Annotated in this window: 52 protein-coding genes (2 of these 52 running past the window's edge); 19 read left to right on the plus strand and 33 right to left on the minus strand. The window is 65.2% G+C overall.

The features are described 5' to 3' along the window. On the minus strand, positions 1–911 hold the 5' portion of the coding sequence (ligM, locus tag R9J51_RS00310; protein ID WP_168556482.1) for a vanillate/3-O-methylgallate O-demethylase. Its footprint begins 490 nt before the window's first position; the window shows 911 of its 1,401 coding nt (coding positions 1–911); the start codon lies at positions 909–911; its stop codon lies off the left edge, out of view. A gap of 124 nt (positions 912–1,035) precedes the next feature. On the opposite strand from ligM, the gene purU reads away from it, so the two are divergent. Beyond that, positions 1,036–1,890, plus strand: coding sequence for a formyltetrahydrofolate deformylase (purU, locus tag R9J51_RS00315; protein WP_168556481.1), 855 nt, complete (start codon positions 1,036–1,038; stop codon positions 1,888–1,890). 16 nt (positions 1,891–1,906) lie between these two features. Then, positions 1,907–2,308: a VOC family protein gene (locus tag R9J51_RS00320; RefSeq protein WP_168556480.1), complete on the plus strand. Its 402-nt coding sequence runs from the start codon at positions 1,907–1,909 to the stop codon at positions 2,306–2,308. Positions 2,309–2,327: 19 nt separating this feature from the next. Here the strand turns inward: R9J51_RS00320 and R9J51_RS00325 are convergent, their stop codons facing one another. From R9J51_RS00325 to R9J51_RS00375, 11 genes are all read right to left on the minus strand, one after another. Beyond that, positions 2,328–3,065, minus strand: coding sequence for an alpha/beta fold hydrolase (locus R9J51_RS00325; RefSeq protein ID WP_179505537.1), 738 nt, complete (start codon positions 3,063–3,065; stop codon positions 2,328–2,330). Between the two features lie 16 nt (positions 3,066–3,081). After that, a complete protein-coding gene (locus R9J51_RS00330) occupies positions 3,082–3,858 on the minus strand; it encodes a glutathione S-transferase family protein (protein WP_179505538.1) in 777 nt (258 codons plus the stop codon). 12 nt (positions 3,859–3,870) lie between these two features. Then, the gene (locus tag R9J51_RS00335; protein ID WP_179505539.1) at positions 3,871–4,617 is read right to left on the minus strand and encodes an SDR family oxidoreductase; all 747 of its coding nucleotides are present in this window, start codon (positions 4,615–4,617) and stop codon (positions 3,871–3,873) included. Then, positions 4,617–5,093: a beta-lactamase hydrolase domain-containing protein gene (locus R9J51_RS00340; protein WP_349237522.1), complete on the minus strand. Its 477-nt coding sequence runs from the start codon at positions 5,091–5,093 to the stop codon at positions 4,617–4,619. Before R9J51_RS00340 ends, R9J51_RS00335 begins: the two co-directional genes overlap by 1 nt. Beyond that, positions 5,090–5,962, minus strand: coding sequence for an amidohydrolase family protein (locus R9J51_RS00345; RefSeq protein WP_210425665.1), 873 nt, complete (start codon positions 5,960–5,962; stop codon positions 5,090–5,092). The genes R9J51_RS00340 and R9J51_RS00345 overlap by 4 nt, the downstream gene beginning before the upstream one ends. Positions 5,963–6,072: 110 nt before the next feature. Further along, complete coding sequence (locus tag R9J51_RS00350) at positions 6,073–7,587, minus strand: aldehyde dehydrogenase family protein (RefSeq protein WP_432787744.1); 1,515 nt, start codon at positions 7,585–7,587, stop codon at positions 6,073–6,075. Positions 7,588–7,647: 60 nt separating this feature from the next. Continuing rightward, the gene (locus R9J51_RS00355) at positions 7,648–9,825 is read right to left on the minus strand and encodes a PQQ-dependent dehydrogenase, methanol/ethanol family (protein ID WP_179505540.1); all 2,178 of its coding nucleotides are present in this window, start codon (positions 9,823–9,825) and stop codon (positions 7,648–7,650) included. A gap of 51 nt (positions 9,826–9,876) precedes the next feature. Beyond that, positions 9,877–11,442 (minus strand): AMP-binding protein, encoded by a 1,566-nt coding sequence (locus R9J51_RS00360; RefSeq protein WP_168556475.1) that lies wholly within the window; start codon positions 11,440–11,442, stop codon positions 9,877–9,879. A gap of 270 nt (positions 11,443–11,712) precedes the next feature. After that, positions 11,713–12,096, minus strand: a complete 384-nt coding sequence (locus R9J51_RS00365) for a hypothetical protein (RefSeq protein ID WP_168556474.1) — start codon at positions 12,094–12,096, stop codon at positions 11,713–11,715. Next, positions 12,096–12,521: a c-type cytochrome gene (locus R9J51_RS00370; protein ID WP_168556473.1), complete on the minus strand. Its 426-nt coding sequence runs from the start codon at positions 12,519–12,521 to the stop codon at positions 12,096–12,098. Before R9J51_RS00370 ends, R9J51_RS00365 begins: the two co-directional genes overlap by 1 nt. Beyond that, positions 12,518–13,969, minus strand: a complete 1,452-nt coding sequence (locus R9J51_RS00375) for an FAD-binding oxidoreductase (RefSeq protein WP_432787748.1) — start codon at positions 13,967–13,969, stop codon at positions 12,518–12,520. Before R9J51_RS00375 ends, R9J51_RS00370 begins: the two co-directional genes overlap by 4 nt. Positions 13,970–14,332: 363 nt before the next feature. On the opposite strand from R9J51_RS00375, the gene R9J51_RS00380 reads away from it, so the two are divergent. Beyond that, positions 14,333–14,938 (plus strand): hypothetical protein, encoded by a 606-nt coding sequence (locus tag R9J51_RS00380; protein ID WP_168556471.1) that lies wholly within the window; start codon positions 14,333–14,335, stop codon positions 14,936–14,938. Positions 14,939–15,049: 111 nt separating this feature from the next. On the opposite strand, the gene R9J51_RS00385 is transcribed toward R9J51_RS00380, so the two are convergent. The 3 genes from R9J51_RS00385 to R9J51_RS00395 all read right to left on the minus strand — a co-directional run bounded on the left by R9J51_RS00385 (position 15,050) and on the right by R9J51_RS00395 (position 18,875). Next, positions 15,050–15,547, minus strand: a complete 498-nt coding sequence (locus R9J51_RS00385) for a DUF3237 domain-containing protein (protein ID WP_179505541.1) — start codon at positions 15,545–15,547, stop codon at positions 15,050–15,052. A gap of 14 nt (positions 15,548–15,561) precedes the next feature. Further along, the gene (locus R9J51_RS00390; protein WP_179505542.1) at positions 15,562–17,949 is read right to left on the minus strand and encodes a PQQ-dependent dehydrogenase, methanol/ethanol family; all 2,388 of its coding nucleotides are present in this window, start codon (positions 17,947–17,949) and stop codon (positions 15,562–15,564) included. Positions 17,950–18,014: 65 nt separating this feature from the next. Further along, a complete protein-coding gene (locus R9J51_RS00395; RefSeq protein WP_432787750.1) occupies positions 18,015–18,875 on the minus strand; it encodes a hypothetical protein in 861 nt (286 codons plus the stop codon). Positions 18,876–18,971: 96 nt separating this feature from the next. Between R9J51_RS00395 and R9J51_RS00400 the strand changes: the two genes are divergently transcribed. The 3 genes from R9J51_RS00400 to R9J51_RS00410 all read left to right on the plus strand — a co-directional run bounded on the left by R9J51_RS00400 (position 18,972) and on the right by R9J51_RS00410 (position 20,824). Further along, positions 18,972–19,361 (plus strand): nuclear transport factor 2 family protein, encoded by a 390-nt coding sequence (locus R9J51_RS00400; RefSeq protein WP_179505544.1) that lies wholly within the window; start codon positions 18,972–18,974, stop codon positions 19,359–19,361. 14 nt (positions 19,362–19,375) lie between these two features. Continuing rightward, a complete protein-coding gene (locus R9J51_RS00405; RefSeq protein ID WP_179505545.1) occupies positions 19,376–20,116 on the plus strand; it encodes an SDR family oxidoreductase in 741 nt (246 codons plus the stop codon). Positions 20,117–20,389: 273 nt separating this feature from the next. Continuing rightward, on the plus strand, positions 20,390–20,824 hold the full coding sequence (locus tag R9J51_RS00410; protein ID WP_179506588.1) for a GxxExxY protein: 435 nt from the start codon (positions 20,390–20,392) through the stop codon (positions 20,822–20,824). Positions 20,825–20,827: 3 nt separating this feature from the next. Here R9J51_RS00410 and R9J51_RS00415 read toward each other — a convergent pair whose 3' ends face one another. From R9J51_RS00415 to R9J51_RS00425, 3 genes are all read right to left on the minus strand, one after another. Next, on the minus strand, positions 20,828–22,300 hold the full coding sequence (locus R9J51_RS00415) for an aldehyde dehydrogenase (RefSeq protein ID WP_432787751.1): 1,473 nt from the start codon (positions 22,298–22,300) through the stop codon (positions 20,828–20,830). 24 nt (positions 22,301–22,324) lie between these two features. Then, complete coding sequence (locus R9J51_RS00420; RefSeq protein ID WP_179505546.1) at positions 22,325–22,735, minus strand: nuclear transport factor 2 family protein; 411 nt, start codon at positions 22,733–22,735, stop codon at positions 22,325–22,327. A 147-nt stretch (positions 22,736–22,882) separates the two neighbouring features. Then, positions 22,883–25,306 carry a TonB-dependent receptor domain-containing protein gene (locus R9J51_RS00425; RefSeq protein WP_179505547.1) on the minus strand — a complete coding sequence of 808 codons (2,424 nt, stop codon included), beginning with the start codon at positions 25,304–25,306 and terminating at the stop codon, positions 22,883–22,885. A 245-nt stretch (positions 25,307–25,551) separates the two neighbouring features. On the opposite strand from R9J51_RS00425, the gene R9J51_RS00430 reads away from it, so the two are divergent. Further along, entirely contained in the window at positions 25,552–26,085 is a 534-nt protein-coding gene (locus tag R9J51_RS00430) for a MarR family transcriptional regulator (protein WP_179505548.1), read from the plus strand. Between the two features lie 19 nt (positions 26,086–26,104). On the opposite strand, the gene R9J51_RS00435 is transcribed toward R9J51_RS00430, so the two are convergent. Next, on the minus strand, positions 26,105–26,824 hold the full coding sequence (locus tag R9J51_RS00435; protein ID WP_168556461.1) for a nuclear transport factor 2 family protein: 720 nt from the start codon (positions 26,822–26,824) through the stop codon (positions 26,105–26,107). Positions 26,825–26,898: 74 nt separating this feature from the next. Here R9J51_RS00435 and R9J51_RS00440 point away from each other — a divergent pair, with 74 nt between their 5' ends. Both R9J51_RS00440 and R9J51_RS00445 read left to right on the plus strand, forming a co-directional pair. Next, on the plus strand, positions 26,899–27,834 hold the full coding sequence (locus tag R9J51_RS00440) for an SDR family oxidoreductase (protein ID WP_179505549.1): 936 nt from the start codon (positions 26,899–26,901) through the stop codon (positions 27,832–27,834). Between the two features lie 246 nt (positions 27,835–28,080). After that, positions 28,081–28,953, plus strand: coding sequence for a dienelactone hydrolase family protein (locus R9J51_RS00445; protein ID WP_168556459.1), 873 nt, complete (start codon positions 28,081–28,083; stop codon positions 28,951–28,953). A 59-nt stretch (positions 28,954–29,012) separates the two neighbouring features. On the opposite strand, the gene R9J51_RS00450 is transcribed toward R9J51_RS00445, so the two are convergent. From R9J51_RS00450 to R9J51_RS00495, 10 genes are all read right to left on the minus strand, one after another. Next, positions 29,013–29,939 (minus strand): SDR family oxidoreductase, encoded by a 927-nt coding sequence (locus R9J51_RS00450; protein WP_179505550.1) that lies wholly within the window; start codon positions 29,937–29,939, stop codon positions 29,013–29,015. After that, entirely contained in the window at positions 29,936–31,432 is a 1,497-nt protein-coding gene (locus R9J51_RS00455; protein ID WP_179505551.1) for a carotenoid oxygenase family protein, read from the minus strand. The genes R9J51_RS00450 and R9J51_RS00455 overlap by 4 nt, the downstream gene beginning before the upstream one ends. A gap of 135 nt (positions 31,433–31,567) precedes the next feature. Further along, positions 31,568–34,060, minus strand: coding sequence for a TonB-dependent receptor (locus R9J51_RS00460; RefSeq protein WP_179505552.1), 2,493 nt, complete (start codon positions 34,058–34,060; stop codon positions 31,568–31,570). A 134-nt stretch (positions 34,061–34,194) separates the two neighbouring features. Then, on the minus strand, positions 34,195–34,989 hold the full coding sequence (locus R9J51_RS00465) for a CmcJ/NvfI family oxidoreductase (protein WP_246866132.1): 795 nt from the start codon (positions 34,987–34,989) through the stop codon (positions 34,195–34,197). Between the two features lie 92 nt (positions 34,990–35,081). Then, positions 35,082–36,026 carry a Gfo/Idh/MocA family oxidoreductase gene (locus tag R9J51_RS00470; protein ID WP_168556455.1) on the minus strand — a complete coding sequence of 315 codons (945 nt, stop codon included), beginning with the start codon at positions 36,024–36,026 and terminating at the stop codon, positions 35,082–35,084. A 152-nt stretch (positions 36,027–36,178) separates the two neighbouring features. Then, positions 36,179–37,039 (minus strand): class III extradiol dioxygenase subunit beta, encoded by an 861-nt coding sequence (locus R9J51_RS00475; protein WP_169476604.1) that lies wholly within the window; start codon positions 37,037–37,039, stop codon positions 36,179–36,181. Between the two features lie 2 nt (positions 37,040–37,041). Beyond that, a complete protein-coding gene (gene ligA, locus R9J51_RS00480; RefSeq protein WP_432787752.1) occupies positions 37,042–37,515 on the minus strand; it encodes a protocatechuate 4,5-dioxygenase subunit alpha in 474 nt (157 codons plus the stop codon). Continuing rightward, positions 37,512–38,537: an amidohydrolase family protein gene (locus R9J51_RS00485; RefSeq protein WP_169476605.1), complete on the minus strand. Its 1,026-nt coding sequence runs from the start codon at positions 38,535–38,537 to the stop codon at positions 37,512–37,514. The genes ligA and R9J51_RS00485 overlap by 4 nt, the downstream gene beginning before the upstream one ends. Continuing rightward, a complete protein-coding gene (locus tag R9J51_RS00490; RefSeq protein WP_179505553.1) occupies positions 38,534–39,367 on the minus strand; it encodes an NAD(P)-dependent oxidoreductase in 834 nt (277 codons plus the stop codon). Before R9J51_RS00490 ends, R9J51_RS00485 begins: the two co-directional genes overlap by 4 nt. A 62-nt stretch (positions 39,368–39,429) precedes the next feature. Further along, entirely contained in the window at positions 39,430–40,596 is a 1,167-nt protein-coding gene (locus R9J51_RS00495) for a LysR family transcriptional regulator (protein WP_168556451.1), read from the minus strand. A gap of 122 nt (positions 40,597–40,718) precedes the next feature. On the opposite strand from R9J51_RS00495, the gene ligK reads away from it, so the two are divergent. The 4 genes from ligK (at position 40,719) to R9J51_RS00515 (ending at position 45,053) form a co-directional block, all read left to right on the plus strand. Beyond that, positions 40,719–41,393, plus strand: a complete 675-nt coding sequence (gene ligK, locus R9J51_RS00500; RefSeq protein ID WP_169476607.1) for a 4-carboxy-4-hydroxy-2-oxoadipate aldolase/oxaloacetate decarboxylase — start codon at positions 40,719–40,721, stop codon at positions 41,391–41,393. An 82-nt stretch (positions 41,394–41,475) separates the two neighbouring features. Continuing rightward, positions 41,476–42,537 (plus strand): 4-oxalomesaconate tautomerase, encoded by a 1,062-nt coding sequence (locus tag R9J51_RS00505; protein WP_179505554.1) that lies wholly within the window; start codon positions 41,476–41,478, stop codon positions 42,535–42,537. A gap of 109 nt (positions 42,538–42,646) precedes the next feature. Further along, positions 42,647–43,516 (plus strand): amidohydrolase family protein, encoded by an 870-nt coding sequence (locus R9J51_RS00510; protein WP_179505555.1) that lies wholly within the window; start codon positions 42,647–42,649, stop codon positions 43,514–43,516. 112 nt (positions 43,517–43,628) lie between these two features. Next, positions 43,629–45,053 carry a hypothetical protein gene (locus tag R9J51_RS00515; protein WP_218847441.1) on the plus strand — a complete coding sequence of 475 codons (1,425 nt, stop codon included), beginning with the start codon at positions 43,629–43,631 and terminating at the stop codon, positions 45,051–45,053. Positions 45,054–45,095: 42 nt separating this feature from the next. On the opposite strand, the gene R9J51_RS00520 is transcribed toward R9J51_RS00515, so the two are convergent. After that, positions 45,096–47,498, minus strand: a complete 2,403-nt coding sequence (locus R9J51_RS00520) for a TonB-dependent receptor domain-containing protein (protein ID WP_168556446.1) — start codon at positions 47,496–47,498, stop codon at positions 45,096–45,098. Between the two features lie 219 nt (positions 47,499–47,717). Here R9J51_RS00520 and R9J51_RS00525 point away from each other — a divergent pair, with 219 nt between their 5' ends. From R9J51_RS00525 to R9J51_RS00540, 4 genes are all read left to right on the plus strand, one after another. Further along, positions 47,718–48,134, plus strand: a complete 417-nt coding sequence (locus R9J51_RS00525) for a secondary thiamine-phosphate synthase enzyme YjbQ (RefSeq protein WP_179506591.1) — start codon at positions 47,718–47,720, stop codon at positions 48,132–48,134. A gap of 2 nt (positions 48,135–48,136) precedes the next feature. Next, positions 48,137–48,538 carry an acyl-CoA thioesterase gene (locus R9J51_RS00530; protein ID WP_179506592.1) on the plus strand — a complete coding sequence of 134 codons (402 nt, stop codon included), beginning with the start codon at positions 48,137–48,139 and terminating at the stop codon, positions 48,536–48,538. An 82-nt stretch (positions 48,539–48,620) separates the two neighbouring features. Then, positions 48,621–50,462 carry a hypothetical protein gene (locus R9J51_RS00535; protein ID WP_179505557.1) on the plus strand — a complete coding sequence of 614 codons (1,842 nt, stop codon included), beginning with the start codon at positions 48,621–48,623 and terminating at the stop codon, positions 50,460–50,462. Positions 50,463–50,506: 44 nt separating this feature from the next. Next, entirely contained in the window at positions 50,507–51,037 is a 531-nt protein-coding gene (locus R9J51_RS00540) for a hypothetical protein (protein WP_179505558.1), read from the plus strand. 93 nt (positions 51,038–51,130) lie between these two features. Here the strand turns inward: R9J51_RS00540 and R9J51_RS00545 are convergent, their stop codons facing one another. Beyond that, positions 51,131–53,593 (minus strand): DNA translocase FtsK 4TM domain-containing protein, encoded by a 2,463-nt coding sequence (locus tag R9J51_RS00545; RefSeq protein ID WP_179505559.1) that lies wholly within the window; start codon positions 53,591–53,593, stop codon positions 51,131–51,133. Between the two features lie 79 nt (positions 53,594–53,672). Next, positions 53,673–54,218, minus strand: a complete 546-nt coding sequence (locus R9J51_RS00550; protein ID WP_179505560.1) for a thiamine phosphate synthase — start codon at positions 54,216–54,218, stop codon at positions 53,673–53,675. A gap of 22 nt (positions 54,219–54,240) precedes the next feature. Here R9J51_RS00550 and R9J51_RS00555 point away from each other — a divergent pair, with 22 nt between their 5' ends. Together R9J51_RS00555 and R9J51_RS00560 are read left to right on the plus strand one after the other, a co-directional pair. Next, positions 54,241–54,921 (plus strand): YggS family pyridoxal phosphate-dependent enzyme, encoded by a 681-nt coding sequence (locus R9J51_RS00555; RefSeq protein WP_179505561.1) that lies wholly within the window; start codon positions 54,241–54,243, stop codon positions 54,919–54,921. 218 nt (positions 54,922–55,139) lie between these two features. Continuing rightward, positions 55,140–56,429 carry a GGDEF domain-containing protein gene (locus tag R9J51_RS00560; protein ID WP_179505562.1) on the plus strand — a complete coding sequence of 430 codons (1,290 nt, stop codon included), beginning with the start codon at positions 55,140–55,142 and terminating at the stop codon, positions 56,427–56,429. 19 nt (positions 56,430–56,448) lie between these two features. Here the strand turns inward: R9J51_RS00560 and pyk are convergent, their stop codons facing one another. Next, positions 56,449–56,670 carry the end of a pyruvate kinase gene (pyk, locus tag R9J51_RS00565; protein ID WP_168556439.1) on the minus strand. The gene runs 1,236 nt beyond the window's last position, so 222 of the gene's 1,458 nt are visible here — the last part of the coding sequence; its start codon lies beyond the right edge, outside the window — the gene reads right to left on this strand; its stop codon occupies positions 56,449–56,451.

A 56,670-nucleotide genomic window follows, 5' to 3' on the forward strand; every position in this document is an offset into this window, starting at 1 on the left:
CAGGGGTTGAGGTAATAGTCCTCGATGTTGTCCGAAACGAACGAACCGCCGATCGAGCCGGTCGCTTCATAGCTGTCGGCACCCAGCCATTCGCGGAAGCCCTTGAGCTTTTCGCCGGTGTAGATCGCCGGCAGCGGCGAGGGGATCCAGCCCGATTCCAGCGTGTTGGACGGGTAAGCGCGGCTGCCGCAAGCGATCAGGCCGAATTCCTTGCCGGCTTCCAGAATGGCGGCGCGGATTTCTTCCTGCTCGGCATAGGGGCCCCAGATTTCCAGGCCCGGCGCGCCCGACATGCCGTGGCGCAGCGTGCGCACGGTCTTGCCGGCGATGTTCATGGTGCTCATGTTGAAGAACTTGAGCTGTTCCAGCGGGCCGCCGTGCAGCTTTTCGATCACGGCCCAGGCGTTGGGGCCCTGGATCTGGAAGCGCCATTCCTTGCGGCTGACCGGCTTGCCCATCGGGCGCATCGGCGAACGGTCGTCCAGCTCGATCTCCACGTCATAGCCGCCGGTGGCGCCATGGTAGCGCAGCCAGTTCGAAGCTGGCGCGCGGCCAACGTACGTGAAGCTTTCTTCTTCTTCCCAGAAGATGATGCCGTCACCGATCACGTGGCCATAAGGCGTGGTGGGCACATACTGCTTGGCCTTGTTGACCGCCCAGCCCTTGGGGCTGTTGATCATCGTGTCGGACAGCAGCTTGAGCGCGTCTTTGCCCCGGATGTAGAGGTTCACCATGTGGTGCGACTGGTCAAACAGCACGGCAGAGTGCTGCCAGGCCCACTGTTCGGAACGCCAGTTGGAAAATTCCGGTGCCACCACCGGATAGACATAGGCACCCAGCTGCGAGTTGCGCAGCATGCCGACGATATCGCCGTTTTGCTGCAGCAGCTGGTCAAGGTTGGTCGCGGCCATGCAATCTTCTCCCGACTAAAAATGCTTGGTTGAAATTTGTATGCAACACATACAATATCAAATCAGATTCGCAATGGCAAAATCGACAGGCCGGCGCGAGACAACGACGGGAGAGACACTGATCATGGCCGCACCGCTGATTCTCACCATTTCCTGCACCGACGTGCCTGGAATCGTCGCCCGCGTATCGGGCACGCTCTACGAACAGGGCGCCAACGTGCTGGAGGCGCAACAGTTCGACGATCAGGAATCTGGCCGCTTTTTCATGCGTGTGGTGTTCGATCCAGGCGAAAAGACCGCAGAAATGCTGCGCGCTGCGCTTGAACCGGTGGCGCAGCAATATGGCATGGCGTGGAACCTGCGCGACACCGCACAAAAGCGCCGCGTGGTGCTGATGGTCAGCAAGTTCGACCACTGCCTGGGCGACCTGCTCTACCGCGCACGCATCGGCGAACTGCCGATGGACGTGGTGGCGATTCTGGGCAACCATCCCAAGGAAGCACTGTCGATCTCGTTGATCGGCGACATTCCCTATTACCACCTGCCGATCACCAAGGACACCAAGCCGCAGCAGGAAGCGGAAGTGAAGCGCATCGTCACCGAATCCGGCGCCGAACTGGTGGTGCTGGCGCGCTACATGCAGATCCTGTCAGACGATCTCGCCAAGTTCCTGTCGGGCCGTTGCATCAACATTCACCACTCGTTCCTGCCCAGCTTCAAGGGGGCCAAGCCCTATCACCAGGCGCACGCGCGCGGGGTCAAGATGATCGGCGCCACCGGGCATTATGTGACGGCAGACCTCGACGAAGGGCCGATCATCCATCAGGATGTGGAAACCGTGACTCATGCCGACCGTCCCGACGACTTGGTGCGCAAGGGCCGCGATATCGAACGCCGCGTGCTGGCCGAAGCGGTGCGCCTGCACCTGGAAGACCGCGCGCTGCTCAACGGCAACAAGACGGTCGTATTCAAGAGCTGACGGGAAAGGAAACGCCATGCAGGTCAATGCCCTCGATCACGTGAACATCATCACCGACCGACTGGGGGAAACCTGCGCGTTCTATGTCGCGCTGCTGGGCCTTGAGCAGCGCGACGCCCCGCCCCCGCTGACCCCGCAAAACGCGCAGTGGCTTTACGACAAGGGCGGCCGCGCGGTGCTGCACATCAACAGCACCGATTGCCCGCGCACCTATGATCGGCCGGTGACGCCGGGCACGGTGACGGGGGCGATCCACCATGTGGCGCTCAACTGTTCGGGACACGCCATCGTGAACCAGCGGATTGCGGACATGGGCCTGGATGCCAGGCACAATTTCGTTGCGGCGATCGGCCTGCGCCAGATTTTCGTGGCCGATCCCAACAACGTGCTGCTGGAATTGAACTTCTTCGCAGACTGATCCTTCCCCGTGGGGCGGATCAGATCGCGGTTTCCAGCGCGTCGGCCAGGGCTTCTGGCACGGACAGGTAGGGGCTGTGGTCGGCCTCCAGCGTGATCACCTGCGCGCCGGGTGACATGGCGATCATCCTGCGCTGGCTGTCGATAGGGATCGTGCGGTCCTGGGTGCATTCCACATAGACGCGCGGCTTGCTGCCCCAGCGTTCGGGCGTGACCACGATCTTCTGGCGGCGCGGCTCGCTCGGTTCGGCCAGCAGGCGCGGCAGCACGGCAGCCACGTCTTCGGGCGGGGAAAGCTGCGCAAACACCGCACCGGCATCGTCAACCGGATCGATCACCGTGGCAATGCTGCCGTGCAGCGGCTTGATGATCGCCTCGAACGGCGCATTGGGGCCGACGATTTCCTTGAATTCGGCGCGGGAAAGCCCCGCCGGCAGCATCATCGCACAGATATAGACCAGGCTGTCCATCGCATCGGGATGGCGTTCTGCCGCTGTGCTGACCACCAGGCCACCCCGGCTGTGCCCGACCAGCACCACCGGCGCGCCGCCCAGCTTCTGCTTGAGATCGCGGCAGTGCTGCGCAGCAAAATCCCCCCAGCTTTCCAGCGTGACGGCGGCCATCTCTTCGGCGGTGCCGCCCATGCCGGGCAAAGTGGGCGCCACCACGGTATGGCCGCGCGCCGTCAGGATCGCGGCCACTTTGTCAAAGCACCAGCCCCCGTGCCAAGACCCATGGATCAGAACGAAACCCGCCATTCCCTGCAATCCTCCGTTATCGCGCGTGCCCGGTCCAGGTGCGCAGGCCCGGCGCCGTGCGGTCCTCGCCGGCAAGCGCGGCCGCCACGGCGGGCCGCGCGGTCATGCGGTCGCGCCAGGCCACCAGGCGCGGCGCGCGTGCGGCAATCTCCAGTTCGGGGAACATGCGCTCCACCATCATGCCGCAATGGGCATAAAAGTTGATATCGGCAAGGGTATAGCTGTCGCCAGCCAGCCATTCCGTCTCGCCCAGCTGGCGCTCCACTTTGTCCACGGCATAGGTGATCTTGTCCATCGCATTGGCCAGGTCGCTGTCCGAAAAGCCAGAGCGGGCCGTGGCCCATTTCTTGCGCTGGTCGGGCAGGGGAATGTTTTCCAGCAGTTTTTCGAAGTCGCCGTTCTCGATGTTGCAGGCGATGATACCGACCATGCGATGCCAGCCGTGCATCGAGACATGGTTCATCACATGCTCGTCCACGAACTTGTTCCAATAGCGCATGCGCGCTGCGCCCACCGGATCGCGCGGGCGCAGCGGTGCATCGGTGGGCTGGGCATCGGGAAAGGCATCTTCAAGGTATTCGTTGATCACCGTGGTATGGGTGATGATCGTGCCATCGTGATCGAGCACGGGCACCTGGCCTTCGGGATTGATCGCCACGAACCAGGGCTGGTGCTGTTCGAACTTGTGCAGGTCAACATAGCGGCTGGTGAAATCCAGCCCCTTTTCCTTGAGCGGAATCATCGATTTGAGCGAATTGGCCGCCGGTTCGGCGTGGTAATAGACAAGGGCCATGGTCGGTCTCCTTCAAAGCGACAACGTGCCCAGCAGGCCGCCATCGGCTGCCCAGCTTTGGGCGGTAACGTGAGAGGCCGCGTCCGACAGCAGGAACGCGGCGACCTGCGCCAGTTCGGCGGCGCTGCCGGTGCGGCCCTGGGGCACGCGCGCGGCCATCGCCGTGGCAGCGTCGGGCGGCAGGGCATCGAGCATGGGCGTCTCGATGAAGCCGGGTACCACGCAATTGCAGCGCACGCCGAACGGCGCGAGTTCCAGCGCCACCCCGCGCGCCAGGCCGAGCACCGCATGCTTTGACGCGACATAAGCCGCGTTCATCGCCATGCCGCGCTCGCTGGCCAGGCTGCCCGTGACCAGGATCGCGCCGCGCCGCCGCGCCTTCATGGCCGGGGCGACATGCGCGATGGCATGGAACGCGGACTTGAGGTTGACCGCCAGGACCACATCGAACGCTGCGTCGGCATAGTCTTCCACCGCTGCGAACGTACCGCCGATCCCGGCGTTGCAGAACAGGCCATCGATCGGCCCGCGTGCGGCCACCGCATCATCAAGCGCGGCCAGCAGTTGCGCCTTGTCGGCCACGTCCGCCGCCGCCCAGCCGGCGCGCGAGCCCAATTCAGCCGCCGCTTGTTCCAGCAGGCCGGCACGCCGCGCGATCAGCGTGACGGTACCGCCGCCCGCCACCACCACATCGGCCGTGGCGCGGCCGATGCCGGTGGAAGCCCCGGTGATCACCACGTGGCGGCCGGCAAAATCCATCAGGCGCCCTTCCCGGCGATGAAATCGGACCAGACTTGCGCCTCGGGCCGGTCTGAGCCTTCGGGCGTCCATTGCTGCGCCATCAGCGCGCGGGCCTGCGGTTCGGCCATCCCGGCCACATCGCGGTGCCAGCGGTAGAAGAACGCGGCCACGCGCCAGTTCATGATGCAATGCACGTGCACCGGGCGCGGCCCCTGCTCCAGTGCCTGGCAAAACGCGGCGAAATGTGCGTTGGCGGGCGCATCGAACGGCACCGGTATATGGGTATAGGCAATGCCCGCCGCTGCCAGCCGCGCGCCTTCGTCGGCCAGGGCTTCGGGATGGGTTTCGAGCGCCAGGTTGATCACATGGCCCACGCCCAGCGCCGCCAGCCGCGCCACATCGCGCGGCTCCAGCCGGCCCGAGGTCGTCACATCCGCGCCCAGCCGCTGCCAGGCGCGAATGTCTGCCGGGTCAGAAGGCGGATCGGCGATCACGCCAGGCCCAGCAGCTTGACCGCGTTGTCCTTCATGATCCCGGGCAGCACGTCGTCGCGGAAGCCCACCTGCCGCGCGGCATCCAGCCACTTGTCCGGCCGGATCAGCGGAAAATCGCTGCCGAACAGCATCTTCTTGCGCAACTGCGTATTGGCGTACTGGATGATCTGCGGCTGGAAATACTTGGGACTCCACCCCGAAAGATCGATGAACACATTGTCCTTGTGCAGCGCCATCGACAGGCTTTCATCCACCCACGGCCAAGACGGGTGCGCCAGGATGATCTTCATGTCGGGGAAGTCCACCGCCACATCGTCGACCAGCATGGGCTGGCCATACTTCAGGCGGATGCCCCCGCCGCCGCGCATGCCGGTGCCCATGCCCGAATGCCCGGTGTGGAAGATGGCCGGCAGCTTGTAGTGGTTGATCACTTCATAGATGGCATAGCCGACCTGCTCCGCCGGGTGGATGTTCTGGCAGATGTGGTGGAACTTGAAACCCTTGACGCCGTGGTTCTCGATCAGGTCGCGCGCCTCGCGGGCGCCATACTTGCCCTTGTGCGGATCGATCGAGGCGAAGGGTATGCAGACATCGTCGTTTTGCGCAGCGAATTCGGCGATTTCATAGTTCGACACGCGCTTGGCCCCGATGCCGCTCTCGCAGTCCACCGTGAACAGGCAGAACGCGATGTTCTGCTCGCGATAGATCTGCGCGATCTCGGGCATCTTGGGCCGCTCGCGCGGGGCCTTGAAATAGCTGGAGGCGGCATCGAAGAACTTGCCCATCACCGGGTCTTCGGGATCGTGGCACGAAACTTCGGCGTGCACGTGCACGTCGATGGCGGTGATCTTGGACAGGTCGATGGGCATTACTGGTTCCTTGCGGCGCTTGATATGCCTGCCGTTTCCGCCTCATTCCCGTCACCCCGGACTTGATCCGGGGTGAGTTAGAAAGCGGCAGGCACCACAAGCTTGGTAACTTACAGCTGGATAATCACGGTCTTGGTTTCGAGATAGGCTTCCACGCCCTGGCGGCCCTGTTCGCGGCCCAGGCCGGATTCCTTGTAGCCGCCAAACGGCAGCGCGGTGTCGATCATGGCGTGGCAATTGCCCCACACCGTGCCCGACTTGATGCGCGCGGCCAGCTTGTGCATCGTGGCCACGTCCTTGGTCCAGATGCCGGCGCCCAGGCCAAAGCAGGTGTCGTTGGCCATGCGCGCCACTTCGTCCAGGTCTTCGAAACGCTGTGCAACCACCACCGGGCCGAAGATTTCCTCGCGCACCACGCTCATCTGCGGGTTCACGTCGGCCAGGATCGTGGGGTTGACGTAATAGCCGCCATCGCTGGCCGGCACGTCGCCCCCCATCACCACGCTGGCGCCATCGCGCTTGCCGGCCTCGATATAGCCCATCACGCGCTCGTGCTGTTCCTTGGACACCAGCGGGCCCATGTGCGCTTCGGGATCGAGGCTGGGGCGCGGGCTCCAGAACGGAGCGGTGGCGGCCATGCCTTCCAGAACCTGGTCGAACACCGACTTGTGCGCGAAGAGGCGCGAGCCTGCCACGCAGACCTGGCCCGAATTGAAGAAGATCGCGCCCGCTGCGCCCGGTGCCGCCTGCGCCACGTCCACATCGGGCATCACCACCACCGGGCTCTTGCCACCCAGTTCCAGGGTCACGCGCTTGAGGCTGGCGGTGGCGTTGCGGTTGATCAGCTTGCCGATCTCGGTCGATCCGGTGAAGGCCACCTTGTCCACGTCAGGATGCTTGACCATGTGATCGCCGGCGGTGTGGCCATTGCCGGTGATGATGTTGATGACGCCGGCGGGGAAGCCGGCTTCCACCACCAGGTCAGCGAGCTTGAGCGCGGTGAGCGAGGTCTGCTCGGCCGGCTTGAGCACCAGCGTGCAGCCCGCCGCGAGCGCCGGCGCGATCTTGAGCGAGGCCATCAGCAGCGGGAAATTCCACGGCACGATCTGCGCACAGACGCCCACCGGCTCGCGCACGGTATAGCTGAACACCTGGCCGCCGGGCATGGTGTAGGGCTGCGTGGTTTCGCCCGAAATCTTGCTGGCCCAGCCGGCCATGAAGCGCAACTGGCTGATCGCGCCGGGAATATCCACGGCGCCCGCCATGGTCATCGGCTTGCCGTTGTCGATCGCTTCCAGTTCGGCGAACAGCGCGGCGTTGGCTTCGAGCAGGTCCGCCAGGCGGTTCATCGTGCGGTCGCGCACCATCGGCGGCAGGCCCGACCAGCGCCCATCGTCGAAGGCCGCACGGGCCGCCGCCACGGCGCGGTCCACGTCCTTGTCCGACGCATCGACCACATGGCCCACGATCTTGCCGCTGGAGGGGTCTTCCACCTCGATCACGGCATCATGGCTGCTGTCCACCCATTCGTTGTTGATGAACAGCTGCGGCTTGCGCGCCAGGAAAGCGGCTGCCGCGGGCGAATAGGCGCGCTGCTGGCGCGAAATCGTCGTCATTTCGTTCATGGCCGACTCCTCTCCGTTATTTGTAATGTAACATAACAATTTTGGTGGGCCAAGCGCGCATCAGTTGCGCGCCGTGCCCTTGCCGATGCGCTTGCCCGTCTTGGCTTCCAGCGCCTTGTCTTCGTTGGCGCGGGAAATCAGGTATTGGCGGATGGCTTCGGCATCGTCGGCGCTCAGCACGCTCTTGAACGAAACCATGCCGGCTTCGTGCAGCGCACCATCGAGCACGACCATCTTGATCCCCTCGGCCGAACCGATCGCACCCGAGTGGCGCAGGTCCGGGTTCACCCCGCCGGCCACCGCCGCATCGCCGTGGCAGACGTTGCAATAGCGGCCATAGAGCTGCCCGCCATGTGCCACCTGCTGCGGCGTTCCGGTCAGCGGGGGCGGATCGAGCGGCCCGGCGTTGCTGGGCGGCGGCGCGGGCAACTGGCCCTTGGCGCCCAGCTTGAACACCAGAAGGCGGCTGATATTGCGCGAGGCGCCACCCTTGTGCGCCAGGATGCCGGTGGCCACGTCCCACACCCCGCCCCAGCCGACCATCACGGCCACGTATTGCTCGCCACCGATGGCATACGTCATCGGCGCAGCCACGATCCCGCTTTGCGCCGGGAACGACCACAGCTTTTCGCCCTTGTCGGCGCTATAGGCCACGAACTGCCCCTGGGCATTGCCCTGGAACACCAGGTTGCCGGCGGTGGACAGGATGCCCCCATTCCACGGGGAAACCTGGTCCACCCGCCAGGCCACCTTGCGATTGGCCACGTCCCAGGCGATCAGCGCGCCGGTGGTGCCGGCCAGGGCGCCGGCCTGCACTTTGGGATCGGCCGGCATCGAAGTGGTATAGCCATCGATCGCGGTCTGGAAGCCAAGCCCGCTCGGTTTCCAGTCCTTGGCGGCGAAATAGGGGAAGCCCGCCACATTGGCTGGGATATAGAGCAGGTTGGTCTTGGGGCTGAAACTTTGCGGCTGCCAGGAATGCGCCCCGCCCGCGCCGGGCAGGCCGATGAACGGCTTGCCGGTCTTTTCATAGCGCGCCTCGGGGTTGATCGTGGGGCGGCCGGTCTTGGGATCGATGCCGGTGTTCCAGTTCACCGGCACGAAGGGCGTGGCCGACAGGAACTGGCCCGTGGTGGCATCAAGCACATAGACATGGCCGTTCTTGGGCGCGTGCAGCGCCACGTGGCGCTGCTTGCCATCGATCGTCATATCGGCGAGCGTGATCTGGGCATCGGAATCGAAGTCCCAGCGATCCTCGGGCGTTTCCTGGTAATGCCAGGCATAGGCACCGGTATCGGCATTCACCGCCACGATCGACGAGGTGTAGAGCGCGTCGCCGCTGCGCCCTGCCGGCGCCGGGTTCCACGGTTCAGCATTGCCGGTGCCGAACAGGATCAGGTTGGTCTTGGGATCAAAGGTGATCCCGTCCCACACCGTGCCGCCGCCACCCAGCGTCCACCAGTCCCCGGTCCAGGTCTTGGCGGCTGCCTCCATCGCCTGGTTTTCAAAACCGTCCTTGGGATTGCCCGGCACGGTGTTGAATTTCCACACTTGCGCGCCGGTCTGCGCGTCATAGGCGGCGATATAGCCGCGTGCGCGGTATTCCCCGCCGCCCGCGCCGATCACGATCCGCCCTTTCACCACCCGCGGCGCGCCGGTGATCGCATAGTTCTTCTGGTCGGGCACGACTTGCCTGTCGAACACCACCTTGCCGGTCTTCTGGTCCAGCGCGATCAGCCGTCCATCCAGCGTGCCGACATAGATCTTGTCGCCATAGAGCGCCGCCCCGCGGTTCACCGCGTCGCAGCAGGCCGAAACCAGTTGCTCGCGTGGCACCTTGGGATCGTATTCCCAGATCACCTTGCCGGTGCGCGCGTCATAGGCCTTGACCATCGACCAGGCGGTGGTGGTGTAGAGCACGCCATCGTGCATCAGGGGCGTTGCTTCCTGCCCGCGCGCCGTGTCGAAATCGACCGACCAGGCCAGCCCCAGTTGCCCGACATTGCCGGCGTTGATTGCATCGAGCGGCGAGAAACGCTGCTCGGCATAGTCGCGGCCATAGCTGAGCCACTCGCCATCGGGCGCCTGGGCGATCAGTGCATCGGTCACCCCGCTGTTGGCCGGCGCCGCCTTTGGCGCGGCATCACCCTTGGTGCACGCAGCAAGCACCAGGGCCAGCGACAGCGACACCCCACCCAGACATGCCACGCCCCAACCGGCCGTGAACCTTTTTTGCATCACCCGTTTCCTCTCCACCACCGCTTGTTTTCGCGCCTGCTTTTTTGCAGGTCAGTTTACCATGCGCTGGGCATTGCCCCAGTATTTCGTGCGCAGGGCTTTCTTGTCCATCTTGCCCGCCGCGGTGCGCGGAATGGCATCGACGAATTCCACCGACTTGGGCGCTTTCACCCCGCCCAGCCGCGCCTTGGCAAAGCTGATGATCTCGGCCTCGCTCACCCCTTGCGCCACGACCACGGCGTGCACCTGTTCACCCCACTTTTCGTGCGGGATGCCAAAGACGCAGGCTTCGCGCACCTGGGGCAGTTCGGTCACCGCCGCTTCCACTTCGGCAGTGAACACGTTGAACCCGCCCGAGACGACCATGTCCTTCTTGCGGTCGACGATATAGAGATAGCCCTCGGCGTCGAGCTTGCCCACGTCACCGGTGTGGTGCCAGCCGAACTTGCGGATTTCGGCGGTTTCCTCGGGCTTTTCGAAATAGCTGTGGGTGACAAGGGCCCCGCGCGCGCAGATCTCGCCCGCCTCGCCCGCAGGCACGGGCTGGCCATCGTCGTCGAGCAGCGCCACCTTGATCGAGCGGGTCGGCTTGCCGCAGGCAGCCAGCTTGTCGGGCGCCTCTCGGGCAAAGCGGGCCACATCCTCGGGCGGGAACCACGCCACGATCATCGGGCATTCCACCTGGCCATAGGCCTGGCACATGCAGGGCCCGAAGATTTCCACCGCCTGGCGCAGCTTTTCGGGCGAGCAGGGCGAGCCGACCAGGATGAAGATCCTGAGGCTGGAATAATCGTGCGCGCCGATCTGGGGAGAGGCCAGCAACTGGTACAGCGCCGTGGGCGGCAGGTACATGTGCGTGACCTTGTATTCTTCGATCGCGGCCAGCACGGCTTCCGCGTCGAAGCCCGGCAGGATCACCTGCGTGGCACCCAGGCTCATCGTGGAAAGCGAAATCGGCCCGGCGGCGTGGGTGATCGGGGCGGAAACCAGCGCCACGGGATCATCGGTGCGCCCGCCCATGGCATCGGCCGCCGTCTCGATCATCGTGCCCCAGCCCAGGTTGGTGACGTTGGCGCCCTTGGAGGGGCCGGTCGTGCCGCCAGTGGGAAAGATGCCGACCATGTCGAACAGGTTGCCGAAGGCGTCGATTTCCGGCTCGACGAAATCGGCGGCGTCCACCCCGGCCATGAACTCTTCCAGGCTGGGGTCATCGCCCATCCGCCGGTCGAGGCAGACGAAATGCTGCATCACCGGGCACAGCGCCTTGAGCTGGGCCACTTCGTCGGCCTTGCTGGAATGATAGACCAGCCACTTGCAGCGCACGTAGTTGATATAGGCCGCGTTGGCATCGATGGCGTTGCGGGTGTTGACCGGGATCCATTTGCCATTGGCGCGCCACATCGCCAGCAGAACCACCAGCAGCATGCCATCGTTGGGGCCATAAAGGCCCAGCAGGTCCTGGTTCTCGAAGCCGTTGCGTTGCAGGGCTGCAGCGATCCGCTCGCTGAGCGCCTTGGTCTGCGCAAACGTCAGCTTTAGACCGGTTTGCGTATCGACAATCGCCAGCCGCGCGGGATCGCGGTCATGGCCACGGTCGAAATAGTCAATGGCACGCATGGCTTCTCCTCATCCGCATCTTGGCAGAACCGGGAGCGCGCCGACGTGCAGGCAAAAACCAAATGCGCACAAGCCGCTATGGCATCGACTCTCCCGATTCCGGTTACCCCGGTATTTGTTAGTGTTGCATACTAATTGCGGATCATCGGCGGTCAAGCCGCCACGTGCGTGCGTTTCACGTTTGCTGCCCAAAAAGGCAATTGGGGATGCTTCCCCCCGTCACCCCGGGCCTGACGTGGGATGACGGGGGATAGCGAGCCGATGCTGCGGCTAAACCCGCTCTGCCATGCTCCAGCGGAACAGGTTGCGCTTGCCCGAAACCGGGGCGGGCACGGCATTTTCCGCCGTGGGGCGCAGGCCCTGCCCGCGCGCGGCGCCGCGCAGGGTGACCCAGTCGCTCCACCCGGTCAGCCCTTCGACGCGGCCCGGCGCCAAGCCGGCGAGGCGGCGGCGCAGCGCCAGAGGACCGTGCATCACGTCATGACGCGCGGCGAGCGGAAAGCTGGCGGCAAAGGCCCGGCTTTCCGCGACGCGGCTGTCGAACACCACCAGCGCGGGTGGTGCCACGGCCTGGGCGCCGGCGGGAAGCGCCGTGCCAGCCGCCACCAGCGTGCCGGTGCGCAACAGCGTACGCCGATCAAGAGCGCCGCGCATCAACCGGCCTTCCCCAGGTATTTGGCCACGGCGTCAAGCTCGGCGTCGGTGATATCCACGCGGGTTTGCGTGGGCATGGCGCCCTTGCCATTGCGCACCACGGCCTTGACGTAATCGGCGGTCAGATCGGTGCGGTTGGCCAGGAGGCCTTGGTCAGGCGTGCGTCCGATCATGATCTGCTGCTTGGTCACCAGGTTGGTGCCCATGCCACCGGCCAGATGGCAATAGCCGCAATGCGCCTCGAACAGCACTTTGCCATCGCCGCCGGCGGCGTTGCGGTCCCCGGCGGGATAGGCCGGGCGGAGTTGGTAGGGCGGCGGTGGCCCCGGCGGTGGCCCCATCGGGGCATGGGGTGCATTGCCTTGCGCCAACGCGACCGACGCGCCGAGCACCACGGCCGCCCCTGCCAGAACTGCGCGCTTCATGGCCTTCCTCCCTTGGCGGCGACGCTGCCTTTGGTTGCGGCACCCTGCGGCGCGGAATTGCGTTGCGCGGCATAGGCAGCGGGCCACACCCCCTGCTTGCCCGGCGCAATGATGCCATTGGGATCGAGCGCGGATTTCACCTTCTCGTCGAACCGCCGCAGCGCGTGGTTGTTGAAATCGAACGTGTCCATCACCGGGTCCATCCAGCCCAGGTGCGTGCGGTATTCGCCGTAGCCGGCCTTGGCCGTTTCGCTGATCAGCGCATTGAACAGCGCCTTCATGTTCTCGACCATCGGCGCATCGTCGCGATCATACATCAACATGTTGATGTTGTTGGCAAAGCGTCCGCCGATGGTGAAGCTGGCATAGAAATCCACATCGTGATCGGCGATGATCTTGCGGCTGCGCTTCAACTGGCCCAGCACATGCTCGCTGCTGGCCGGCACCACGGGGGAAAAGCCCATGTGCGCGCCGCGCCCGCCGATCCAGTCCGACATCTGCAGCGGCACGGCCGAGGGCACGCCCATGGTGATCTCGTACTGGCCGATGGCGTCGCCCTGGCGCCACCAGTTCTCCTGCGGCGGGGCGGCCAAGTGCCGCTTCATTGCCGCCTTCACGATCTCGGCCTTGGCCTTGATCACGCTTTCCTCGCCATAGAGGCGCAGCGCCACCTGCCAATAGCCCAGCTTGTATTGCTTGAGCAGCTCTGCCACGCGCCATTCGGGAATGGCGCCCGGCTTGTCCCAGAAATCGTGACGCTGCCCTTTGAGCACCATCTTGCCCAGCCAGCTGGGGATGAACACGTTCTGTTCGATCAGCCCGGAAATTTTCATCGGGGCAATGGTATCGACCACCCAGCCGATATCGCCCTCTTCGGGAATGTCGAAGATCAGTTCGAGCGAGGCTTCGGGCGCGGGCTGCAGCCACAGCCCTGCCTTGGTCACCACGCCCAGGTTCGATTGGGTGAACGCCAGATCGAACGTGGGGCCATAGCTGAACGGGAAATGGTGCCAGGCCGGGTTGTTGTTCATCGCGCCCATGCCGGTGCGCAGCAGATCGCCATCGGGCAGCACCACTTCCAACCCGCACAAGTTGCGCGCGTGCAGGCCATAGGGCGTATAGCCGATGCCGTGATCGAGCGCGTTGCCGATCACCGAGCCCCAGCCATTGCCCGGCACGCTCATCCACAAGGGATGGTTGCCGCGCAGGATCGCATCGTGGAGGTCAAAGAACCCGACCCCCGGTTCCACCACGCAGGTGGCCAGCTTGGGATCGATGTCGATGATCTTGTTCATCCGCCCCAGGTCGAGCACGATCGACCCGGCCATGCGCGGCGCGGCCGTGCCATAGCCCAGGTTCTTGCCCCGCGCGACGGGCCAGAGCGGCGTCTTGTGCTCGTTGGCCAGGCGCACAATCGCGCGCACTTCCTCCACATTGGCAGGTGCCACGGCGGCAGAGGCCGCCCATTGCTCGGCGTCTCCCGGGCATAGATATCGGAATAGGCGTCACGGTCGCTTTCGCTGGCCATGACCCAGTCCTTGCCCACTACGCCGGCATAGGCCTTGAGCGCGGTGGCAAAGCCCTGGGGGCTGACGCGGGGCGGCAGGTGCAGTTTCACCGGCAGATTTCTCCCATCACGGTCCCTCATGCGGGGACTTGTTTTCTGACTGGCATTTTCTAACAATTGTTATCGTTCTGCCGCGTGATCGGCTGCGCGTCAAGGCCGCACCTGCATTTCCTGTCGCGCCGCACGCGCCGCTGCGCTATCACCCCGGCGGGGACCAGGACTTTCAAGCAAGCAAGACCCTGGCATGACGAAACACCGATGGGCGCAAGCCGCCTTTTCCCTGGCGATCCTGGCCGGGACCGCCGCCTGCGACAAACTGACTCCGGGCGCCGATGGTGCCGTTGCCGCCACCGGCGCGGCCGGATCGCTCGATGCCGATCCCAGCGACGGCGCCACGCCCGATGTCTTTACCACCGGCACGCCCGATGATCCGGTGGCCTTCCTCAAGGCGATGTTCGCCGACGATGGCATTGCCGGATCGGTTTCCACCGTAGGCGACCTGCGCCATCGCTATTTCTCCGAAGAGCTTTCGGGCATGCTGTCCGACACGCTGCGCGGCGGCGATACCGTTGCTCTCACCGCCAACCCGCTATGCCTGTGCAACAATCCCAGCAAGCTGCGCCAGGCAATCATCCTGCAACACGCCGATGCCCGCCACGCCGTCGCCCGCGTGACCGTGACTCGTTATGGCGTGAGCGACGGCCCCACCGCGCATCTGGTCATCACCATGACCAAGGACGTGGAAGGCTGGAAGGTAACCGACGTGCTGTATCCCGATGAAAAGGAAAGCCTGCGCAGCATCCTGGCCAAGGCCAACGCGCCGCAACTGGACGAGAACGCGGCGGTGTGAGGGGGCGGGCCTAGGGCTTCGGCAAGCTCTGCCCGAACGGGGTTTTGGGGACAATCTTGCCCCCTTCCGTTCGCCATGAGCTTGTCGAAGGATCCCGGCGCTGCCCGCTGCTCACGTCAGCGCGTAATACTTCACATGGTTGCCGTCCGGGCGCCGCTCGCCCACGCCGATGAACACGTGGCGCGTCAGCCAATCGTGCGGCCCCTTGCTCGTCTCGAACGTGGGCTGGGCGCGCAGGTAGTATTCGGCGTGGGGCACCGGGGCGCCGCCGGCAAAGGCCCAGGCGCGCAAGCGATCCATCGTGCCCGGTTCGCGCCCCCACAGGAAGCCCTTGTTCTGCATGTAGATCAACGTGCCATCGTCCACTTCCAAGACGTAGCGCGCATCGAACGCGGCGGTGTCATCCGGGCGAAAGAACGCATAGTCGCCGCCCGAATTGGGCACCGCGCGGCCCCTCAGGCGCGGCCCCTCGAACACGCCTTCGTCCACATAGACCGCGCTGCGCATGCCGCCGCTGGGCAGATCGGGGACCATCTGCACGCGCGTGAATTTGAGCGTGCAGGCAAAGGCGAACTCCAGGCGGGGATTGTCGAGCGTGGAAAAGTCCATGAAACAAGGCCCAATCAATAGTTGGATAGGATGGTCAGGCTCGGCCCGTCGATCGGCTTGCCGGCCTTCTGCTTGGCCAGTTCGTCGGCGCGGGTCTTGCCTTGCAGGTCGATCAGATAGGCGTGGATCGCATCGGCATCGCCAGGCTTGAGCACATCGTCCCAGCGCGGCATGCCGGCCGGCAGCAGCGCCCCTTCCAGCACGATCTGCTTGAACGCCTCGTGCGTGGCGGGCTGCATCCGGCGCAAGTCCGGCGCCATGGAGCGGTGGATATTGGCGTGGCAGATCGCGCAGTTGGCAAAGAACAGCCCCTGCCCGCGCGCGATCGTCTCGGCGGTGACGCCAGCCGCTTGCGCCGGTGGCGGCGGCGCCACTTCCAGCGGCGGCAGCAGCGGCGGCAACGGCACTTTGCGGCCATCCAGGCGGAAGACCAGCAGGCGGTTCTGGTTGCCGCGTGCGTAAGCTGCCGAATAGCGCGGGGTAAACGCCCAGCCACCCCCGCCCCAGCCAGCCTGGACCGCGATGTATTGCACGCCCTTGACCGTATAGGTGATCGGCGCGGCCATGATCGGGCTGCCCGTCTCGATGCTTTTCAGCACCGCGCCATTGCGCGCATCGCGCACCACCAGCTTGCCCGAAAGCGTACCCTGCACGATCAGCCCCGATGCCGTGGCCAAGACCCCGCCCCGGTCCTGCCAGCCTTCGCTGTCCACCGCCCACACCGTCTTGCCGGTCAGCGGATCGATCGCGCGCAACTGGCTCTTGCCCGGATTGGCTTTCGCGTCGGCAAAGGCGGGCAAGGCCTTCACCGCCTGCGCCATGGGCGGCGGCAAGGTTTCCACCGCTGCTGCCACATCAGGGGTAAAGATCAGCGCGGCATCGTTGTTGAGCGCGCGGGCGCGATAGGGCTTGGCGCCCGGCGTCATGAAGATGAGGTTGCCGATATCGGCCACCGATCCGTAATAGAGCCCGGTCTGCGGGCTGTAGGCCGCCGGAAACCAGTTGCGCGCGCCCACGGTGGAGGGGAAGACGATCTTGGGCCCGTCGGTATAGTCCGAGGCTTCCGGGTTCAGGATCGGGTGCATCGTGCCCGGCTCGAACCCCTTGGCCCAATTGACCCGCGCAATGGCATTGGCGCGCAAAACCTGGCCCGTCTTGCGATCAAGCACATAGAGAAAGCCGTTCTTGGGCGCATGGAGGATCACGCCCCGGTCTTGCCCGTCCACCGCCATGTGCGTGAGGATCATTGGCTGGGTGGAGGTGAAATCCCAATTGTCGCCGGGCGTTTCCTGGTAATGCCAGACCATCCGCCCGGTCTTGGGATCGAGCGCGACGAGCGAGCCGAGATAGAGATTGTCGCCGCCCGAGGGCGACCGCTTGGACCGGGCATAAGGCCCGCCATTGCCGGTGCCGACCAGGACGTAACCGGTTTCAGGATCGAAATTGATCGCATCCCACGGCGCGCCGCCGCCGCCCACGTCCCAGCGGCTCTTGGGGTCCCAGGTCTTGAGCGCCGCTTCCAGCTCGGGCGTTTCCTGCGGCCCCAGCGCGGGATCATGCGGCACCACGTGCCAGCGCCAGCGGATCGCGCCGGTCTTCACGTCGAGCGCGGTGACATAGCCGCGCACGTCATACTCTGCGCCGCCCATGCCGATCACCACCACGTCGCCCGCCACTTCGGGCGCGCCGGTGGAATTGTCGCCGCGCTTGCGGTCTTCGATGAAATCGGTCTTCCACACTACGGCGCCGGTCTTGGCATCGAGCGCAACCATCCAGCCATCGAGCGTGGCGATGAACACCCGGCCGTTCGACACAGCGAGGCCACGGTTGACCATGTCGCAACACGCGGTGCGGTTGCGCTGCATGTCCACCTCCGGCTCGAACCGCCAGAGTTCGCGGCCCGACGCCGCATCATAGGCATAAGCGCGCCCGGCATTGCCGGCGACATAGAGCACGCCATCGACCATCACCGGGCTGGCTTCCTGCCCGCGCGCGGTGCCCAGGTCCGCCTCCCACGCCAGGCCGAGGCGCGCCACGTTGGCCGGATTGATGCCGGTGAGCGTGGACCAATGCGTCTTGCCCGCGTCTCCCCCCGGTGCCGGCCACTGGCTGCCGGCCCCTTGGGTGAGCGGCGCCGCAGCGGCCAGCGCCAGGCTGGCGGTGGCGAGAATGGCCAGGTTGCGAACGGGGGTGGCATTCTTCTCCCCCTCCTCTTCAGAGGAGGGGGTCGGGGGGTGGTGGATGCCTTGCGCCAGGTGCCTACCACCCCCGGCGCCTCCTCTGAAGAGGAGGGGAGAACATGGCGGATCTTGCCTCTCCCCGTTCAGGCAGAGCTTGTCGAAGCCTTCATCGGTCGAGCGCCGCGCAGGGCCCTTCGACAGGCTCAGGGCGAACGGATTCATGGACCTGAACCCCGTTCGGGCTGAGCCTGTCGAAGCCTCCCGCAGCCACGCACACACCCCCCGCATCACAGCGCATCCCACGGGCTGGGCATGCGATAGGGCACGGTGATGAAATTGGCCTCGATCTGCTCGATCATGCCGTGGTCGATCTTGAACAGTTCTGAGATGTAGAAGCTGTGCGGGCGGCGCACCGGGCTTTTCACCGTGCGCCCGTCGGTCAGTTGATAGGTGTCGATCCGGCCCGAATGATCGATGAAGCCAAACGCCAGCACCAGCCCGCGCTCTTCATCCACCAGGGGGAAGCGCCGTGCGCGCAGTTCGTCGTCATAGCGATAGTTGCCCATGCGGAACTGCTCTTCGCAGCCCAGCGCCGAGACCGGTACGATCTTGGCAAATTCGGGATTGCGTGTGGTCTGCACACCGTTTTCCACGCGTTGGCAATCGGGGTGGAACCGCGTGTGGATCGTGCCGTCGTTGCGTTGCAACGTGTCGAAATAGCCGTTGGACACGCGCACCATCTCGGCCCGCTCCACCGGGCTTTCGGGCGCGCGATGCAGGATCGGCTTGTCCCAATAGCGCGGATTTTCAAACTTGATGCCGCTATCGGACTGGCGCACGATCAGCAGCTCCGCTTCCGCCACCTCGCCCGCCTCGTTGAGGGCGAGCCGCACGGTCAGCGCCGATTCCTCGATCGCCTCGATCAGGGTGCCGAAATAGCCGACCTGGCGCGTGCGCGTATCGGCAAAGCGCAGTTGATAGCTGCCCAGCCCCTGCACTGTGCCCCACACCCCGTCATCGGTGGCCAGCATCACGTTGTTTTCGGAAAAGAGCGCATCGGCTGCCCAATTCACGCGGGCACTGTCGCCCTTGTCCAGCGCCGCCAGAAACGCATCGAGTGCGGCATAAAGGGCCTCGCGGTCCATCATCTCTCCCTTTTCGCGCTCTATTGGCAACAAGCCTTTGACGCGGGTTTAGCCATAGCATATCCTACCAATTGTTAGAATAAAAGGGGAGAGTTGCGGATGTCTCGAACGCCGGCCGAACAGGCCCTGCTGGCGCGCGTGCTGGCCATGTACCAGGATGTGCTGATCGCCATGGATAGCAGCGCAGTCGATCGTTACATCGCCCCGGAATACATCCAGCACAGCTCGCTGGCCGAACCCGGCGTGCCCGCGCTCAAGGCCTTTCTCGATCGCGTGAAAGCCGAATCGCCCGATGCCCGGCAGACAATCCACCGCAGCTTCGTGGATGGCGATCACGTGGTGGTACACACCCATGTGGAACGCTGGCCGGGCGACCCCGGCCTTGCCGTGGTCGATATCTTTCGCTGCCAGGGCGACATGATCGTGGAGCACTGGGACGTGATCCAGGACGTGCCGACCGCGCCGGTCAATCCTCTCCCTCTGTTTTGAAAGGCGCTCGCTTCATGCGCTTTACCGACAAATGCGTGGTCATTCTGGGCGGCAACGCCGGCATCGGCCTGGCTGCTGCGCGCCAGTTCGCTGCCGAAGGCGCCCGGCTTGCGCTTACGGGTCGCAACGAACAGACCCTGCATGCTGCGGCACAGGAATGTGGCGCGCTCGCCGTCCGTGCCGACATGGGCAACGTGGCGCAAACGCGCGCGGCGCTGGCCGAGATCGAGCAGGCGCTGGGCGGGATTGATGTCTTGTTCGTCAACGCCGGCGTCGGCGGCTTTGCCATGGTGCCGGAAGTGACCGAGGACTTCTGGGACCAGATTCACACCGTCAACCTGCGCGGCGCATTCTTTGCCATCCAGCATGCCCTGCCGCTGCTGCGCGATGGCGGGGCCATCGTGATCACCGGCTCGATCGGTTCGATGGCCGCCGTGCCCGGCAATGTTGCCTATGCCGCCGCCAAGGCCGGCCTGCGCGCCATGGCCCGGATCGTGGCCAAGGAACTGCTGCCCCGCCGCATCCGCGTGAACCTGATCAGCCCCGGCCCCACCGACACCGAAATCTTCAAGCGCGACGCCAGCGCCGAAGAGATCGCCGGCATGCGCGACATGCTCTCGTCCGTGGTTCCGCTCGGCCGCATGGGCACCGCCGAAGAAGTGGCCAGCGCCGCCTTGTTCCTGGCCAGCCAGGAAGCCAGCTTCATCAACGGCGTCGATCTCTATGTCGATGGCGGGTGCCTGGAATTGGGGTGAAGCCAGCCGGCCGCCCTTGCACGAATTGCGAAAAATCGGCGCAGCCGAAGCGAATAATCCTTTCTTCTTCCCTTTGTGGCTTTGTGTCTTAGTGTGAAATAAATTGTCCATTTTAATTTCACACAAAGACACAAAGCCACAAAGAAGAAGGGAAATGAAGTTTTTGCTCCGGCTGCGCCGGGTTTGGCGTTCTTTTCAGACGCGCGGCGACGCACTGCCAAACTGGCGGCATTCTGGCTTGTCGGGGTTGAGTCTACGGCACACTATGCAGTGATGTATGGCAGCAACGCCTCGGCAGACCTGGAAAAGCTTGCAGCAGCCGTCATCGACTGCGGATACAAGCTGCACGTGGATCTGGGGCCGGGACTGTTGGAATCAGTCTATGAGGCGATCTTGTGCCATATGCTGGAGCAGCGCGGCATGCAGGTGGAGCGCCAGAAAACCATACCTATCGTCTGGCACGGCATGGTGCTGAGCGAAGGTTTTCGCGCCGATCTGATCGTGAACAACGCCCTGCTGGTTGAAATCAAGTCACTGGAACGATGCGCCCCGGTGCATGGAAAGCAAGTGCTGACCTACTTGCGCTTGCTGTCCATGCCCTTGGGACTGCTGTTGAATTTTGGCGGAGCAACATTCCGGGAGGGCGTACGCCGCATCGCCAACGAGTATTATGGCTTGCGGCCACAGAGCCGCGACGCCGTCGAGTGAGCGTCACAGTCCTTCCGGCAGTGCATCCAGCAGCATCGTCTTGGTTTCCACGTAGGGCATCAAGCCTTCCGGCCCGCCTTCGCGGCCTACGCCCGATTGCTTGAAGCCGCCGAACGGCAGGCCGAAATCCATGCGCAGTCCGTTCTGGCCAAAGCCGCCGGTGCGGATGCGACGGCCGATGGCCCAAGCGGCCTGCGCGTCGTGGGTCAGCACCGAACCGTTGAGGCCATAGGCGCTGGCATTGGCCACGGCCACGGCCTCCTCCTCGTCGTCCACCGGGATGAGCGACAGCACCGGGCCGAAAATCTCTTCCTGGGCGATCGCGTCGGCGTTGTTGACGTTGGCAAACAGCGTCGGCTCGATGAAATAGCCGCGGTTCAAGTGGCTGGGCCGGTTGCCGCCGGTCACCAGGTCGGCGCTGGCCTTGCCTTGGGCGATATAGCCCTCGATCCGCTCCAGCTGGCGCTGCATTGCCACCGGGCCAAGCTGGGCGGCCGGGTCGTCGCTGTGGCCGATGACCACGGCCCGCATTTCGCGCGCGATGGCATCGGCCAGTTCGTCGTGGCGCGCGCGCGGCACGATCACGCGGCTGAGCATCGCGCAAACCTGCCCGCTCATCATCGTAATCGTGCCGGTCAGCAGCTTGGCGGCATGGTCGATGGCGAAATCGTCGCGCACGATGGCAGCAGACTTGCCGCCCAGTTCCAGCGTGCAGCGCGCCACGCGGCCGGCGCAGACCTGGCCGATGCGCTTGCCCGCCAGGGTCGATCCGGTGAAGCTGACCTTGTCCACGCCGGGGTTGCTGACCAGGTGATCGGCCGCCTCACGATGGCTGGGCACCAGGTTGACCACGCCGGGCGGCAGGCCCGCCGCCTCCGCCGCTTCGGCAATGATATAGGCTTCCAGCGGGGTTTCGGGTGACGGCTTCATCACCACGCAGCATCCGGTCAGCAGGGCATAGGCCACCTTGTTGGCCATGATGCCGAACGGACCGTTCCACGGCGCGATGGCGGCCACCACGCCCACCGGTTCCTGCACGATCAGTGCGGCGGCGGCGGCATGGCTGGGGCGCTGTTCCACGAAGGGGAAGTTTTCAGCAAAGCCGGCAATGCCATCGAGCGCGAACAGCGCGCCCTGGTGCATCGGCCCGGCAAAGCTGGCCAGCCCACCGATCTGCGCGGTCCAGGCGCGCGCCAGTTCTTCGGCACGCGGGCGCATGTGGTCGATCATCGCCCGGAATGCCGCAATCCGCGCGGCCGGCGGCGTGGTCGGCCAGGGGCCATGGTCGAACGCGGCGCGGGCGGCGGCCACGGCGGCGTCCATGTCCACCTCGTCCGCCTCGGCCACGCGAGCCACGACCTGCTCGCTATCGGGCGAGACCACCTCGATCAGCCGGCCGCTGTGGGCCGGCACCCACGCGCCGCCGATGAAAAGGCGCTCGGGATGGGCGATGTGCACGCCCTGGGGAAGCAGCATGGGACTTTCCTTACCTTGCATGGATCAGGCCGCGAGGGGCGGCGGCAGCGCGCATTCCACTTTCTCGATGCGGCCATCGCGCGTGGTGTAGAAAATGAACTGGCGGATTTCCTGCACTTGGCCCGCCTGGATGGGGAAGAATCCGGTTGCCCCCTTGGCATCCAGTTCTTCGCGCGTCAGGTCGCGCAGCGCCTCGATCCGCACGATCGCATCCACGGCAGTGGCCGTGTCGCTTGCGGCAAAGTTATGGATCGAAACGCTTTCCTTCACGCAGGAATGCAGCCAGCCATAGAACGCCTTCAAGTCTTCACGGCTGGTGATGACAATGCCGAAGAATTCCATGTGCGGCGGATCGACATAAAAGTCGGCCACGCCGTCATAGTCCTTGGCGTTGAACGCGGCCAGGTAGCGTTCGTAGCCGGCTCGATCGAGCATTGGCCCTTCTCCCGTTGGTCCGGCCGGATTCGGCCCTGCCTCAACGCTAACAAATGATACGGTTATGGCAAGCCCGAACCGTGCCCTGAAACGAAAAGGGGCAGCCCTTGCAGGCTACCCCTTTCCCCTCATGACTGGAAAATCAGTTCAGAACTTCTTGGCCACGCTCAGCGCCCATTCGCGCGGGCGTCCCACGTTGCTGTAGACCGTGCCGGCCGAGGCATAGAGCGCCTGGAAGCGCAGCGGCAGGTAATAGTACTTGTCGAACAGGTTCTGCACTTCAAAGGCGACGGTCAGGTCTTCCTTCTCGTTGCGCCAGGTCAGCCGCGCATTGCCAACGGCAAAGGCCGGGTTGTAGTCCAGCGGGCGGGTGCCACTCAGGCGGCCCACGCTTTGCTTGCCGGTATAGGCAAGGTCGAAGCGCGGAGTAAGCGAGCCGTGGCCTTCCACCGGGATGCGATACTGGATGCCGAAGCTGCCGCGCCAGTGCGGCGTGACGATCGGATCCTGCAATTGGATCGATTTACCCACCGTGGCGCCGATCCGGTTCCATTTGCCGTCGATCCAGCTGAGCGTAGCGTCGATATCCAGCCCCTCGACCGGGTGCGCGGTCAATTCCGCTTCAGCGCCCCACATCTTGCCATCGCCGGCATTGCCGATCGCCGCGCAGGGGAACGGATCGGTGCCCACGGCAAAGCCGTCAAGGATCGAGCAGTCCGCCAGCGGGAGTTGGATATTCTTGTAATCGTTGACGAAGCCCGAAAGGTTGAAGCGCACCCTGCGATCGAACAGGTCAGACTTGATGCCCACTTCATAGGCGGTGAGCGTTTCGGGTGTGAAGGTGCCGTTGACGGCCTGGTTCTTGGTGAACGGCCGCGCGGTAACGCCGCCGCCCTTGAACCCGGTGCTGACCGTGGCATAGGCCAGCAATTCGGGGCTGAAGCGATAATCCACCGACAGGCGCCAGTCGAGCTTGCTGCCGTTGTAGTTCGCCACCGTGCCATCGAGCGCGCCCACGCCGAAGATGTCGGTCAGCGTGCCGCCCGACCAATTCTTGCGCACGAAGGTATAGTCCTTGTGCTCCTTGGTATAGCGCAACCCGCCCGTGATGTTGAGACCGGGCGTGGGATGCAGGATCACGGTGCCGAATGCGGCCTTGCTGTTGGCGTTGACCGGGTCATTGCCCAGGAACTGCAGGAACAGGAACGGCGCGCCGTGGCCGATGTAGCGGATGTCCTGCCGCGTGAAATAGACCGAGGTCTGGTCGTTGTAGAACCCGCCGATCGTCCAGTCGGCCAGATCGCCGATCTTGCCGTTGAGGCGCAGTTCCTGGCTGAAGAAGTGGAAGCGCAGATCGTTGTAGCCGGCCCCGGCAATGTTCGGATCGGGCGTGAAATCGTCGTCGGTGCCGAACGTCTGCTTGTACTTGCGATAGGCGGTGATCGAAACCAGCTTGAGATCGTCGGTCAGGCCCAAGGTCAGGTTGCTGGAAACGCCCCAGCCGGAAAACACCGTGTTGCGCGGCATGGAATAGCTTTGCGCGGCCTGGCCACCTGCATCCATGTACCAGTTGGCATACGTGCAGCGCGGGCCGCAGATGAAATTGATGCCGTCGGTCTTGGTGGTATCGTCGACCGTCAGCACGCTCGCCGCGTTGGAGCGGTTTTCATAGGTATAGTCGCCGGTCACGACCCAATCGATCTTGTCGTTGGGATTGTAGCGCAGCGAGCCACGCAGGCCGGAATAGTTCTTCTCGCCCAGCTTGCCGGTCACGCAGTTGGCCGGCACGTTGGCGCCCGCCGTCAGCCCCAGCGAATTGCCCGGCTTGGCACAGCCATAGTCGACGATGTCGATATAGCCGTCCTGACGCTTGTACACGCCCGAAACGCGGGCATAGAGCCCGTCGGCCAGCTGGAAATTCAGGCTGCCGCGCAGATCGACGCGGTTGCGCGCGCCATAGACAGCTTCGATCTGGCCGGAATCCCCCGGCTGCGGCTTGACCGAAAACATCTTGATCGCGCCGCCGATCGAGTTACGCCCGGTCAGCGTGCCCTGCGGCCCGCGCAGCACTTCCACCCGGTCGAGATCGAGCAGGTCCATCACCGAGCCGGTCAGCGTGGCATAGTAGACATCGTCGACATACATGCCCACGCCCGGTTCATAGGCCGGGTTGAAATCGTACTGGCCGATACCGCGGATATAGGCGGCCATCGACGAACCGAACGCCCCGCCCATCTGGGTAAGCTGCACGTTGGGCGCTTGGGCCGCGATCTGCGAAATGTCGGTCTGGTTGCGCGCGGCCAGCAGCCCGGCATCCACCGCGGTGATCGAAAGCGGCGTGTCCTGCAGGCGCTGGTTGCGGAACTGCGCGGTCACCACGATCTCGCGAATGCCCTGGTCTTCGCTCGCCGCCTGCGCATCGCCCTGGGGCGTGGTGGCCTGCGGTGCGGGCGCCTGCTGCGGCGCTGCATCGGCAGCCTGCGCGGCCGCGCTCAGCGCCAATGCCATGGCGGCCGCGCTGCCTGCGGCAAAAAGACGCAACGATAGCGTGTTGGGAATCATGCTGGCCATAAGCCCCTCTCCTGGATCGGCCCGTTATCGAGCCTCGTTCTGTTTGTTAGTTAGACATACTAATTAGCAGAGCGCAAGAGGGCGTTTGCAGCCGCCTTCGGATAATAACAACTGATGCAATCCAACAACAAGCCCGAATGCGCAGGATGCCGCCAAAATCGGCGGAATTCTGCGCCGTTCACCATGCAGCGCAGCAAAGCATGCGGCCTCTTGCCGCGCTTGCCATGGTTGTCATACTAAGCGGCATGATCAGCCGCACGAACTCGGGCCGCACCGCCGCCGAACCACCCCGCAATGCCATGGATGGCGTGGACGAGGACGCCGCGCTGCTGGTCGATCTGTTGAAACTGGCCACCTTTGTGGCCAACCCGATGCGCATCGGCGTGGCCGAGCCGCTGGACCTGGCGCCGACCGACTTGCGCATCATCCTGGCGCTGGGCGGCGAAGGCGAACTGGCTGGCCACGAACTTTCGGAAATCATGGGCGTCCCTCCCATGAATGTCAGCCGCGCGCTGGTTGCACTGCATCATAAAGGCCTGGTGGAACCGGGTGAAGACTTGCGCAATCGCCGGCGCAAACCCTTCCGTTTGAGCGAGGCCGGACAGGCCATGTTCGACCGCAGCGTGCCCGCCATGGCCGAAGTGAGTCGCCAGCTCTTTGCCGATTTCAACAGCCGTGACCGCGGCACGTTCCGCCGCGCCGCCAGCCGGCTGCTGGCGCGGATGACCCAGTGGGACCACCAGCTGGATCAACCGCGCGAAAGCCAGGACGTGGCCTAGCACGCCTTGGCGCGCCCGATCAGGGCCAGCGCTTCTGCAAGGGGGTGAAATCGCCCACGGCAAAGGCAGCAGCCAACACCGGATGGGCAAAGCTCATCGGCACTTCCTGGCGATGCGGCCAGGTTTCGCGCACTTGCGTTTCGGGCAGAATCACATCGGGGCCGATGGGATTTTCGGGGTAGCATTGCACCGCCGGTTGCAAGTGGGCGGTGGTCTTGGCCCAGCCGGTTTCATAGTCGGCCTGCCATTGCATCATGTAGTCCAGGCGCTTGATCTTCCAGACGCCGTCTTCCTTCACATAGTCGTTTTCATAGATGCCCGATTCCCAGAATTGCTGCGGCATCCCTTCGGGCTTGGCATCGAGGATCGCATCGTGCCAGCCGCCGGCCAGGATGCCGCGAAAGCGGCCCTTGGCGGTCTGGCCATCGGGCGCCAGCGTGATCACGTCCTGCAACTGGAAATGGTCGAGCAGCAGGCCCTTGACCGGCCCGCGCCGCCCGCCGGTAAACAGGTTCTGGAACCAGGTGCCATAAAGGCGCATGATCCCTTCATAGCCGCGATATTCGCCCGACAGGAACACCACGGCGCCATCCTTGGCAAACAGGCCGGCCACTTCCTCGGGCCGGTTGTAGTCGATGTAATAGCCATAGGCCCACTGCAGGCGGCGGATGGCGTTGACATCCTCGATCTGCGTCACGCGCGCTTCCAGGTCGGCAAGGCGCTGCTCCAGCTCGCTCATTTTAGGCTCTCCCATTCTCTTTGTTAGTATGCAACACTAACGATTATAGAAAAGATGGCGAGAGGAAATCATCGATGCACGCGCAAGAAAACCACGCGCCCTGGGCCGGCCAGGTGGCGCTCGTCACCGGCGGTGGAACCGGCATCGGCCTGGGCGTGGCCCGTGCTTTCAGCGATGCGGGCATGGCCCTTGGCCTGACCTATCGCGACACGCGGCAACGCGATGCCGTCGCCGCGCAGTTTGCCGCAGAAGGGCGCCCCGCGCCGCTGTTCCTGCCGCTCGACGTGACCGACCGTGCCCGCTGGGCCGAAGTGGTGGCACAGACCGTGGCGCATTTCGGCGCGCTGCACGTGCTGGTCAACAACGCCGGGGTCAGCGTGTTCGGCGATACCGACGAGGCGAGCTTTGCCGATTACGACTGGATCATGGGGGTCAATTTCGGCGGCGTGGTCAATGGCCTGGTCAGCGCCCTGCCGGCGATCAAGGCCGCCAGCGGCCCCCGCGCCGTGGTCAACGTGGCCAGCATGGCCGCTTTCCTGCCCGGCCCCCAGGCGGGCATCTACACCGCCAGCAAGTTTGCCGTGCGCGGGTTGACCGAATCGCTGCGCTATAACCTGGCGCCCCATGGCATCGGCTGCGCCCTGTGCTGCCCTGCCCTGACCCGCACCAATGCCTGGGACAGCGCGCTCAAGCGGCCCGAGGCCTTTGGCGAAAGCGGCTTTGCCCCGGTGAGCGCGGCACAATTGCAGCAGTTCGGCACCGCGTTCGAAGCGGGCATGGACCCTTATGAAGTGGGGCAGAAGATCTTTGCCGGCATGGCGCGCGGCGATGGCCTGATCCTGACGCACCCCGAATTCGCCGAGGATTTCCGCGAAATCTATGAAGCCAGCCTGGCTGCCCTGCCGCAGGAAGAAGCCCCGCCGGCCCGGCTGGAAATCGAACGCCTGCGCCGCGCGGCCATGGCCCAGGCGCAGGCCGGCATCAAGGTGGGCCTGGCAGACCTCACCTGAAACCGCTTGCCCCAAAAACCGATTCCCGTTGCCCGCCCGCCTGCGCTAAGAGACTGTTTGGAAATCCGGCTTTGCCGGATTTGCGGCACCGGCCCGCTCCCCCACCCGACCTCCCAACGATAGTACCCTATGGGAGGTCGGGTGGGGGAGCGGGCCGGTGCCGCAACGAAAATGCGCCATAGCGCATTTTCCAAACAGACTCTAATCCTGTGGGCGGACGGGGAACAGGTTCTGGAGAGAAGCGCCATGTGCGACAGCTTGACCGAAGACGACAACACGCAGTGGCTGGCGGTGAACCGTCGCCAGTTCGCCGCCATGGGCGCTGGCGCCGCCACCCTGGCCATTGCGCCCGGTTGCGTGGCCGCCACCCCGGCCGGTTTGGCAACGCAATCGCGCCCGGTTACCATCGAGACTGCCGACGGCACGGCCGATGGTTTCTTCGTCTATCCCACCAAAGGCAAGCATCCCGCCGTGCTGCTCTGGCCCGACATCGCCGGCCTGCGCGATGCGTATCAGACCATGGCGACGCGCCTGGCCGCAGCCGGCTTTGCCGTGCTGGCGATCAACCATTATTACCGCAACAGCCCGGCCCCGGTGCTGCCTGATTTTGCCGCCTGGCGCACGCCCGAAGGCCAGCAGAAACTGCAACCGATGATCCAGGCGCTGAGCCCGGAAAAGATCCAGGCCGATGCCGGCAGCTATATCGACTGGCTCGACCGGCAGCCGCAGGTGGATACGGCGCACAAGATCGGCACCCAGGGCTATTGCATGGGCGGCCCCTATACCGTGTTCGCGGCCTATGCCCGGCCCGCGCGGGTTGGCGCGGCGGTGTCGTGCCACGGCGCGAACCTGGTGAACGACACTGCCAACAGCCCGCACAAACTGCTGGGCCAGACGCAAGCCTCGTTCATCTTTGCCATCGCGCAAAACGACGATGCCCGCGCGCCGGGTGACAAGACCGCACTGAAGGATGCCGCCGCGGCCGCCGAGCGCCCGGCCGATGTGGCCGTCTATCCCGCGCAGCACGGCTGGTGCACGATCGACGCGCCGGTCTATGACAAGGTCCAGGCCGAAAAGGTCTGGAGCAAGCTGCTCGCGCTCTACGCCAAGGCTTTGTGATTTTGGTTTAGCAGGCCCCTCCACCAGCCCGCGCAGCGGGTGGTGGAGGGGCCTGCCTCCTACCGCCCCGCCGCCGCGCGCAGCATCGCCACGTTGGCTTCCACCATCGCCCGCGTGGATCGCGCCGGGCGGCCGGTCAGGCGCTCCACATCGTCGGTGCAGATCTCCAGAAAGCCCTCGCGGATGGCACGGCCGAACGTGACCATGTCGTCGCTGTTCCACGGCACGCCGGCCACGGTCTGATCGTCCACCGGGCGGCGCGGGATGCCCAGGCCGTCGAACAGCGCATATTGCGCGTCGTCGTCCAGATCCACGTAGTCCACCGGGCAGCCGGTCACTTCGGCCATGATCGCGGCCACTTCGGCAAAGGTCTGCAATTCCGGCCCGGTGATGTTGTAGATGCGGTTCTCGTGGCCGGGCGTGGTCAGCACGGCCACGGCGCTGGCGATGCAATCGTCCCGCCAGACCATCGCCTCGCGCCCCTGCCCGGCATTGGCAAACCACTTGCCGCTCTGCATCACTTGTGGCCCGGCCATCAGCAGCATGGCATCGGCATAGTGCGCGTCGCGCAGCATGGTGAAGGCCAGGCCCGAGGCGCGGATCAGGCGCTCCGTTTCGATATGGTCGTGCCGCACTTCGGCGGGGTTGGCCGGATCGTCGATGCCGATGAAGCTGGTATAGACGATATGCCGCAACCCGGCCGCCACGGCGGCATCGATCGCGGCCTTGTGCTGCACCACGCGGGCACCCACGCGGGTGCCCGAGATCAGCAGCAACACATCACCGCCGGCCATCGCCTGGGGCAGCGTGGCTGGATGATCGAAATCGCCCTGCCGCACCGTGCAGCCCTGGTCCGCCCGCTCGGCCAGCTTTTCCGGCTTGCGCGTGATCAGGATCAGGTCTGCCGCCCGGCCCATGGCCACCAGCGCATCGGCCACGCCCCGCCCATAGTTGCCCGAAGCCCCGGTAATGACGATGCGCGTCATGCCCCAGCCTCATCGAGCACCGCGTCCAGCTGGTGTTGCGGCACCCACCAGCCGTGCACCTGCGGACGCAGCCGGGTGGGGATTTTCACCGTCGCCACCGGCCCTGCCACCAGGTTGCCGGCGTCGATCACCCAGGCGAAATGCTCGAAATCATTTTCGCCGATCTGGTGGTCCACCATGGTCACCAGGTAACCGTCGTGTCCCGGGGTGGCGCTGGGCACGTGGACCGGCTCGTTATAGCACCAGCCCGGCTGCATCGGCAGCGCCTGGGTGACCTGCGGGGCGGCTGTGTCCATCCCGTCGAGCCGCACCAGCAGATCGAACATGCCCAGCACAGGGCCGCCCATGACCGGCGGCCCCTGCCGATCGGGATTCATCGTCAGCATCCATCCCGTCTGGTAGGGGCGCCCCTGCCGCGCGGCGGGAATGATCGGAAAGTCGCCCGGCGGGCCGATGACGGTTTCGGTCACTTCGCCGGCCGGGCCATTGGGATCGACGGTCCAGCGCGTGAGCCCGCCGGTGATCTCCCAAGGCTGGAGGAACAGGCCCGCCGGCTCGCGGATGAAGGAAAACGCGTTGCTGCTCGACAGGCACTGGTCGAAATGCAGCAGGCCCGCCTCATCCTCCCAGGCGTTCATCATGTGATAGCAATAGACGCCCTTGGGGCCCTTGAACCACTTGATGTCCTTCACATCGCCATCGCGTGGCATCACGCCCAGCCAGGAATCGAGGCCCTGCTGGTGATGCCAGTGCTCGCCACCCGCTTTCATCCGATCGAGATCGGCGGTGGTGGGGTAGATCGGGAACAGCGCCCAGTTCCTGGTTATCGTGAAATCATGCATCATCGCGCAATAGGGCGCGTCGAACCACTGTTCCGATTTCAGTTCGCCATCGGCGCCCACCCGCGCATAGGCGATCGTGGTCGACGCCAGGCCATCGGCCTCATAGCCGTAGAAATAGAGATCGCCGCTGTCAGGATCGATCCGCACATGCGCGGTCATCGTTTCGGACTTGAGCAGGCCATCGAAATCGAACGATCCCAGCGTGTCGAGCGTGTGGGGATCGATGCGATAGGGCCGCCCGTCCTCCTTGGTCATCAACAGGCGCCCGGCGTGCCACACCGGCGTGGTGTTGGCCACGGTGCGATCCACCCCGGCCACTTCGGGATCGTCGGTAAAGGGGTTGCGGTATCGGCCAAAGCGCGCTTGGCCCGCTTCCTTTTCCGCCTTATGCCGCGCGGTTTCGACAAAGCGGATGGCATAATCGGCGGTGCCATCGGCGTTGAAGCGCACCCGGCTGATCATGCCATCGCCCGACAGCGTGTGATCGTCAGCAAACTTGGGCGGAAAGGCCGGATCGGGCACCGCGCGAAAGAATGCGCCACGCACTTCGGGCGGCAGGGTGCCTTCCACGCGCAAGCCCTCCAGCGTGAGTTCGGTGCGCACCGGGGCGTTGAGCCCGATGAAATAGGGGGTTGGCGGATAGTCGCCCATGGCATCCTCACCTTATCAATTGTTAGGATCTTTGTACCACCGGACGCCCGCGGATCAAGGGGATTCGGCCAAGAAAAAGGCCCCCTTCCGCCAAGGGAAGGAGGCCCATTTCATCGGCGCGCGGGCAATGCCCGCTCAGAAATTGCGCTTCACCGTCACCGCCCAGGTGCGCGGCAGGCCCGGGGCGCCCGCGCTGGTGCCGATCGGGCCATAGTTGGCGGTCATCGAGGTGAAGTAATACTTGTTGGTCAGGTTGCGCACTTCGGCGCTGACCGACCAGGTGTCAGCATCGCTTTTCCAGGTCACGCGCGCGTTGGCCAGGAAGTAGTCGTCGATGCGGTTGGTCGCCGTCTGATAGGCCAGCGGGCTGGCCGTGGCGGCGGGCACGTTGACCGCGTCGACGTTGGTGGGATCGACATAGATGTGCGATTGGTAGCTGCCATCCAGGCGCACCGTGACCAGGCCCTTGAGCACGTCGGGAATGTCATAGGACAAGCCCGCGTTCCATTTCCATTCGGGCGTGTAGGGCGGCACCATGTTCGCCGAAACCCCGGTGTTGGCGGTATCGACCGTGGTATATTTGAACTTGAGCCACGAGAGCGATCCGTCGAGCGTGAGGTGCTCGATCGGGCGGATGGTGGTTTCGACTTCGATGCCCTTCACATGGGCAGAGCCCACGTTCTTGGGCTGGAGGCAAGGCGTGGTGGGGAACCCGGCGGTGTTCGGGCAATTGAGCACCGTCAGGATGATGTTCTTGTAATCGTTGAAGAATGCCGAAACGTTGAAACGCAAGCGGCGATCGAACAGGTCAGACTTGAAGCCCGCTTCGTAAGCCGTGATCGTCTCGGGCCGGAAATCCTCCACCTGGCTGGGATAGAACGGGCGCGGGTTGACGCCACCCGAACGATAGCCGGTCGAGACCTGCCCATAGACCATCAGCGCGGGCGAGAAGCGATAGTCGGCCGCCACGCGCCAATCGAGGCGCGAGGCATCGAACGTCTTGTAGAGCCCGTTGAGTGCGGCCAGCGCGCAGTTGGGCGGCTGGTTCACGCCAAAGGGATAGCCGGTGCAGGGCTGGATCGTGCTGCCATCCGGGTTGTGGCGCACATAGCCATATTCCTTGTGGTCCCACGATTCACGCAGGCCGCCGGTCAGCGTGAAAGCCTCGAACGGCTTCCAGCTGGCATTGGCGAACAATGCCTTGTTGGTGGCTGGCGTCGGATCGGGGCCGTGGAGGAAATCGATCCCGGCATAGTTGAGGTCGATGCGGCCCGTGAACAGGCCCTTGGCGTGGAAATAGAACCCGCCCAGCACGAAATCGAGCGTGTTGTTGAGTGCCTTGCCGGTAAGGCGCAGTTCCTGGCTCCACTGCGAATTGCTCTGCGCCTGGTTGAGCATCGAAGGCACGACCGGGGCGCTTTCGGCAAACGACCAGTCCGAATCGTAATGGCGATAGGCGGTGATCGATTTCAGCGCGAGGCTCGGCCCCAGCGTCCAGTCGATCGTGCCGGCAAAACCATAGTTGTCGAGGTTGGAATGGCGGTTGAGCGCCAGCGGCTTATACGGCACCTGGTGATCGGGGCGCGCCGCGTCATAGAACGTGGCATAGCTGACATAGCGCTTGTCATAGCCCTTGAGCGTGTCGCAGCTGTTGCGCCCGCTGGGCACGAAGCGGCAATCGAGCGGGATCGGCGCGCCGTCGGTGCCATAGAGCCAGGCGCGGTTGGGGTCCTTGGTGACCGGCGATCCGGCGAACTGGGCAATGTTGTTGCCATAGATCAGCACCGAGGCGCCGGGCTCGTCGCGCTCGCGCGTGTAGTCGGCCGAAACGTTGACTTCCACGTTGGCATCGGGCGTCCAGCGGAAAGCCACCTTGCCGGCGGCAAAGCTGGTGCCGCCCAGCGTGCCCACTTGCGGATTGGCACCGGTCGCCATCGTCGGGACCGTGCTGCCGGGATGGGTCAGCGCATAGTCCAGGATCTTGACATAGCCATCGCGGTTCTTGCTCACGCCCGAAACGCGCATCGCCAGGGTGTCGGTCAGCTTGAGATCGAAATGGCCTCGCAGGTCGACGCGGTGATAGCTGCCATAGGTCGCTTCGAACGAACCGGAATTGTCGCCCTTGGGCTTGACGCCATAAAGCTTGATCGAGCCGCCCAGCGAGTTGCGCCCGGCCAGCGTGCCCTGCGGCCCGCGCAGCACTTCCACCCGATCCAGGTCCATCAGGTCGAGCAGCGATCCGGTCAGCGTGGGCAGGTAGACATCGTCCACATACATGCCCACGCCCGGTTCCAGCGCAAAGTTCGGGTCGGACTGGCCCACGCCGCGGATGAACGCGATGATGCCGGGGCCCAGGTACTGGTTCTGCGGGGCCAGCGTCACGTTGGGCGTCTGTGCGGCCACTTCGGAAATGTTGGTCTGCCCGCGCGCCGCCAGGGCCGCGCCGTTGATGGCGGTGATCGCCAGCGGCGTGTCCTGCAGCTTCTGGGTGCGGAACTGGGCGGTCACCACGATTTCAGGCGTGGTGGTCGGTGTGCTTTCAGGCGCGGATTGGGCTTGGGCCGGCGCGGCGGCGAGCGAAAGCAGAACGGCTGCAGAGCACAGCAGATCGGAGCGTGAAAACGCCATTTCGGTATCCTCCCAAGGATAGCAGCCGGATGGTTCCGGTCTGGGAACCTTGGTATCACATATGCGAAACTTTCAGCAATGCGAAAAAATGGGCCGAAATGTATAATTCATAACTGTTGCACAACTGCGCCGGTTCAGGCCTCCCAGAAGGCGGTGGCGCGCATCTCGATGCTGACGCGCGGGGGCGCATCGGCCGGGCAGCCGGGCATGTCGAACGCCACGTGCGGAACGTGGGTGGCACGGCGCGAATCGCTGTCGAATGTCTTGAACACGATCGCCTCGTCCGCCGTCAGGTCGGAAAACCAGTGCCAGCGATGCGCGGGATTGGCAGCAATCACATAGCTTTCGAACGACCATTCCGGCGCGCCGCCGGGGGGATCGAAAATCGCGTCGGCAGCGATGCAATCCTCTGCGGCCAGGCTGCGCGCATCGCACAGCGCCAGGGGCACGTCCTGCGGCGGCGCGGACAGCGCACGCCAGATATTGTACTGCGCCACGCGGGTGTGCGGCCGCCCGGCGGCCAGGCGCTGGCTCATCGTCAGGGCCGTTGCCGGTGACACGTCGATATGGGCAAAGCGCGCCGGCATCGAATTGTCGAGGCTGCCCGCCCGGCCCGACCGTTCGGAAAAGCGCAGCAGGCCCGCGCCCGTCACTTCCACGCGGGAGGCGCCAGTCAGGTCCTTGATCAGCGCGGCGATTTCGGGAACGTGGACGGCCATGACCTGCGCGCGATCGGCAAAATCGGTCACGGCGCTGGGATCGCGCACCAGCTCGAAGCCTTCCACGTCAAGGCTGGTGCCGCGCCCCCGCGCATCGCGGATCGGCATGGCGACAGGGGCGATTTCTACCGCGTCCTTGTCATGGGCATTGGCGTAATAGCGCGGGCGCGCCAGGCTGCGCCCGGAATAGGCGATCAGGGCTTCCATCATCGACATCCTCTTCCTGGGCCTGTGGCTTTTGCTGCCCCATGGCCCGATACGAAAAGGCCCGCCGTGGCAGGCGGGCCTTCCCTTTTTGCAGCTTACCCGGCGGCGAGCTGTTTTTCCAGTTCGCCCAGCACGCGATAGCAATCGAGCACTTTGCCCACCGAGCTGTTGGGCTCGCGCCCTTCGCGGATCGCGGCGATGAATTCGCGGTCCTGCAACTCGATGCCGTTCATCGACACGTCGACATGGCTCACGTCGATCGGCTCTTCCTTGCCGTTCACCAGATCGTCGTAACGGGCGATATAGGTGGCGGTGTCACCGATATAGCGGAAGAACGTGCCGAGCGGGCCGTCGTTGTTGAACGAGAGCGAGAGCGTGCAGATCGCGCCGCTTTCGCTCTTGAGCTGGATCGACATGTCCATGGCGATGCCCAGTTCCGGGTGGATCGGCCCTTCGACGGCATTGGCCTTGACGATCTTGCCGGCCTGGTAGGCGAACAAGTCCACCGTGTGGGCGGCGTGGTGCCACAGCAGATGGTCGGTCCACGAGCGCGCTTCGCCCTTGGCGTTGATGTTCCTGCGGCGGAAGAAATAGGTCTGCACGTCCATCTGCTGGACGTTGAATTCCCCTGCCTTGATCTTGTTGTGCACATACTGGTGCGACGGGTTGAAGCGGCGGGTGTGGCCCACCATGCAGACCAGCCCGGTTTCCTTCTGCTTGGCCACCACGGCTTGCGCATCGGCCCAGCTATCGGCCAGGGGGATTTCCACTTGCACGTGCTTGCCCGCGTTCATGCAGGCAATGGCCTGCTCGGCGTGCATCTGGGTGGGCGTGCACAGGATCACGGCATCCACGTCGGGCAGGGCCAGCGCTTCTTCCAGCTCGGTGCCGGAGTGGCGGGCGCCATACTTGGCGGCAACCGCAGCGGCCTGATCGGCGCGGCGGCTGATCACCGAAACGATTTCGACGCCGTCGACATTCTTGAGACCATCAAGGTGCTTTTCGCCAAAGGCGCCGGCACCGACCAGGGCAATACGCATGGGGTAACTCCTGTAAGGCTCCCGTCCCGCTGGCGGGAGGGATTGGGAAGGGTTTGTTGACCCTTCCCGGACGCGAATTGAGGGAGCGCACCTTGCCATGCCCTCCCCCGGCCCCTCCCGCAGGCGGGAGGGGGATAAGAGTGTGCCTTGGCTTACGCCGGCACGGTTTCCTCTTCCACCGGTTCGAGCACGATGTGCCCGATCGCGGTGTTGGAGCAGGGGATATGGTAATGCCGGTGCAGCAGGCGGGTCTTGTCACCCAGCGCGCCGCGCATGATCAGCCACATGACCATCTCGATCCCTTCCGAGCCGGTCTCGCGCAAGTATTCGATGTGCGGAATCCAGCGCGCTTCGTCGGTTTCGCCGATCAGAAGGTCGAGGAACTTGTTGTCCCACTCGCGGTTGAGCAGGCCGGCGCGCTTGCCCTGGAGCTGGTGGCTCATGCCGCCGGTGCCCCAGATCTGCACGTTGAGGTCTTCGGGGAAGCTTTCCACCGCACGCTTGATCGCTTCGCCCAGCGCCCAGCAGCGGTTGCCCGAGGGCACCGGATAAGTCACGACATTGACGGCGAGCGGGATGACCTTGGCCGGCCAGGCATCTGGCTGGCCGAACATCATCGACAGCGGCACGGTCAGCCCGTGGTCCACGTCCATCTCGTTGATGATGGTCATGTCGAATTCGTCGAGGATCAGGCTTTGCGCGATGTGCCAGGCCAGATCGGGATGGCCTTCCACATCGGGCACCTGGCGCGGGCCCCAGCCTTCGTCGGCCGGCTTGTAGCTTTCGCCGCAGCCGATCGCGAAGGTGGGCACGATCTTCATGTCAAAGGCCGATGCGTGGTCGTTGTAGACCAGGATGATCACATCGGGCTTCTGTTCCTTTTCCCACTGACGGGTCCATTCATATCCGGCAAAGATCGGGCCGAAATAGTCGTCGTTGGATTTGCCCTGGTCCACCGCCACGCCCAGCAGGGGCACGTGGCTGGAACCGACGCCTGCGGTAATCCGCGCCATGGTCAGTTGTCCTTCCCGGTTTCCTGTGCGCGCGCGGCGGCGGCCAGGTTTTCCTTGATCGAGCGATTGCCTTCGGGCGAGCGGCCGCCATCGAGCATCATCTGGCGATATTCGGGCCAGGTCATGTCCGTCATGGTCGAGACCGCCTCGGCAAAGGGCAGGCCATCGGACGAGAACAGCTTGGACAGGAAATAGACATTCCCGCCCATGTCGAGCAGCGTGTTGTAGTCGCGTGCCAGCAGCGCCTGCTTGGCCTCATCGCTGATCTTCCATTCGTCCAGATAGGCGCGTTCATCCGCCTTGAACCGGGCGCGGTTTTCCGCCTTCATCAGGCTCATCGCGAACTGGTTGATGTGATAGCCCTTGCGAGCACGCGCGGCGGTATAGACGCGGGTGCCGGGGATATCGTCGAATTCGGCCAGATATTCGTGGATGTCGCGCGGCTTGCTGTCCGGCGCTCCCTTGTCGATGCTCACAGGCCTCTCTCCTTCAGCTTTTCGTCAAGGCGCGGGAACACGCGGCGGGCATTGCCTTCGAAGATCGCATGGCGCTGCGCGTCGGAGATGTTCAGCGCATCGACATAGCGCTTGGTATCGTCGAAATAGTGGCCGGTCGTCGGGTCGATGCCGCGCACGGCCCCGACCATTTCCGAGCCGAACAGGATGTTCTTGGTTTCGATCACTTCGGCCAGCAGGTTCACGCCGGGCTGGTGATAGACGCAAGTATCGAAGAACACGTTGTTCATCAGGTGCCCGTCGAGCGCCGGCTTTTTCAGCATGTCGGCCAGGCCGCGATAGCGCCCCCAGTGATAGGGCACCGCGCCGCCGCCATGCGGGATGATGAAACGCAACGTGGGGAAGCGGCTGAACAGATCGCCTTCGAGCAACTGCATGAACGCGATCGAGTCGGCCGCGATGTAATAGGCGCCGGTGGCGTGCATCGCCGGGTTGCAGCTGCCCGAAACGTGGATCATCGCCGGCACATCGAGTTCCACCATCTTTTCATAGAAGGGGAACCAGAATTCGTCCGTCAGCGGCGGATGCTTGAAATGGCCGCCGCCCGGATCGGGATTGAGATTGCAGCCGATGAAACCCAGCTCGGTCACGCAGCGCTCCAGCTCGGCAATCGAGCTGGTCATGTCGGCTTCGGGCGACTGGGGCAGCATGCACACCCCGGCGAACACGTCGGGATAGAGCGCCACGACGCGCGCGATCAGGTTGTTGCAGGCCTGGGCCCAAGGCACGGCCACGCTCTGGTCACCCACGTGCGGGGCCATGGCGCTGGCGCGGGGCGAGAAGATCGTCATGTCGGCGCCGCGTTCCTTGATCAGGCGCAGCTGGTTGGCCTCGATCGTCTCGCGGATCTCGTCATCGGAAATATCGGGATAGGGCGGTGCCGCCTCGCCCGCCTTGAACGCGGCCTTCTGCGCTTCGCGCCAGGCATCATGCGCCTTGGGCAGCACGGTGTAATGGCCGTGGCAGTCGATAATCATGGTCATTCGGCCGGTTCCTTGGTGGTCTTTGCTGGTGTTTCGAAGGCGATGGTGTGGCCGGCCTGGCTGCGCTGGCGCGCCACGGTGCCGGTGGTCATCAACGGTTCCACGCCCAGGCCGATGAGAGTCTTGGCCGACTCCTCCATCTCGGCGGCGCGGCGCAGGCCGTGCGTCGTCATCCGCTCGATGTTGTAGGCGGCGCGGGTGAACCAGCTTTCGCTCTTCTCGCTCGCATCGAGCGAGGCCAGCACTTCTTGCACCACGTCCGCCTTGGTGGCGGCAAGCATCATTTCGGCGGTCAGCGCTTCCACGCCCTTGACCATGATCGAGCGGATCATCTTGATCGCACTGGCCCGGCCCACATCGGCGCCGACCACGCGAACGTTGGTAAAGCCGACCGCGCGCAGGGCAGCCGCCGCATCATCGGCCGCAGGGCCGGATACCAGCAGCGGCACCTTGAGCCGCGCGGGGTTGACCGGGGCCAGCACCGCCACGTCGACATAGCGCGCGCCGGCCGCTTCCACTGCCAGCGCGGCCGCCCGCTTGGTATCGGGCGCCACCGAATTCATGTCGCAGAACAAGGTGCCCGGTTCGAGCACGGGGGCCACATCCCGCGCCACGGGCAGCGCGGCATCGGCAGTGACCAGACTGAGCACGAGGCCGGCACCAGACAGCGCGCTGTCGGCCGTGGCCGCAGAGAGCACCCCGGCCTCTTCCATGGCCGCATGGCGCGCAGGATTGATGTCAAACGCCTGTGCCGACGCTTCCCAGCCAGCCGCCTTGGCAAAGGTCGATCCGGCTTCGCCGAACCCGATCAGGGCAAGTGTTCTCTCCATGGCGCACCTGTTGCGACCCTTACGCTACGCATACAAATGCAAAGAGCGCGCAAGGTATAAATTTATGCGAAGCCTTTGTCGGCCACCTCGCGCAGCAGGGCAAGGAATGCGGCCTGCGGCGCGGTGGGCCGCCACAGCGTGCGGTGCGTCATCCCGATGGTGCGCCGCACCGGCACCGGGGTGGGCCGTGCAGCCAGCAGCCCGACATCGAGTTCCACCGCCAATTGCGCCGGGCTGAGCAGCGTAAGCGCATCGGAACCCACCAGCAATTGCCGCACCGTGAGCACCGAACCGCATTCGATGCCCACGTGGGGCGGCGCCTGGCCGGTGGCAGCCTGCATCATCGCTTCCCAATAGTGCCGCAGCGGCGTGTCGCCGCCAGGCAATATCCACGGATAGTGCCGCAATGCCGCCGGATCGAGCGGCACGGCCGGATCGGCCAGCGGATGCCCCGCGCGCATGACCAAGGCGGGGCGATCCTCGAACGCGGCTTCCTGCACCAGATCGTCAAGCGCGGTGGTTTCGCGCAGGGCGCCCAGCATGAAGTCGATTTCCCCGTCGCGCAGCGGGCCGACGAGTTCGGCATGGCTGCCTTCGACCACGGCCACGTCCACGCCGGGATAGCCTTGCGCAAAGCGCAGCAAGGTTTCGGGCAGCCAGCGCGCCCGCGACAGCGGCATGGCGCCGATGACCACGCGGCCCGCCGCCTTGCCCTGCCACGCCGCCACTTCGGCAAGGCCGCTGCGCAATTCGGCCATGGCCAGGCCGAAGCCGCGCGCGCGGCGCGCGCCGGCCGGGGTGAGCAGCACGGTGCGCCCGCGCCGGTCGATCAGCCGCTGGCCCAGCGCCACGCCCAGATCGGCCACGGCGCGGTGGAGCGAGGCCGCCGAAAGCCCGGTATCCTGCGCCGCCCCGGCATAAGAACCGGCCCGCGCCAGGGCCAGGAACGCGCGCATCTGCGTGCCCGTCACGCGCGGCGAGCCGATGTGCTCGATCGCTGCCTCGGCGCGCGGGGCCAAGAGGCGCGCCGGTTCGGTGGCGGTCATGCCGGCCGCGCCGCGTTCGAACAGCAGGCAGCCCAGGTCCGCCTCCAGCCTGGCGATCGCCTGGGTCAGGGCGGGCTGGGTCAGATTGATGGCACGGGCCGCGCGCGTCACGCTGCCGTGGCGCACGGTGGCGGCAAAGGCCGCAAAGTGGCGGATGTTAAGCGCGGAATCGGAGCGGTTCATCCATCCAGACTTAGCATTTCCTTATGACACACGCCAAACATTGCATTTGGCGCTGCCCGCCCCCGGTTCCAAATGCAGCCATCCGTGCCGAACCGGCTCAGCTATCAAGGGAGACAAGCGCCATGTCGGGTATCGTCGTGCAGAACATCGAACGGGCCGATCCGGCCGTGATCGACGGCCTGGCCGCCTGTGGCGTCGCCACCGTTCACGAAGCGCAGGGCCGTACCGGCCTGCTCGCCAGCTATATGCGCCCGATCTATCGCGGCGCGCGCATTGCCGGCTCTGCCGTGACGATCAGCGCTCCTCCGGGCGACAACTGGATGGTCCACGTTGCCATCGAACAGCTCAAGGAAGGCGACATCCTGCTGCTCGCCCCCACCTCGCCTTGCGAAGACGGCTATTTCGGCGACCTGCTCGCCACTTCGGCCCAGGCGCGCGGCTGCCGTGGCCTGGTGATCGACGCCGGCGTGCGCGATGTGAAGGACCTGACCGAGATGCAGTTCCCGGTGTGGTCCAAGGCGATCTATGCGCAAGGGACGGTGAAGAACACGCTGGGCAGCGTCAACGTGCCGGTGGTCTGCGCCAATTGCGCGGTTAACCCGGGTGACGTGATCGTGGCCGATGACGATGGCGTGGTGGTGGTGCCGCGCGAAAAGGCCGCCGAAGTGCTCAAAGCCGCGCAGGCACGCGAAGCCAACGAAGGCGAAAAGCGCGAGAAGCTGGCCAATGGCGTGCTGGGCCTCGACATGTACAAGATGCGCGAGCGGCTGGAGAAGGAAGGCTTGAAGTACGTTTGAGGCGTGGGTGCAAATGGCCCCCTCCTCTTCAGAGGAGGGGGAGATAGGCTCGTCCCTCCCCCGCAACCAAGGAGCAAGACCCATGACCACCGGAATTTCCGCGCCCTGCATGTGGATGCGCGGCGGCACGTCGAAGGGCGGCTATTTCCTGAAAGACGATCTGCCCGCCGACGTGGCGACGCGCGATGCGTTCCTGCTGGGCGTGATGGGTTCGCCTGATCCGCGCCAGATCGACGGGCTGGGAGGCGCCGATCCGTTGACCAGCAAAGTGGCGGTGGTCAGCAAGTCTGCGCGCGAAGGGATCGATGTCGATTACCTGTTCCTGCAGGTCTTCGTCGACCAGGCGATCGTCACCGACGCGCAGAACTGCGGCAATATCCTGGCGGGCGTGGGCCCCTTTGCGATCGAGCGCGGCCTTGTGGCGGCGACGGGCGATGAAACCCGCGTGGCGATCTTCATGGAGAACACCGGGCAAGTGGCCGTGGCCACGGTGCGGACGCCGGGCGGCGTGCCGACTTATGCCGGGGAAGCCGCCATCGACGGCGTGCCGGGCACCCATGCCCCGGTGCCGCTGGAATTCCGCGACACCGCCGGCTCCTCGTGCGGGGCGCTGCTGCCCACCGGCAACGCGGTGGACACCATCCAGGGCGTGGCGGTGACGCTGATCGACAACGGCATGCCCTGCGTGGTGATGAAGGCCGAAGATGTGGGCGTGACCGGCTATGAAGACCGCGACTGGCTGGACAATGCCACTGACCTGAAAGCGCGGATCGAGGCGATCCGGCTGGAAGTGGGCCCGCTGATGAACCTGGGCGACGTGAAGGACAAGTCGGTCCCCAAGATGATGCTGGTCGCCCCGCCGCGCAACGGCGGCGCGGTGACGGTGCGCAGCTTCATCCCCCATCGTGCCCACGCCACGATCGGCGTGCTTGGTGCGGTTTCGGTGGCGACGGCCTGCCTGCTGGACGGATCTCCTGCGGCCGAAGTCGCCCAAGTGAGCGATGGACCGCGCAAGACGCTCTCGGTGGAGCACCCGACCGGCGAGATGAGCTGCGTGCTGGAAGTGGACGAGGCCGGCGCAGTGAAGACCGCCGCCCTGCTGCGCACCGCGCGCAAGCTGATGGATGGGGTGGTTTTCGGGTGACGTTGCGCTTCTTGCCCTTCGACAGGCTCAGGGCGAACGGAGCGCAAGAATTCAAATAGGATGCCGTTCGGGCTGAGCCTGTCGAAGCCCGGTTTTCAAGGACAAGACCATGACCGACCGTATCGTTTCCTGGCACGGCAATCCGTCGAAGCCGCGCTATACCCCGCCGGCCGGCGCGATCGATGCGCATTGCCATGTGTTCGGCCCGATGGCGCAATTCCCGTTCAGCGCCAAGGCCAAGTACCTGCCCGAAGATGCCGGGCCAGACATGCTGTTTGCCCTGCGCGACCATCTGGGCTTTGACAAGAACGTGATCGTGCAGGCGAGCTGCCACGGCACCGACAATGCCGCCACGCTTGATGCCATTGCCAAGTCGAACGGAAAAGCACGCGGCGTGGCCGTGGTCGATCCGGCGATTTCCGAAGCCGAGCTGGCCGCGCTGCATGACGGCGGCATCCGCGGCATCCGCTTCAATTTCCTCAAGCGCCTGGTGGACGATGCGCCCAAGGACAAGTTCCTCGACGTGGCCAAGCGCCTGCCCAAGGGCTGGCACGTGGTGATCTATTTCGAGGCCGACATCCTTGAGGAACTGCGCCCGTTCATGGATGCGATCCCCGTGCCGCTGGTGATCGACCACATGGGCCGCCCCGAAGTGACCCAAGGGCCGGACGGGGCCGACATGAAGGCATTCCGCGCATTCCTCGATTCGCGGCCCGACATCTGGTTCAAGGCCACCTGCCCTGACCGGCTGGACAGCGCCGGCAGCCCGTGGAACGCCTTTGCCGATGCGGTGGCGCCGCTGGTGGCGGACTATCAGGACCGCGTCCTGTGGGGTACCGATTGGCCGCACCCCAACATGCAGGACGCCATCCCCGATGACGGGCACCTGGTCGACATGATCCCGCGCATCGCACCCACGCCGGAATTGCAGCGCAAGCTGCTGATCGACAATCCGACCAGGCTTTACTGGGCGGATTGACCGCCATGCCCCGGCCCGCTCGATCGGCCCCGGGGCATGCCAATTCGGCAGCATATGGGCATTGACGCGGCAGTCTGATCGGGCATCCCTGGGCATTACGTAACGCAGCGCCATGTGGCGCCTGCGCCGGGCCAAGGGGGACATGGCGATGCAGTCAGACAGTGGGCAACGCGGTGACGAGGATCTCAAATACGATCCTGTCCGCGACGAGAAGGATTGGACGATAGGGGCCACGGCAGTTGCATGGGGCGTCGGCGTGGTCGTGGGCGGCGGCCGCGACGCGGATGACAGCACGCCAACGGACCCGCTTGTCGTGGATGAGACACCGGTCGATCCGCTGGCCGCGCCCTCTGCCGAACAGCCCGCGGCGCCCGAAACCGCCCATGCCACCTTGCACCTGGCCGACCTGCCGCTGGCGTGGTCGTTCGACATTTGCGGGTTGAACAGTGGCGGGCTGGCGGTGGCCTGGGGCACCGATGGCAACGCACCCGCGCAGACCGGGGATGTGCTGGTGCGCCTGCTGGATGCGACACTGGCGCCGATGGGCAACGGCCAACCGATCACGGTCAACACCGATCCGGCCGGCACCGCGTATGGTATCGGCCTGACGCGCCTGAGCAACGGTGGCTTTGCCGTGTGCTGGACTGGCTATCCCGCCGCCACGCCGGGCCGCGCCGCCCTGATGGTGCGCCGTTTCGATGCTGCCGGCGCGCCGTTGGGCACGACATACACGATCGCCAGCGAGGCCGGGCCTGTGCTTGGTGCGCTGATCCCGCTGGACGACAGCGGCGAAGGCAGTGTGGCAGTGCTGAGCGCTTTTACCGGGCAGGCCTGGATCCTCAACGCCCACAACGGCACGCTGTCCGCCCCCTTTGCCATCGATAGCGGGCACGACGGCTTTGCCCCGATCAAGGCGGCGCCGCGACTGGGCGGCTTTACCGTGCTGTTTGGCGAGCGCAGCGTGCCGACGTCTGCCACGGTGCCGAGCCGGTTGGTGGCGCGCGATTATTCCGTGCGGATCGGGCGGCAGCAGATCGCGCCCGTGGCGGTCGCCCATGATGTCAACAGCCCGCGCACCCCGGTCAACGACCTTTCCGACAGCAATTACCAACCCGACTTATGGGTGCGCGAAACCGGCGAGACGCTGGTGACGTGGATCTCCAACGGCACGGACGATGCCGCCGCCGGCCAGGTGCTGATCGCGCGGTCGGAGGCGAACGGGGCGTTTTCGCAGCCTGCCTTGGCCAGCCAGGGCGCAACCACGCCCTATTCGTTCTCCTCGGCGCTGGCCGGCACCGCCGATGGGCGCTTTGCCGTGGCATGGGACAGCCGCGACGGGGTGCGCTATCCGGTGGCGACGACCATCGCGTTCCAGCGCTTTGACAGTGCCTGGATGGCGGTGGGCGGGGTGGTTTCCTGCCTGGCAGGCGGGATGGCGCCGCTGGTGCGCACCCTTGCCGACGGGCGGCTGGTAGTGGCCGCCGTGGTCAGCACGGGCACGACCAATACTCTCAACGCCGCAGTGTTTGCCGCCTGACTGTGCTCTCTCCCGCCCCGCGCGGGGCGGGAGAGACGCCGTTCAGAACGTGTAGCCCAGCGTGAGCACGGCCGAGCGCCCCTCGCCCGGCACGGCCCAGCCATTGTTGCGGATGGAAGTGTAGTACTTCTTGTTCGTCAGGTTCTGCACGTTGACTTGCGCCGACAGGCCATTGTCGAGCTTGTAGCCCAGCGAGATGCGGTGGGTGAGGTAGGACGGCGCCTTGTACATCGTCGCACCGGTGGAGTTGGTGAGGTACCAGCTGCCCTGGTACGTCACACCATAGCCGGCTTCCAACCCGAACGGCAGGTGATAGCTGGTATAGAGGCTGCCCGACCACGCCGGCGTGTTGGTCAGCGGGTTGCCGGCCTGCACGTCGCTGGTGGGGCAAGTCACCGTGCCGCCCGTGGGCAGCGTCTGCGTGGCGCCAAGGTGGCCCTTGCAGTAGTTCGAGATCGACTGCTTGACCACGCCGTCGAGGTACATGCCGTTGGCAAAGATCGTCCAGGCCGGGGTGATCTTGCCCGAGAGGCCCAGCGACACGCCATCGACCTGGCTGCGCCCGTCGAGCACGTTGGTGGTGCCGACCAGTGGATCGTTGGCCGCCACGGGATAGTTCGTGCGTTCGTTGCGGAACACCGAGGCGGTCAGTTGCAGCTTGCCCTGCGCCAGATCGACCTTGCCGCCCAGTTCGAAGTTGGTGGCGGTTTGCGGGGCAACGTTGCAGGGATCGCCCAACAGGGTCGTGCTGGTCACGCCGCAGCCGCTGCGCACCGTGGACGAGGCCGGCGTCTTGCTGTTGCCATAGGCGACATAGAGGCTGGCATTGGCGGCCGGCTTGTAGACCAGGCCCACGCGATAGCTGAACAGATCGTCGGTGTTGTTCTGCTGGGCACCGGTGGTCACCGCGCCGCTCACCGCCACGGTATCGCTCCGATAGCGGGCGCGGTTGTTTTCCCACCGGATGCCGCCATTGACTTCGAATCCGCCGCCCAGCTTGACCGCGTCGAACGCATAGAGCGCGATGTTGCGGGTCGAGCCATGGGCAATGGCCGTGGTGATAGTGTTGATCGGGCCGGTATAGACCGCGTTGGGGTTGGCGATGCTGATCGGTGTCATCGTGGGGGTGGTGCCATCGGCATTGCGCAGGCCATTGCCGGACGTGACATCATAGTCTTCCTGCGAATAGGCCGCGCCCAGCGCCAGGGTATGTTCCAGCCCGAAGGTGGAAACCGTGGCGGAGAGATCCACCTGGTCGTACCAGATCGACGTATCGGTCAGGCGGAAGGTGCCGCGCGGGCCACTGGGATAGAACGTGCCGGCCGCCTGGGTGGACGAACAAGCCGTGGCCGCGCCGGTGGAATTGGCGACCGTGCCGTTGGCAAGGCACCACGTCCCCTGCGGCGGATCGACGAAGGTATCCTGCTTGACCTTCTGATAGCGCGCCAGGTTGCGGATCGAGACCGTGTCGGAAAAGCGGTGATCGAGAATCGCGGTGGCCTGGTCGACCGTCTGTTCCTGGCGGTCATAGTTCTTGTAGCCATAGTAGCCGGCATAGCTGGCGCCCGGCAGCAGCCCGCCATAGACCGCGTAATAGGGCACGCCATACTGCGGAATATTCTTGTCGCGCTGGTGCAGGTACATCAGGGTCAGGCTGGTATCGCCGGTTAGCCCGAATTTCACCGAAGGCGCCACGCCCCAGCGGCGGTTGTATTCGAAATCGCGGCCCGGCACATCGGCGCTGTGGCCCATGGCGTTAAGCCGTACGGCCACTTCATCGCCCAGCTTCCAGTTGCTGTCCACCGTGCCGCGCCAGTAGTTGGCGGTGCCCACGCCGCCCTGCACGGTCGTGCTGGTTTCGTCCTTGGGCCGCTTGGTCACCAGGTTGATCGTGCCGCTGATCGAACCCGATCCGCCGAACACCGAATTGGCGCCGTTGGTCACTTCGACCTGTTCGATGTTGAACAAGTCGCTGCGCGAATATTGCGCGCTGTCGCGCACGCCGTCGATCTGGATATCGGTGTTGGCGCTTTGCCCGCGCAAGTTGATGCTGTCGCCATAGCCGCCGCCGCCTTCGCCAGCGCCCAGGGTGATGCCCGGCAGGATCGAGAGCGCGTCTTTCAGCGAGAGCAGGTTCTGCGCCTCGATCACGGCGCGGCCCACCACGGTGACGGTCTGCGGCGTGTCGAGCAATGTCCGGGTGTACTTGGGCGATTCGGCCCGCTCCACCTTGATCGGCGCATCGGCAATCGCGGTGTCCGTCACGGTCACGCCGCCCAGCACGGTCGGCTGCGTTTCCTGCGCCTGGGCAGGCATGGCTGCAAGCACGCCGATGCAACCAACGGCGAGGAACGCGGGCACGGCCGCCGAGCGTGAATTTCCGCTGCGGGCAGGCCGGCGATTGCCTGCCTTGCGAGCAGACGCGGGCTGGGTCGGGCTGGTCATGGTTGGATTTTCCCCTTTGCTCTGAACGGGCTGTTGCGCCCTGGTTCGGATAGCCGCGCCTTTATTGCGACTGATTTGCATAATCAACCATGTTGCTAATGATTCGCAGTTATTTCTTTTTGATGGCGATTGGCGGGTGACAGGAACGCGCGGCCGTGTCAGGCTGAGCGTGCCATGAGCCCTGCCCCGATCCGATCCGCCACCGTGCCGTCATCCGCCCTGCGCCAGGCCAGCACCGAGCTGACGCTGCACACGCCCGGCCCCGGCCTGCACGAATTCACCCGCGAGGCAGCGCAGTGGGTTGCAGAGCAGGGCATGGACAGCGGGCTGCTCACGGTGTTTTGCCGGCACACTTCTGCCTCGCTGTGCATCCAGGAAAACGCCGCGCGCGAAGTGCGCGCAGACGTGCTGCGCTGGCTCGACCGCCTGGCCCCCGAAAACGCGGCCTATGCCCATGATGACGAAGGGCCCGACGACATGCCGGCCCACCTCAAGAGCATCCTGACCGGTGTAAGCCTGTCGATCCCGCTCATCGGCGGGCGCCTGGCGCTAGGCACGTGGCAGGGGCTTTATCTGTGCGAGCATCGCCGCATCGCGCACCGGCGCCACCTGGTGCTGCATCTGCTGGGTGCATGACGATGGCGACGCCCTTTTCACTGACATTCACCGCGCTGCCCGACCACATCGATGAAATGGGCCATGTGAACAACGCCGTGTGGGTGCAGTGGATGGAACAGATCGCCACGCGCCATTGGGAGACTGTGGCATCCGCCGATGTTCAAGCCGCTTACATCTGGCTCGTAACCCGGCACGAGGTGGATTATCGCGGCAATATTACCGTCGGGCAAAGCGTGACGGCCACGACCTTCATTCCCGATCCACCCCAAGGCGCGCGGTTCGACAGGCGAGTGGATTTCACCAATGCCGAAGGCAAAGTGATCGTAAGCGCACGCACGACTTGGGCCTTGCTCGATAAGGACAGCGGCCGCCTTCTGCGCGTTCGGCCCGATTTAGCGGCGCTCTTTTACGCAACGCCTTGAAGTTCGACTCGCCTTATCCGCAATAGCCCGTATCATTACGCCAAAATGGATGTTCCCGGTTTTGTCCTGAAGGACCATGACCATGGCGCGCATGATTATCAGGACGTTGGGCCGAGACGCCAAATGGTCGCCCGCTGCACTTGCTTTTGCACTGGCCGCCTGCGGCGATGGCGGAGGCGTCGCCAGCAGCAACCTTCCCAACACGCCGCCCTCACCCCCGCCCAAGCCGACCAACGCCGACTTGGTCGGCAGCCTGATCACCGAGTCGTTCGTCAACGACGCACGCACCGAGACGGCCTATATGCCGATCACCTCGGCCCGGCCCAACACGGTGACGAGCAGCCCGCTGACCATCGCGTACAACGCGTCGACACAGACCTACACCGTTACCACCCAGGGCCGCACGCAGGACTTTGGGCCCGCGCAAAAGGACGCGACGCTCACCAACGCAGATGCCACAGTTTACAAGCGCACTGACGGCACGCTGACGGAAACGCTGTCGCTGTCAAAGAATAGCTCCAGTCCAGGCACGCCGGACGCCCCCCGCTTCCGTTATGTCGGGGCTGGCCTGTGGCAGCGCACGCAGACCGATGCGTCCAACAGCACCACGACCATGGACTATTTCACTTATGGCGTACCCACGCCCGCATCGGCGATGCCAAATTCGGGCACGGCCACCTTTGCGGTGCGCGTCGATGGTGAGGCAGGCTATAGCAAGTACATCCTGGTATTGCAGGGTAGCGGACGATTCTCGGTCGATTTCGCCAGTGGCAAGCTCTCCGGCAGCGGCAAGATCGACGGCTATGTCGATGGCCGCATGACGCTCAGCAACCTCGCCTGGTCCTCGCAGGCAAGCCTTGCGGCGGGCGGCACCACATTCTCTGGCAGCTTCAAGACCGGGGACCGGCAGGGCGGGCTCAGCGGCCGGTTCTACGGCCCAAATCACGAGGAGTTGGGCGCCGTCTGGGACAGCAAGCTGCTCGACAATGTGGTGGCGAGCGGCACGATCCTGGGGCGCGACACAGCGACCATGCCATCCAACACGAGCCTTGCGGACCTGTTGATCAACGAGGATCTGGGCGGCCTGGCAAGGTCTGTGCAGTATTCGAAAAGCGCAGCCACCAACACTTACGTGGCGCTGAATCTGAACCGGGTGGATGGCGATACACTGGACATCGACTATTCCGAGACACAGCACGCGCTCGTGCTCGGTGGCGAAAGGACCGGACTTAACGGCCTCCGGGGACCGCTCACCTCCGCCATCAAGGACAACGCCGCCAGCGATGCCACCTACGATGTCTATAGCGCCCGCGACCTGACCAACCAGAACCGCGACGGCACGTTTCGGATATCGCGGCCCGGCCCCGGCAACCAGCTGATCGCGCTGACTTATACCGGGTTCGGCAACTACGAATCGGCAGAAGTAAAGCCCAGCGCCAGTTCCCCGCAATATGTCGATACGGCCTTTGGATTCGGGCTGTCTACGCCCGCATCGGCCATGCCGCGCACCGGCACTGCCAATTATACCGGGATCATCGTGGGCTATTCCGGCCTGCCTTCCGGTGGTGCCATGCGCCCCTATGCCATCAGTGGCGATGTGCAGATGGCCTATGATTTCGGTGGTGCCAAGCTGGCGGGCACGCTCAACCCGGTGGCGACCGACCGCGATACGGGCACCGCTTATGCCTTGGGCGCCTATACGTTCAGCGGCCAGGGTGATGCAGGCAAATCCACCTTTGCCGGTACGTTCGACAAAGTGCTCAACGTGCCGGGGACGGGCAACACCAACGGCGCCGTCACCGGGCAATTCACCGGTCCGCATGCCGAGGAATTCTACGCCTCGTGGCATGCCGGCATGATAGATCCCAAGGGCGGCAGCAATATCGATATGGGCGGTGTGATCGTGGGCAAGCAGAGTAACTGACGCGCTGCCTTTCCTGGCCAGGCAATCGTCGCTAAGGCGCGGCCATGACCACCGATCTTGCCCTGGCCCGTCTTGGCCGCCTGGTTGCCGCCAGCCATTCCTGGGAAACCGCTCGCACGTTCAAGGCTTATGTGCCGAGCGAAGATGACAAGGCCGTGATGGCCGCGCGCGCGCAGGACGTGCTCAAGGTCATGGCCGGCAAGGACGTGACCGCGCCAATGCTCAATGCTGCCTACGCCGTGCATCTGGCGCGGGCCCTGCAGGCACCCATCGTGGTGGCCGAAGGGGTGTTGAGCGTGGCCGGCACGCCGGTTGCCGAAGACCATGGCTGGGTCATGATCGGCCCATGGCTGGCCGACATGGCGCTGTTCTCGCGCGCCTATGCCCCCGATGCCCCGCCGCGCCTGGCCGCCCACGTGCTGCGCGCGTTCGGCCCGAACAAGGGCCTGTTCTGCGAGGCCTGGCGCCGCACCCCGCGCCTGGGGCTGGGCTATGAACCCCGTCGCGTGCTGGCCGAGGCGGACGTGACCGCGCTGGTGGGCGAGGCGACCGAGGTCTTGCGCGGGGTGGCTTAAGCCCCTCCACCACCACGCTTCGTGGGCGGTCCCCCTCCCCGTCGTGCAGAGGGGGCAGGCCCTCGGCCTGACGGAGGGGCTAGACGCCCGTCCTCACAGCGGATTGCCATCCTTGTCGCGATAGATCTCGCGCCGGCCCACATGGTTGGCCGGGCCGACCAGGCCATCCTGCTCCATCCGCTCGATCCATTTCGACGCGGTGTTGTAGCCCACGCCCATCTGGCGCTGGATCCAGCTGGCCGAGGCTTTCTGGCTTTCGAACACGAGCTGGCAGACCTGGCGATACTTGCGATCTTCCGGATTGTCGGAGGTATCGAGTTCATCGAAGCCGAACGAGCCTTCCTCGGGCTCTTCGGTGACCGAATCGACGTATTCTGGCTTGCCCTGGCCGCGCCAGTGATCGGCCACGCGCTCCACTTCCTCGTCGCTGACGAAGGGGCCGTGGACGCGCTTGATCGGGTCGGTGTTGGGCTTGTAGAGCATGTCGCCCTTGCCCAGCAGCTGTTCGGCGCCTTGTTCGCCCAGGATGGTGCGGCTGTCGATCCGGCTGGTGACGGCGAACGAGATGCGCGTGGGCAGGTTGGCCTTGATCACCCCGGTGATCACGTCCACCGACGGGCGCTGCGTGGCCATGATCAGGTGGATGCCTGCCGCGCGGCTCTTTTGCGAGAGGCGCTGGATCAGGACTTCCACTTCCTTGCCCACCGTCACCATGAGGTCGGCCAGCTCGTCCACGATCACCACGATCTGCGGCAGGACCTGGTATTCGAGCTGCTGTTCCTCGAACAGTTCCTCCCCCGTTTCGGGATCGAAGCCGACCTGGATGCGGCGGCCGAGCGGCTTGCCCTTGGCCTGCGCGGCGCGCACCTTTTCGTTGAAGCCCGACAGGTTGCGCACGCCGATCGAGGACATCTGGCGATAGCGCCGCTCCATTTCCTCCACCGCCCATTTCAGCGCGCGCACCGCCTTGGCCGGCTCGGTCACCACGGGCGAAAGCAAGTGGGGAATATCGTCGTAAGACTTCAATTCCAGCACCTTGGGATCGACCAGGATCATGCGGCACTGCGCCGGGGTGAGCCGGTAGAGCAGCGAAAGCAGGATGCAGTTCAAGCCCACCGACTTGCCCGAACCGGTGGTGCCGGCCACCAGCAAGTGGGGCATGGTCGCAAGGTCTGCCACGATCGGTTCGCCGGCAATGTCCTTGCCCAGGATGATCGGCAAGAGGCCCTTGGCGTTGACGAACTTGTCGCAGGCGACCAGTTCGCGGAACGAGACCATGTCGCGGATCTGGTTGGGCAATTCGATGCCCATCACGGTGCGCCCGGGAATGGCCGAGACGCGCGCGGAAACCGCGCTCATGTTGCGGGCGATATCGTCGGCCAGGCCGATCACGCGGCTGGCCTTGATGCCCGGTGCCGGTTCCAGTTCGTACATCGTCACGACCGGGCCGGTGCGCACGGCGGTGACTTCACCCTTCACGTTGAAATCATCGAGCACGTTTTCGAGCAGGCGCGCGTTGCGCTCCAGCGCCAGCTTGTCGATCTTGGGCTGGGCGCTGGCGGGAATTTCCTCGAGAATGTCGATCGAGGGCAGCGCGAACTTGTCGAACAGGTCGCTTTGCCGGGCCTGCGCCTTGGCGGCGGGCGCGGGCGTGCGCTGTGGATCGCTGATTTCGGTGGGGCGGCGCGGCGCGGCGGCATCAGCCGGAATGACGGGCGCGCGCGTGTCGAACGGCGGCTCGTCGTCATCGGCCTCGTCGTCATCGGCCAGCAGCGCTTCGCCGGGGGCTGCCGCCTTGGCCTTGGGCGCGCGGCGCTGGCGGGTGGGGGCAGGGTCGGCAGCGCCGTCTTCACGCTGGCCCCGGCGCAGGAACGCGGGGACCGACAGCAGCCGCGCCCAATTGAGCGCAAAGACCCGGCCGGTGAGGAACAGGCCACCGCCCAGTGCCAGCAGGGCCAGCGCCAGGATGATCCAGCCCTGCCCCACCGGCACCAAGCCAGCCAGCGCACGCACGCCGGCCGCCCCCAAGAGGCCGGAAACGCCACCAAAACCCGCCGGCAGGCTGCCACCCGGCCCGGTGAAAGCCAGCGCCAGCGCGGTGCCCGACAGCATCATGGCGAGCGCGAGGCCGATCGCCAAGCGCCACCATGCCGGATCGGGAAGCGCTTCTTCCTCTTCCTCGTCCACGTCGATCAGATCGCCGGCGGCGTCCCACAGGCGGCGGGCAAACACGAACAGCAGCGGCACGAGCAAACCGCCAGGCAGGCCGAACAGCACCAGCACCCGCTCTGCCGCCCAGGCGCCGGGCAGGCCCATCCAGTTGTCCACCGGGCTGCCCGAGGCGGTGCTGCCCGAAGGATCGGTCTGGGTATAGCTGGCCAGCGCGAGCGCCAAAAACACCATGGCGCCAAACAGCGTGGCCCCGCCGATCAGTTCGAAACTGCGCCGGAAGCTGCGCCGCAGGACGGCGCGCCAATTGGGGCTGCCGCGGCCAACGCCGTTGTTCAACCGGTTGGGCGCGTTGGAACGGTTGGGGGTGAGTGCCCGCGAAGCCATGATGCTGTGTATTCCCTTCTGGCCCCATCATCGCCCCAACCGCCGGGCCGGTCAAGAATCCGCCGTGAAAACCCCCGGATTACCGTGATTTTTGCGACAGGCCGTCGATCGCTGCCCAACCGGCCACGCGCCCGCGAGCCGGCAGGCGCCGCGCCGCGCCGCGGGTCATCCCGCCCAGCGCCAAGACCGGCAGCGGGCTTTGCCGCGCCAGCAGCAGGAACCGCACCATGCCCAGCACCGGGGCGCCGGGATGGCTGCGCGTGGGCAGCACGGGCGACAGCAGCACGACATGGGCCCGCGCCCGCGCAGCCTGCCCGATTTCGGCCAGGGAATGCGCCGTGGCCAGGCGCAAGCCCCGTTCCCGCTCCAGCGTGGCCGGCGCGCCATAACGGCCCTGGGCACCCCTGCCGCAAGGCGCGCCGGCCGCGATCAGCAGGACGCCATGCGCCAGCGCCAGGCGACGCAGCTTGGCCCAGCGGCGGCGGCGTTCTGCCGGTGCCAGGTGATAGTGGCGGAATACCAAGGCACTGCCCGCGGGCAGCCGCGCCAGCGCGCGCGCCAGCACCGCATCGTTGCGCGCATCGCTGAGCAGGACCAATCGCGGCACGGGGTAGCGCTTTGCCATGACCGCGCTATAGCACCGCGCCATGACCGGACCAGAGCATCCCCACCCAGAGCATCTCGCGCTTGCCGACATTCGCGCCCGCATCGCCCAGGCGGCGCGCATCGCCCGCCGCGCCGCCGCAGACGTGACGCTGGTGGCGGTATCCAAGACGCACCCGGCCGAAGCGATCGCCCCGTTGATCGCCGCGGGGCAGACCGTGTTCGGCGAAAACCGCGTGCAGGAAGCGCAGAGCAAGTGGGCGCCGCTGCGCGAGCAGCACCCCGGCGTGGAATTGCACCTGGTGGGCCAGCTGCAATCGAACAAGGCCGAAGACGCTGTGGCGCTATTCGATTGCATCCATTCGCTCGATCGGCCCTCGCTGCTAACGGCGCTGGCCCGCGCGATGGACAAGACCGGGCGGCGCGTGCCGCTGTTCGTCCAGGTCAATATCGGCGCGGAAGACCAGAAGGGCGGCTGCGCCATTGCCGACTTGCCCGGCCTGTTGGCCCAGGCGCGGGATGCTGACCTGCCGGTGACCGGCCTGATGTGCGTGCCCCCGGCCGGCATCGAGGCCGCACCATTCTTTGCCCTGCTTGACAAGCTCGCCACCGACCATGGCCTGGCCGGCCGATCGATGGGCATGAGCGACGATTTCGAAACCGCGATCCAGCTTGGCGCCACGCATGTGCGGGTGGGATCGGCGCTGTTCGGCGTGCGAGGCTGAGCCAGGCCCACAATCCTTAGCGCGGGGCCGCCGTTACCCTAGGCATTCATGCGCAGGCACGCGTTCAGCCACTGCCACCAGCCAACCGACTAATGCTGCGCGATGGGGCCTGCATCCGCACGGATGCGGGCTGTTCGCCCGGGTATCCCCGTGGCCGATCCAGGTTGGAAGGGAGCCTCTCAGGCGTGGCGAAAGAGCGGCGGCATTGGTGGCGTCGATTGCGCATTCTGGAACAGCGCGGGTCAACGCTGCAGCGCCTTGGCCTGATGTACAATGGCGCGATTTTGCTGCAGTGCCTGTCGATCACGCTGGTTGCGATCCACGACCTGCTCGACCGGCTGAATGCCGGCGACAGCGATCTCCTGCTGATCCTGGCACTGGGGCTGCAAGTGACGGTCGTTGCGTCACTGCTGGGTTTTCGCACAATCCTGATGGCCAACCGCGATTACGAAGAGCACATGCGCGCCGATTCCGAAGCAGCACGGCGGCGCACGGCCGAGCTTTTCGCGATGACCGACATGCTGCAGGCGGCCGAGACCAACGAGGAAGCGGGCGCGGTGCTGATGGTGACCGCGCGGCGCCTGCTCGGCGGCTATGGCGCGGCGCTCTATGTGCTCAACAACTCGCGCGACCGGCTCGACCTGGCGCGCCACTGGGACCTGCCGGCGGGATACATCGCGCCGGATTCGCTGGCGGCCAACCATTGCTGGGCCTTGAAACGGGGCAAGGCCCACGTCAACGCACCGGAGGAAGGCGGGCTGTGCTGCGCACACCATGGCGGCGTCAACGCCGTGCTGGAAATCCCGATGATGGCGGGCGGCCAGGTACAGGGCCTGCTGATCCTGGCCCGCAGCGATGCCTTGATCCAACTGGATGGCGGGGAGGAACTGGCCAACTTGCGCCACCTGGGCTCGGCCCTGGCGGACTCGATGTCGCTGGCGCTGTCCAACATCGCGCTGCGTGATCGGCTGCGCACGCAATCGCTGCGCGATCCGCTGACCGGGCTCTATAACCGCCGCTACATGGAAGACACGCTGGAGCGGTTCCTGGCGCTGTCCACCCGGTCGGGCAGTTCCACCGCCGTGATCATGATCGACCTGGATAACTTCAAGGATCTCAACGATCGCTATGGTCATGCCAAGGGCGACGCCGTCTTGCGCGACGTGGCGGCGCAGATCGTGGGCGCGCTGCGCCCGACCGACGTGGTGTGCCGTTATGGCGGCGAGGAAATCATCGCCATCCTGCCCGATTGCGCGCTGGCCGATGCCGTGGCCAAGGCCGAGCAGATCCGCCTGCGCATCCAGGGCGTGACCGATATCCAGGGCTGCCCGGTCAGCGCGTCATTGGGCGTTTCGGCGATGCCTGAAACATCGGTGCGGGGCGAGGAACTGGTGCCCGATGCCGATGCCTCGCTCTATCTGGCCAAGGCATCGGGCAAGAATTGCGTGTTCGCCGCAGAGCGCATCACCTCGGGCCTGACGGTGGCCCGGGTGAGCGACAAGGGTTAGTTGAAAGGGGGGGTAGAGCTCAATCCCCCTGGTGGTGCTTGAGCTCGTCGCCCGTGAGCGTGACCACGTGGAGCAGGTTGGTGGCGCCCGGCGTGCCGAACGGCACCCCGGCCAGCGCAACCAGCTTGGACCCGGCGGTGCCGAAATCGTGGCGCAGCGCCATGCGCTTGCCCTTGGCGATCATTTCCTCGAAGCTGCCGATGTCCTTGGTGTTGACCGCGTGCGCGCCCCACAGCAGGCC

This window comes from Novosphingobium rhizosphaerae (assembly GCF_050920675.1).
GTDB classification, from domain to species: Bacteria; Pseudomonadota; Alphaproteobacteria; order Sphingomonadales; family Sphingomonadaceae; genus Novosphingobium; species Novosphingobium rhizosphaerae.

Excerpts from the sequence above, each read along its gene's own strand:
- R9J51_RS00450 (WP_179505550.1), bottom strand. The coding sequence starts at position 29,939 with ATGACGCGCATCGTCATTACCGGGGCTTCGGGCAACTATGGGCGGGGC.
- R9J51_RS00455 (WP_179505551.1), bottom strand. The coding sequence starts at position 31,432 with ATGGGCGACTATCCGCCAACCCCCTATTTCATCGGGCTCAACGCCCCG.
- R9J51_RS00370 (WP_168556473.1), bottom strand. The coding sequence starts at position 12,521 with ATGAAGCGCGCAGTTCTGGCAGGGGCGGCCGTGGTGCTCGGCGCGTCG.
- R9J51_RS00410 (WP_179506588.1), top strand. The coding sequence starts at position 20,390 with ATGTATGGCAGCAACGCCTCGGCAGACCTGGAAAAGCTTGCAGCAGCC.
- R9J51_RS00490 (WP_179505553.1), bottom strand. The coding sequence starts at position 39,367 with ATGGAGAGAACACTTGCCCTGATCGGGTTCGGCGAAGCCGGATCGACC.
- R9J51_RS00520 (WP_168556446.1), bottom strand. The coding sequence starts at position 47,498 with ATGACCAGCCCGACCCAGCCCGCGTCTGCTCGCAAGGCAGGCAATCGC.
- R9J51_RS00540 (WP_179505558.1), top strand. The coding sequence starts at position 50,507 with ATGACCACCGATCTTGCCCTGGCCCGTCTTGGCCGCCTGGTTGCCGCC.
- R9J51_RS00505 (WP_179505554.1), top strand. The coding sequence starts at position 41,476 with ATGACCACCGGAATTTCCGCGCCCTGCATGTGGATGCGCGGCGGCACG.
- purU (WP_168556481.1), top strand. The coding sequence starts at position 1,036 with ATGGCCGCACCGCTGATTCTCACCATTTCCTGCACCGACGTGCCTGGA.
- R9J51_RS00425 (WP_179505547.1), bottom strand. The coding sequence starts at position 25,306 with ATGGCCAGCATGATTCCCAACACGCTATCGTTGCGTCTTTTTGCCGCA.
- R9J51_RS00365 (WP_168556474.1), bottom strand. The coding sequence starts at position 12,096 with ATGCGCGGCGCTCTTGATCGGCGTACGCTGTTGCGCACCGGCACGCTG.
- R9J51_RS00530 (WP_179506592.1), top strand. The coding sequence starts at position 48,137 with ATGGCGACGCCCTTTTCACTGACATTCACCGCGCTGCCCGACCACATC.
- R9J51_RS00550 (WP_179505560.1), bottom strand. The coding sequence starts at position 54,218 with ATGGCAAAGCGCTACCCCGTGCCGCGATTGGTCCTGCTCAGCGATGCG.
- R9J51_RS00400 (WP_179505544.1), top strand. The coding sequence starts at position 18,972 with ATGTCTCGAACGCCGGCCGAACAGGCCCTGCTGGCGCGCGTGCTGGCC.
- R9J51_RS00465 (WP_246866132.1), bottom strand. The coding sequence starts at position 34,989 with ATGATGGAAGCCCTGATCGCCTATTCCGGGCGCAGCCTGGCGCGCCCG.
- R9J51_RS00435 (WP_168556461.1), bottom strand. The coding sequence starts at position 26,824 with ATGAGCGAGCTGGAGCAGCGCCTTGCCGACCTGGAAGCGCGCGTGACG.
- R9J51_RS00405 (WP_179505545.1), top strand. The coding sequence starts at position 19,376 with ATGCGCTTTACCGACAAATGCGTGGTCATTCTGGGCGGCAACGCCGGC.
- R9J51_RS00355 (WP_179505540.1), bottom strand. The coding sequence starts at position 9,825 with ATGCAAAAAAGGTTCACGGCCGGTTGGGGCGTGGCATGTCTGGGTGGG.
- R9J51_RS00380 (WP_168556471.1), top strand. The coding sequence starts at position 14,333 with ATGACGAAACACCGATGGGCGCAAGCCGCCTTTTCCCTGGCGATCCTG.
- R9J51_RS00515 (WP_218847441.1), top strand. The coding sequence starts at position 43,629 with ATGTGGCGCCTGCGCCGGGCCAAGGGGGACATGGCGATGCAGTCAGAC.
- R9J51_RS00395 (WP_432787750.1), bottom strand. The coding sequence starts at position 18,875 with ATGATGGACCGCGAGGCCCTTTATGCCGCACTCGATGCGTTTCTGGCG.
- R9J51_RS00320 (WP_168556480.1), top strand. The coding sequence starts at position 1,907 with ATGCAGGTCAATGCCCTCGATCACGTGAACATCATCACCGACCGACTG.
- ligK (WP_169476607.1), top strand. The coding sequence starts at position 40,719 with ATGTCGGGTATCGTCGTGCAGAACATCGAACGGGCCGATCCGGCCGTG.
- R9J51_RS00360 (WP_168556475.1), bottom strand. The coding sequence starts at position 11,442 with ATGCGTGCCATTGACTATTTCGACCGTGGCCATGACCGCGATCCCGCG.
- R9J51_RS00485 (WP_169476605.1), bottom strand. The coding sequence starts at position 38,537 with ATGACCATGATTATCGACTGCCACGGCCATTACACCGTGCTGCCCAAG.
- R9J51_RS00460 (WP_179505552.1), bottom strand. The coding sequence starts at position 34,060 with ATGGCGTTTTCACGCTCCGATCTGCTGTGCTCTGCAGCCGTTCTGCTT.
- R9J51_RS00510 (WP_179505555.1), top strand. The coding sequence starts at position 42,647 with ATGACCGACCGTATCGTTTCCTGGCACGGCAATCCGTCGAAGCCGCGC.
- R9J51_RS00495 (WP_168556451.1), bottom strand. The coding sequence starts at position 40,596 with ATGAACCGCTCCGATTCCGCGCTTAACATCCGCCACTTTGCGGCCTTT.
- R9J51_RS00430 (WP_179505548.1), top strand. The coding sequence starts at position 25,552 with ATGATCAGCCGCACGAACTCGGGCCGCACCGCCGCCGAACCACCCCGC.
- R9J51_RS00350 (WP_432787744.1), bottom strand. The coding sequence starts at position 7,587 with ATGAACGAAATGACGACGATTTCGCGCCAGCAGCGCGCCTATTCGCCC.
- R9J51_RS00475 (WP_169476604.1), bottom strand. The coding sequence starts at position 37,039 with ATGGCGCGGATTACCGCAGGCGTCGGTTCCAGCCACGTGCCCCTGCTG.
- R9J51_RS00335 (WP_179505539.1), bottom strand. The coding sequence starts at position 4,617 with ATGGATTTTGCCGGCCGCCACGTGGTGATCACCGGGGCTTCCACCGGC.
- R9J51_RS00440 (WP_179505549.1), top strand. The coding sequence starts at position 26,899 with ATGCACGCGCAAGAAAACCACGCGCCCTGGGCCGGCCAGGTGGCGCTC.
- R9J51_RS00415 (WP_432787751.1), bottom strand. The coding sequence starts at position 22,300 with ATGCTGCTTCCCCAGGGCGTGCACATCGCCCATCCCGAGCGCCTTTTC.
- R9J51_RS00330 (WP_179505538.1), bottom strand. The coding sequence starts at position 3,858 with ATGGCCCTTGTCTATTACCACGCCGAACCGGCGGCCAATTCGCTCAAA.
- R9J51_RS00445 (WP_168556459.1), top strand. The coding sequence starts at position 28,081 with ATGTGCGACAGCTTGACCGAAGACGACAACACGCAGTGGCTGGCGGTG.
- R9J51_RS00535 (WP_179505557.1), top strand. The coding sequence starts at position 48,621 with ATGGCGCGCATGATTATCAGGACGTTGGGCCGAGACGCCAAATGGTCG.
- R9J51_RS00325 (WP_179505537.1), bottom strand. The coding sequence starts at position 3,065 with ATGGCGGGTTTCGTTCTGATCCATGGGTCTTGGCACGGGGGCTGGTGC.
- R9J51_RS00390 (WP_179505542.1), bottom strand. The coding sequence starts at position 17,949 with ATGAATCCGTTCGCCCTGAGCCTGTCGAAGGGCCCTGCGCGGCGCTCG.
- R9J51_RS00555 (WP_179505561.1), top strand. The coding sequence starts at position 54,241 with ATGACCGGACCAGAGCATCCCCACCCAGAGCATCTCGCGCTTGCCGAC.
- R9J51_RS00345 (WP_210425665.1), bottom strand. The coding sequence starts at position 5,962 with ATGCCCATCGACCTGTCCAAGATCACCGCCATCGACGTGCACGTGCAC.
- R9J51_RS00545 (WP_179505559.1), bottom strand. The coding sequence starts at position 53,593 with ATGGCTTCGCGGGCACTCACCCCCAACCGTTCCAACGCGCCCAACCGG.
- R9J51_RS00420 (WP_179505546.1), bottom strand. The coding sequence starts at position 22,735 with ATGCTCGATCGAGCCGGCTACGAACGCTACCTGGCCGCGTTCAACGCC.
- R9J51_RS00385 (WP_179505541.1), bottom strand. The coding sequence starts at position 15,547 with ATGGACTTTTCCACGCTCGACAATCCCCGCCTGGAGTTCGCCTTTGCC.
- R9J51_RS00470 (WP_168556455.1), bottom strand. The coding sequence starts at position 36,026 with ATGCGTATTGCCCTGGTCGGTGCCGGCGCCTTTGGCGAAAAGCACCTT.